Origin of the sequence: Virgibacillus halodenitrificans JCM 12304, from assembly GCF_001310895.1 — a bacterium.
In the GTDB taxonomy this organism is placed as follows: domain Bacteria; phylum Bacillota; class Bacilli; order Bacillales; family Amphibacillaceae; genus Virgibacillus_Q; species Virgibacillus_Q halodenitrificans.
Genome location: NZ_BAZS01000017.1, coordinates 1 through 57,671 on the forward strand (window position 1 = coordinate 1; position 57,671 = coordinate 57,671).

47 protein-coding genes and 4 pseudogenes (1 of these 51 running past the window's edge) are annotated in these 57,671 nt (G+C 37.8%); 35 read left to right on the forward strand and 16 right to left on the reverse strand.

The window, feature by feature from the left end; genetic code table 11:
- Positions 1-340: 340 nt before the first annotated feature.
- From cyoE to JCM12304_RS10190, 4 genes are all read left to right on the forward strand, one after another.
- Complete coding sequence (gene cyoE, locus JCM12304_RS10175; protein WP_060680183.1) at positions 341-1,258, forward strand: heme o synthase; 918 nt, start codon at positions 341-343, stop codon at positions 1,256-1,258.
- 16 nt (positions 1,259-1,274) lie between these two features.
- A complete protein-coding gene (locus tag JCM12304_RS10180) occupies positions 1,275-1,550 on the forward strand; it encodes a GNAT family N-acetyltransferase (protein ID WP_019376920.1) in 276 nt (91 codons plus the stop codon).
- Between the two features lie 116 nt (positions 1,551-1,666).
- On the forward strand, positions 1,667-1,897 hold the full coding sequence (locus tag JCM12304_RS10185; protein ID WP_026041369.1) for an excisionase family DNA-binding protein: 231 nt from the start codon (positions 1,667-1,669) through the stop codon (positions 1,895-1,897).
- A 198-nt stretch (positions 1,898-2,095) separates the two neighbouring features.
- Positions 2,096-2,539 (forward strand): GNAT family N-acetyltransferase, encoded by a 444-nt coding sequence (locus tag JCM12304_RS10190; protein WP_060680186.1) that lies wholly within the window; start codon positions 2,096-2,098, stop codon positions 2,537-2,539.
- 264 nt (positions 2,540-2,803) lie between these two features.
- Here the strand turns inward: JCM12304_RS10190 and JCM12304_RS10195 are convergent, their stop codons facing one another.
- A complete protein-coding gene (locus JCM12304_RS10195) occupies positions 2,804-3,406 on the reverse strand; it encodes an NAD(P)H-dependent oxidoreductase (RefSeq protein WP_060680188.1) in 603 nt (200 codons plus the stop codon).
- Positions 3,407-3,656: 250 nt separating this feature from the next.
- On the opposite strand from JCM12304_RS10195, the gene JCM12304_RS10200 reads away from it, so the two are divergent.
- Positions 3,657-4,556: an RluA family pseudouridine synthase gene (locus JCM12304_RS10200; protein WP_060680263.1), complete on the forward strand. Its 900-nt coding sequence runs from the start codon at positions 3,657-3,659 to the stop codon at positions 4,554-4,556.
- A 139-nt stretch (positions 4,557-4,695) separates the two neighbouring features.
- On the opposite strand, the gene JCM12304_RS10205 is transcribed toward JCM12304_RS10200, so the two are convergent.
- Complete coding sequence (locus tag JCM12304_RS10205; RefSeq protein WP_082388029.1) at positions 4,696-5,682, reverse strand: DmpA family aminopeptidase; 987 nt, start codon at positions 5,680-5,682, stop codon at positions 4,696-4,698.
- 468 nt (positions 5,683-6,150) lie between these two features.
- Positions 6,151-7,506, reverse strand: a complete 1,356-nt coding sequence (locus JCM12304_RS10210) for an alkaline phosphatase (protein WP_060680190.1) — start codon at positions 7,504-7,506, stop codon at positions 6,151-6,153.
- A 417-nt stretch (positions 7,507-7,923) separates the two neighbouring features.
- On the opposite strand from JCM12304_RS10210, the pseudogene JCM12304_RS10215 reads away from it, so the two are divergent.
- The 8 genes and pseudogenes from JCM12304_RS10215 to JCM12304_RS10245 all read left to right on the forward strand — a co-directional run bounded on the left by JCM12304_RS10215 (position 7,924) and on the right by JCM12304_RS10245 (position 15,206).
- A pseudogene (locus JCM12304_RS10215) lies at positions 7,924-8,378 on the forward strand (peroxiredoxin family protein).
- A 119-nt stretch (positions 8,379-8,497) separates the two neighbouring features.
- Positions 8,498-8,662: a hypothetical protein gene (locus JCM12304_RS19750; protein ID WP_189778672.1), complete on the forward strand. Its 165-nt coding sequence runs from the start codon at positions 8,498-8,500 to the stop codon at positions 8,660-8,662.
- A 31-nt stretch (positions 8,663-8,693) separates the two neighbouring features.
- On the forward strand, positions 8,694-10,568 hold the full coding sequence (locus JCM12304_RS10220) for an ABC-F family ATP-binding cassette domain-containing protein (RefSeq protein WP_060680192.1): 1,875 nt from the start codon (positions 8,694-8,696) through the stop codon (positions 10,566-10,568).
- 25 nt (positions 10,569-10,593) lie between these two features.
- Positions 10,594-11,646: a C45 family autoproteolytic acyltransferase/hydrolase gene (locus tag JCM12304_RS10225; protein WP_060680195.1), complete on the forward strand. Its 1,053-nt coding sequence runs from the start codon at positions 10,594-10,596 to the stop codon at positions 11,644-11,646.
- Positions 11,647-11,757: 111 nt separating this feature from the next.
- Positions 11,758-12,432 carry a hypothetical protein gene (locus JCM12304_RS10230; protein ID WP_019376909.1) on the forward strand — a complete coding sequence of 225 codons (675 nt, stop codon included), beginning with the start codon at positions 11,758-11,760 and terminating at the stop codon, positions 12,430-12,432.
- 349 nt (positions 12,433-12,781) lie between these two features.
- Positions 12,782-14,002: a DUF58 domain-containing protein gene (locus JCM12304_RS10235; protein WP_060680197.1), complete on the forward strand. Its 1,221-nt coding sequence runs from the start codon at positions 12,782-12,784 to the stop codon at positions 14,000-14,002.
- Positions 14,003-14,284: 282 nt separating this feature from the next.
- Positions 14,285-14,959, forward strand: a complete 675-nt coding sequence (locus JCM12304_RS10240; protein WP_060680199.1) for a hypothetical protein — start codon at positions 14,285-14,287, stop codon at positions 14,957-14,959.
- A complete protein-coding gene (locus tag JCM12304_RS10245; protein ID WP_060680201.1) occupies positions 14,934-15,206 on the forward strand; it encodes a hypothetical protein in 273 nt (90 codons plus the stop codon). Before JCM12304_RS10240 ends, JCM12304_RS10245 begins: the two co-directional genes overlap by 26 nt.
- Before the next feature lie 203 nt (positions 15,207-15,409).
- On the opposite strand, the gene JCM12304_RS20070 is transcribed toward JCM12304_RS10245, so the two are convergent.
- The 3 genes from JCM12304_RS20070 to JCM12304_RS10255 are packed head-to-tail and all read right to left on the reverse strand — an operon-like array spanning position 15,410 to position 18,138.
- Positions 15,410-15,709, reverse strand: coding sequence for an oxidoreductase dimerization domain-containing protein (locus JCM12304_RS20070; RefSeq protein WP_256200811.1), 300 nt, complete (start codon positions 15,707-15,709; stop codon positions 15,410-15,412).
- A gap of 11 nt (positions 15,710-15,720) precedes the next feature.
- Positions 15,721-16,755, reverse strand: a complete 1,035-nt coding sequence (locus tag JCM12304_RS10250) for an NAD(P)/FAD-dependent oxidoreductase (protein ID WP_256200812.1) — start codon at positions 16,753-16,755, stop codon at positions 15,721-15,723.
- 36 nt (positions 16,756-16,791) lie between these two features.
- Complete coding sequence (locus JCM12304_RS10255) at positions 16,792-18,138, reverse strand: sodium-dependent transporter (protein WP_019376906.1); 1,347 nt, start codon at positions 18,136-18,138, stop codon at positions 16,792-16,794.
- Between the two features lie 303 nt (positions 18,139-18,441).
- Here JCM12304_RS10255 and JCM12304_RS10260 point away from each other — a divergent pair, with 303 nt between their 5' ends.
- The 7 genes and pseudogenes from JCM12304_RS10260 to JCM12304_RS10290 all read left to right on the forward strand — a co-directional run bounded on the left by JCM12304_RS10260 (position 18,442) and on the right by JCM12304_RS10290 (position 26,953).
- The gene (locus JCM12304_RS10260) at positions 18,442-20,025 is read left to right on the forward strand and encodes a Na+/H+ antiporter NhaC family protein (protein WP_019376905.1); all 1,584 of its coding nucleotides are present in this window, start codon (positions 18,442-18,444) and stop codon (positions 20,023-20,025) included.
- A 115-nt stretch (positions 20,026-20,140) separates the two neighbouring features.
- Positions 20,141-21,322, forward strand: a complete 1,182-nt coding sequence (locus JCM12304_RS10265) for an aminotransferase class I/II-fold pyridoxal phosphate-dependent enzyme (RefSeq protein ID WP_019376904.1) — start codon at positions 20,141-20,143, stop codon at positions 21,320-21,322.
- A complete protein-coding gene (locus JCM12304_RS10270) occupies positions 21,292-22,974 on the forward strand; it encodes a thiamine pyrophosphate-dependent enzyme (protein WP_172675281.1) in 1,683 nt (560 codons plus the stop codon). Before JCM12304_RS10265 ends, JCM12304_RS10270 begins: the two co-directional genes overlap by 31 nt.
- 33 nt (positions 22,975-23,007) lie before the next feature.
- A complete protein-coding gene (locus JCM12304_RS10275; RefSeq protein WP_060680203.1) occupies positions 23,008-24,504 on the forward strand; it encodes an aldehyde dehydrogenase family protein in 1,497 nt (498 codons plus the stop codon).
- Positions 24,505-24,579: 75 nt separating this feature from the next.
- A pseudogene (locus JCM12304_RS10280) lies at positions 24,580-25,751 on the forward strand (saccharopine dehydrogenase family protein).
- A 110-nt stretch (positions 25,752-25,861) separates the two neighbouring features.
- Positions 25,862-26,623, forward strand: a complete 762-nt coding sequence (locus JCM12304_RS10285; RefSeq protein WP_060680205.1) for an IclR family transcriptional regulator — start codon at positions 25,862-25,864, stop codon at positions 26,621-26,623.
- A 12-nt stretch (positions 26,624-26,635) separates the two neighbouring features.
- A complete protein-coding gene (locus tag JCM12304_RS10290; protein WP_060680207.1) occupies positions 26,636-26,953 on the forward strand; it encodes a DUF3870 domain-containing protein in 318 nt (105 codons plus the stop codon).
- Positions 26,954-27,311: 358 nt separating this feature from the next.
- On the opposite strand, the gene JCM12304_RS10295 is transcribed toward JCM12304_RS10290, so the two are convergent.
- The 4 genes and pseudogenes from JCM12304_RS10295 to mreBH form a co-directional block, all read right to left on the reverse strand.
- Positions 27,312-28,757, reverse strand: a complete 1,446-nt coding sequence (locus JCM12304_RS10295; protein ID WP_060680209.1) for an NAD-dependent succinate-semialdehyde dehydrogenase — start codon at positions 28,755-28,757, stop codon at positions 27,312-27,314.
- 42 nt (positions 28,758-28,799) lie between these two features.
- Positions 28,800-30,004 (reverse strand): annotated as a pseudogene (locus JCM12304_RS10300) (acyl-CoA dehydrogenase family protein).
- Positions 30,005-30,016: 12 nt separating this feature from the next.
- Positions 30,017-31,177, reverse strand: a complete 1,161-nt coding sequence (locus tag JCM12304_RS10305; RefSeq protein ID WP_060680211.1) for a CaiB/BaiF CoA transferase family protein — start codon at positions 31,175-31,177, stop codon at positions 30,017-30,019.
- A 438-nt stretch (positions 31,178-31,615) separates the two neighbouring features.
- Positions 31,616-32,623: a rod-share determining protein MreBH gene (mreBH, locus tag JCM12304_RS10310; RefSeq protein ID WP_019376895.1), complete on the reverse strand. Its 1,008-nt coding sequence runs from the start codon at positions 32,621-32,623 to the stop codon at positions 31,616-31,618.
- Positions 32,624-33,063: 440 nt separating this feature from the next.
- Here mreBH and JCM12304_RS10315 point away from each other — a divergent pair, with 440 nt between their 5' ends.
- The 3 genes from JCM12304_RS10315 (at position 33,064) to JCM12304_RS10325 (ending at position 36,285) form a co-directional block, all read left to right on the forward strand.
- Positions 33,064-33,963, forward strand: a complete 900-nt coding sequence (locus JCM12304_RS10315; protein WP_019376894.1) for a CAP domain-containing protein — start codon at positions 33,064-33,066, stop codon at positions 33,961-33,963.
- 634 nt (positions 33,964-34,597) lie between these two features.
- Entirely contained in the window at positions 34,598-35,593 is a 996-nt protein-coding gene (locus tag JCM12304_RS10320) for a glutaminase (RefSeq protein ID WP_060680213.1), read from the forward strand.
- 23 nt (positions 35,594-35,616) lie between these two features.
- Positions 35,617-36,285 carry an SOS response-associated peptidase gene (locus JCM12304_RS10325; protein ID WP_019376978.1) on the forward strand — a complete coding sequence of 223 codons (669 nt, stop codon included), beginning with the start codon at positions 35,617-35,619 and terminating at the stop codon, positions 36,283-36,285.
- A gap of 120 nt (positions 36,286-36,405) precedes the next feature.
- Here JCM12304_RS10325 and JCM12304_RS10330 read toward each other — a convergent pair whose 3' ends face one another.
- Positions 36,406-37,770 carry an alanine/glycine:cation symporter family protein gene (locus tag JCM12304_RS10330; RefSeq protein ID WP_019376979.1) on the reverse strand — a complete coding sequence of 455 codons (1,365 nt, stop codon included), beginning with the start codon at positions 37,768-37,770 and terminating at the stop codon, positions 36,406-36,408.
- 255 nt (positions 37,771-38,025) lie between these two features.
- Here JCM12304_RS10330 and JCM12304_RS10335 point away from each other — a divergent pair, with 255 nt between their 5' ends.
- Both JCM12304_RS10335 and JCM12304_RS10340 read left to right on the forward strand, forming a co-directional pair.
- A complete protein-coding gene (locus tag JCM12304_RS10335) occupies positions 38,026-38,322 on the forward strand; it encodes a YtxH domain-containing protein (RefSeq protein WP_019376980.1) in 297 nt (98 codons plus the stop codon).
- Positions 38,323-38,352: 30 nt separating this feature from the next.
- Positions 38,353-39,171, forward strand: a complete 819-nt coding sequence (locus JCM12304_RS10340; protein WP_019376981.1) for a YihY/virulence factor BrkB family protein — start codon at positions 38,353-38,355, stop codon at positions 39,169-39,171.
- A 17-nt stretch (positions 39,172-39,188) separates the two neighbouring features.
- Here JCM12304_RS10340 and JCM12304_RS10345 read toward each other — a convergent pair.
- Positions 39,189-41,046 (reverse strand): annotated as a pseudogene (locus JCM12304_RS10345) (heavy metal translocating P-type ATPase).
- Positions 41,047-41,328: 282 nt separating this feature from the next.
- Positions 41,329-42,504: an MFS transporter gene (locus tag JCM12304_RS10350; RefSeq protein WP_019376983.1), complete on the reverse strand. Its 1,176-nt coding sequence runs from the start codon at positions 42,502-42,504 to the stop codon at positions 41,329-41,331.
- A 145-nt stretch (positions 42,505-42,649) separates the two neighbouring features.
- Between JCM12304_RS10350 and JCM12304_RS10355 the strand changes: the two genes are divergently transcribed.
- The 4 genes from JCM12304_RS10355 to pdaA all read left to right on the forward strand — a co-directional run bounded on the left by JCM12304_RS10355 (position 42,650) and on the right by pdaA (position 46,765).
- On the forward strand, positions 42,650-43,042 hold the full coding sequence (locus JCM12304_RS10355) for an OsmC family protein (RefSeq protein WP_019376984.1): 393 nt from the start codon (positions 42,650-42,652) through the stop codon (positions 43,040-43,042).
- 68 nt (positions 43,043-43,110) lie between these two features.
- A complete protein-coding gene (locus JCM12304_RS10360; RefSeq protein ID WP_060680216.1) occupies positions 43,111-43,908 on the forward strand; it encodes a YfkD famly protein in 798 nt (265 codons plus the stop codon).
- Positions 43,909-44,608: 700 nt separating this feature from the next.
- Positions 44,609-45,916, forward strand: coding sequence for a Na+/H+ antiporter family protein (locus JCM12304_RS10365; protein ID WP_060680218.1), 1,308 nt, complete (start codon positions 44,609-44,611; stop codon positions 45,914-45,916).
- A gap of 54 nt (positions 45,917-45,970) precedes the next feature.
- Positions 45,971-46,765 carry a delta-lactam-biosynthetic de-N-acetylase gene (gene pdaA / locus JCM12304_RS10370; protein WP_019376987.1) on the forward strand — a complete coding sequence of 265 codons (795 nt, stop codon included), beginning with the start codon at positions 45,971-45,973 and terminating at the stop codon, positions 46,763-46,765.
- A 28-nt stretch (positions 46,766-46,793) separates the two neighbouring features.
- Here pdaA and JCM12304_RS10375 read toward each other — a convergent pair whose 3' ends face one another.
- Together JCM12304_RS10375 and JCM12304_RS10380 are read right to left on the reverse strand one after the other, a co-directional pair.
- Positions 46,794-48,488: a sensor domain-containing protein gene (locus JCM12304_RS10375; protein ID WP_019376988.1), complete on the reverse strand. Its 1,695-nt coding sequence runs from the start codon at positions 48,486-48,488 to the stop codon at positions 46,794-46,796.
- Between the two features lie 14 nt (positions 48,489-48,502).
- Positions 48,503-48,880: a PilZ domain-containing protein gene (locus JCM12304_RS10380; RefSeq protein ID WP_060680220.1), complete on the reverse strand. Its 378-nt coding sequence runs from the start codon at positions 48,878-48,880 to the stop codon at positions 48,503-48,505.
- 162 nt (positions 48,881-49,042) lie between these two features.
- Here JCM12304_RS10380 and mbcS point away from each other — a divergent pair, with 162 nt between their 5' ends.
- The 6 genes from mbcS (at position 49,043) to JCM12304_RS10410 (ending at position 56,926) form a co-directional block, all read left to right on the forward strand.
- Positions 49,043-50,617: an acyl-CoA synthetase MbcS gene (mbcS, locus tag JCM12304_RS10385; RefSeq protein ID WP_060680222.1), complete on the forward strand. Its 1,575-nt coding sequence runs from the start codon at positions 49,043-49,045 to the stop codon at positions 50,615-50,617.
- Positions 50,618-50,887: 270 nt separating this feature from the next.
- Positions 50,888-53,017, forward strand: coding sequence for an ATP-dependent Clp protease ATP-binding subunit (locus JCM12304_RS10390; RefSeq protein ID WP_060680224.1), 2,130 nt, complete (start codon positions 50,888-50,890; stop codon positions 53,015-53,017).
- A gap of 297 nt (positions 53,018-53,314) precedes the next feature.
- Complete coding sequence (locus JCM12304_RS10395) at positions 53,315-54,190, forward strand: ComEC/Rec2 family competence protein (RefSeq protein WP_060680227.1); 876 nt, start codon at positions 53,315-53,317, stop codon at positions 54,188-54,190.
- A gap of 807 nt (positions 54,191-54,997) precedes the next feature.
- The gene (locus JCM12304_RS10400) at positions 54,998-55,375 is read left to right on the forward strand and encodes a GntR family transcriptional regulator (RefSeq protein WP_019375441.1); all 378 of its coding nucleotides are present in this window, start codon (positions 54,998-55,000) and stop codon (positions 55,373-55,375) included.
- Positions 55,362-56,222 carry an ATP-binding cassette domain-containing protein gene (locus tag JCM12304_RS10405; RefSeq protein WP_082388027.1) on the forward strand — a complete coding sequence of 287 codons (861 nt, stop codon included), beginning with the start codon at positions 55,362-55,364 and terminating at the stop codon, positions 56,220-56,222. Before JCM12304_RS10400 ends, JCM12304_RS10405 begins: the two co-directional genes overlap by 14 nt.
- 2 nt (positions 56,223-56,224) lie before the next feature.
- Positions 56,225-56,926 carry a hypothetical protein gene (locus JCM12304_RS10410; protein ID WP_060680229.1) on the forward strand — a complete coding sequence of 234 codons (702 nt, stop codon included), beginning with the start codon at positions 56,225-56,227 and terminating at the stop codon, positions 56,924-56,926.
- 7 nt (positions 56,927-56,933) lie between these two features.
- On the opposite strand, the gene JCM12304_RS10415 is transcribed toward JCM12304_RS10410, so the two are convergent.
- Positions 56,934-57,671: the 3' portion of an ABC transporter permease gene (locus tag JCM12304_RS10415; protein WP_060680231.1), read on the reverse strand. It continues 42 nt past the right edge of the window; 738 of the gene's 780 nt are visible here — the last part of the coding sequence; its start codon lies beyond the right edge, outside the window; its stop codon occupies positions 56,934-56,936.

Consider the following 57,671-nt stretch of genomic DNA (forward strand, 5'->3'; position numbering starts at 1 on the left):
ATAGAGTGAATGACGGACATTGGGAATGAGAAATCGGGTCGTAATGTCTATCATGGATTGATTGACGGACATTGAGTACGAAAAAACAACCCCGAATGTCTATCATACTAGAAATTACTATTCTATAGCACGCTCCAGTCAAATTTTTCTCTAAAATTAATAGTTCACCAACATCAAATTGTAAAGCTGGAATAGCTACTTACCTCCTCCGTCAAAAGCTTTCATGCTGTATAGTGAAAATTCTGTAGTAATCTAGAGTAATAGTCTCTCATGACATTCCGTGATATGATAAAAGTATAAACAAAGTTTAAAATTGCCCGAATCAGGGAGGATATATGATATGGGAATGGGAAGTGCATCACCAACTATACAAAACGATTCGAAACGAGCGACGTTTTCGGATATAAAATCACTTATAAAAGGACCAGTTTTAATTGCAAATGTATTACCTGTTTTCTCAGGTTTTTGGCTCGCCCTTTATTTTTCTGGATCCTTAATAACAGAACAATGGCCACTCCTTATACTTATCATGCTCGGAAGTACACTGGTTATGGCTGGAGCATTAGTAATTAATAATTGGTATGATGTGGATATCGATGAGATTATGGCCAGGACGCAGAATCGACCTACTGTAACGGGGAAGATATCACTCAAGATTGTGTTATGGACAGGGATTGTCTTATCACTGGCAGGTTTCATCTTGTTATGGTTTACGACATGGGAAGCCACATTATATGCCTTCATCGGCTGGTTTACCTATGTGGTTCTTTATACAATGTGGACAAAGCGAAAATACACTTTAAATACGGTGATCGGTAGTATATCGGGTGCAGTTTCTCCTTTAATTGGCTGGGCCGCAATAGAATCTGCTTTTCATATTGTCCCAATTATGCTTTTTGCTATTTTATTTATCTTTCAAATGCCGCATACTTTTGCAATTGCTATTAAAAAATATGAAGAATACAAGGCGGCAGATGTAGCAATGCTACCAGTAGTGCATGGGTTTTCGATTACAAAACGCCAAATAGTAATTTATATTGCCTGTCTGTTACCGTTACCTTTTTACTTGATACAATTAGGGACCTTTTTTATTACAGTTGCAACAATTTTGAACGTTGGTTGGTTGATTATTGCCTTAAGAGGATTTTTTACGAAAGACGATCAAAAATGGGCACATTGGATATTCTTATATTCCGTTAATTATATTACGATTATTTTTGTTCTTGCTGTTGTAGTAACTCTGCCAGCATTTCAATAAATAAGGAGGAATTTTTGTGGACATTAAGCAAGGAAATCATTCTTTTTTTATCGGTGAAAATCAAGACGAACCATTAGCAGAGATATCATTTATTCCAGGTGAGAGAAACTCGATTATTGTAGATCATACAGTCGTATCAGCTGAGTTGCAAGGGCAAGGTGTTGCAGGAAAGTTAGTAGATAGACTGGTACAGTATGCCAGAGAGGAAGGATTGAAAATCATCCCTCAATGCTCTTATGCACAAAAGAAGCTTGAAAACACACCGGAATATCAGGATGTACTAGGAAAGTGAGATGGTCACTGTGAATTTGTTAGAGGATTTAATTGATACGTATCTGGAAAATTTTGATGAGATAAACTATGTATTAGATAGGAACAGTCTGGGCTATTCGGGAAAGGACCAAGGATATGTACAAAACCATACAGGAGACTGCTGAGTATTTATCAATGGACATAGCAAAAGTGAGAGCACTCGTATTGGAAGGAAGAATTCGTGCCATTCATGATGGTAACCAATACTTAATAAATCAAGCCCAATTTAAAACACACTTTGAAGATGTAGAGAAATATAGACAGAAGATTCAGGAATACTTAAATGAACCGATTCCTGAAGATATTGACGTAAAGGATGAAGATTAATAGAACCGCTAAAGCACAGTTAATTACTATTATCTAAAAGCAAATCCACAAAAAATCTCTAGAAAAACGAGTAGAAAACCCAAATGGATTTTTACTCGTTTTTATTATTAAAAATATATTATTATATAGATTGAACATCGGAAGAAAAAGTGTTATTGGTGTAATTTTTATAAATTATATAGCAGGAGGCAGAACGAGATGAAGGTTAGCATATTAAAGAAAAATGATTTTGAGAAAATGAAGGATCTATTTTTGGATGTATTTACTAATGAACCTTGGTTTGATAAATGGAACAACGAAGAACAATTACATGCATATTTAACAGAACTAACCGAAAATAATAATTCACTAACTTTAGCTCTATATAGTGAGGAGGGTGAACTTATCGGCTGTGCATTAGGATATATTTTTAATTGGTGGGAAGGTCGGGAATACTTTATTAGAGAGTTTTTTATTTCTAGAAAAAGGCAAAATCAAGGACTAGGTAGTTCTTTTCTTCAACTAATGAATGAAATATTAAACGAAAAGGAGATTAAGCATATAACATTAACTACAGAAAAGAATGTTCCGGCATATGGATTCTATCATAAAAATGGTTTTTCAGATTTAAAAGATTCAGTTAATCTGGTTAAAAAAGTATAGTAATAATAATAAGATCAAATCTACTAGAATGGTAAAATCTGTTTATAAAAAAATGATAGGAAATGGGGGCAGGCCATGGTCAGTACGTCTGAGATGGAAGTGTCTTTTCCTTGTAAGTCAAGGTCTACATCAGGCTTTTCATCTAAGCAATGTATTCAAAGTTAATAAAATAAAAGAAGCCCAGGAGTAGGCTTCTTTTAAGGTTGAAATTAACTATGAGATTAATATAAATATCAGCTTATCAGGCTTCCCTATGTTTCAACATTAAACCCACTGTGCTACTTCTTCAATATTTCTTCGTGTTTTTCCTCGTTTTGGGTCTTCTTTTCTATAGCCGAATGCGGCGAGTACAGATGCGCCGAATTGGCCATTTTCCAGTAGCCCTTCTTCTTCAAGTAATGCATCAAGTTTTTCTTGGTTGAATCCCTCCATTGGAGTGGAGTCAATTCCCAGGAGTGCTGCAGCAGTCAGCATATTTCCTAAGGCAATATATGTTTGCTTTGATGCCCAATCAAAAAGAGTTCGCTCATTATCTAATATCTGTTTTTGTTCTTGGAAGCGTTTATAATGACCGGAGACCTCTGTAACCACTGTTTCAGGCATTTGTTGTACGTCTTTCATTTGGCTGAACAGATAATCCGAGTCATACCGAACATTTTTCCTTGCTAAAAGAATAACAAAATGGCTTGCTGACTTTAATTTTTCTACAGCGCCAGGTGCTACCTCCATTAACTTATTTCGTAATTCCGGGCTTTGGACTACTAAAAACTTCCAAGGCTCAGATCCTAATGAACTGGGCGATAATCTTCCTGCTTCCAAAATAAATTTAAAGTCGTTATCCGCTATTTTTTTGTTTGCATCGTACATTTTGGTGGCATGGCGAAATTGGTATGCTCCATCACTCTCTCTTTAATTGTAGATGTTTGATTTGTCATAAAATTCCCCTCCTGATAAAAGATAATACGTGGAAAGTTCAGATATAGGAAATTTTGTGCTTCTATGGTTATCTCGAAGTCAGCGATAAGGATATAGGAGACGCTGGGATTTGCGTAACGATCAAAGAAAGATTACTCTTATAATAAGAAATATGTTCTTTAAAGATAAAGGAGTTTTACTATTGCCGAAAAAACAGCCATCAAGAGATAAGAATAATTTACATTTTACCGTGGAAAAGCAAATGGAGCTGCTCCCTTTTTTATTAGAAGCTATGCCCAATCGTAGCCGGAATTCAGTAAAATCCATACTGACACGTGGCCAGGTGACCGTAGATGATCATATTGAAACGAAGCATAATTATCCTTTATATAGTGGTCAAACGATTAAAATTTTAAAAAACAAAGCAGCAGTTAAGGAAAGTGCATTGATTGGTATGACGATTCTATACGAGGATGAGGATATAATAGTGGTAAATAAAGAGGCGGGTTTGTTGTCCATTGCGACACAGAAAGAAAAAAAACAGACCGCTCATCATCAGCTTATGGAGCATGTCCGGAAAGAAGATCCATTAAACCGGGTTTTTGTCGTTCATCGTTTAGATAAAGATACTTCTGGAGTCATGCTCTTCGCTAAAAATGAAGCTGCGAAGAGAAAGCTTCAAGATACGTGGAAAAAAAGCGTAAAGGAACGCACCTATGCTGCGCTTGTAGAGGGGAAGGTAGAGAAGCAAAAAGGATATATTTCTTCCTGGTTAAAAGAGAGCAAAACCCATATGATGTATTCCAGTCCTGTAAAAAATGACGGACAGCATGCAATAACACATTATAAGGTCGTCCAGTCTAATAATGATTTTTCTTTATTAGAGGTTCAATTGGAAACGGGGCGGAAAAATCAAATCCGCGTGCACATGCAAGACCTGGGGCACCCCGTTGTAGGGGATAAAAAATACGGATCTAAGCAAAATGTGATTAGAAGACTAGGGCTACATGCGAGGATCCTTTCTTTTAACCATCCGAGTACTGGGCAACTATTACTGTTTAAAGCCGAGGTACCAAAGTCTTTTTATGCAAAATCAAAATAAGAAACAAAAGCCAGACAGTGAGATGAACTGATCTGGCTTTTGTTATTGCTATATATTATGTGCTGGAGTTTCTATATTACAAAATGTTCTACTTATAATTAACTTATCCAGTAGAATACCTCTACTTCTGATAATGTATTTAAATAGGAGCTTTTTCTACTACCCTGCCATTTCTTCCTTCTGTCGTTTTTGCTTGCATTAAGGAACGAATTACTGCTTCCTCTGTTGTTTCGATAACTGCTTGGAACAAATCATTCATAACAGGGTGATCATCACGAAGAAATGAAGCTGTTTCTTTAGCGGAATCACTTTTATGATCGTATACATTGGCAGTTGAAAAAGCAATGGCAATATCCCCGCTGCCATTATCAATGCGGCTTCCTGTTCTCCCAAGTCCCGCTGCACAACGCTTGGCGAGTCTTTTTAGCTGCCTGTCATATAAGGGGGCATCAGTTGCAATAATCATCATGATAGAGCCATCCGGTGTAGGTATTTGCGTGGTTTCCAGATTTGCAAATAATGCATGTTCTCTTCTACCAAAGTTACTTACAACAAGACAACCGACAGTGTATGTATTTAAATTATCTGTAATTGTTCGTGAAGCTGTTCCTATACCACCTTTATAACCAAAGCAAACCATTCCCTTACCTGCTCCGACATCTCCTTCCTCCACTGGATGATTCGTAGCATTTTCTAATGCGCTGATTGCATGTGTAGGTTTGATTGCTTGTTCGCGGATCGAATTTAGATAGCTATCATTACATTCGCCGACTACAATATTAATTGAGCTGGTTGTATCACCAATTTCTTGCGTGCGATCGAGCATATATTTTAATGTCCCTTGCCAAACAGCTCCGACACTAAATGTATTTGTCAGCATAATTGGAGATTCCAATAATCCCAGTTCTTCTATTTGTACGAGGCCGGTTGTTTTGCCATAGCCATTAATGACAGCACTTCCAGTTCTAACTTTTTTACGAAAGAGATTCCCTTCATGTGGTAATATCGCTGTTACTCCTGTACAGATTGTTTTTTCCTCGGTTAGCTTTTCATATAATGTGGTATGACCGACTTTTACGCCAGGTACATCTGTAATGCAGTTTGCTTTCCCTTTTTGTAAATGCAAAAAATCCACTACCTTCCAATTTATATTTATTATAAGAATTATAACAAAAATTAAACTATATATTTTCTCATTCAACAAAAAGCGCACAAATCCTGCCATAAAAAGTCTCTTCTCCAACATATGGTTTTCAGGGATTTATTTATCTTGTAATAACAAAAGTGGCTGAGACATAACTAAATAACGCTATTCTAAAGATGAACATTCTAAAGTGTGGGAATCCCGCTCCGGAAAAACGCTTCGCTTTCCGTGGGCGCTGCTAAGCCTCCTCGTGCCACGCACTCCGGGGTCTTAGCTAGGCTTTTCCTCCCACAATGGTTTTCGGTGGGACGAGTAATCGCAGTCCCAGGAGTCTGCGCGTTTTTCCTCCGCTAATTTATTACAAAAATAAATCCGAACTATGATTCAGTAAAAGTGTGAATCGGTTCGGATTTTCAATATATAAAAGTATTTTGTTCCAACCTTTAATGCTTATTTAAGAAAGTTAAATACTTCATTGGCGATGTCTGTGTTATCAACTAATCCGGAGAAGACCTCACTCTTTGGACCATATGCGTAGACGGGAACATCTACTCCTGTATGTCCGCTTGTGGTAAATCCGATGCCTGCTCGAACATTGAATACTTCAGAAACCGCTGCATACACCGTATCAAAATCTTCAGTTTCTGCTGCTTGCTGGATAGCTGAAATTTCTTCTTCATTAAAGTCCAGGTCAGCGTATTCCTCTAAAACCTCTTCAACTTCTTCACCATCCATTATCTCTTCTGCCATAAACTCAGGTGTACGTTCAGCTGCTTTGATCACTTCCGGATACATGTTGTACTCACCATCACGGCCAATGGAAAAACCGCCTGTAGAATGGTCTGCTGTTAAAACAACCTGTGTATGTTTATCCTTCTTAGCAAATTCAATAACGGTTTCAAATGCCTTAGCAAAATCCTCCATCTCACTCATGGCACTGACAGAATCATTTGCATGCCCAGCCCAGTCTATTTGACTTCCTTCTACCATAAGGAAGAACCCATCTTTATTCTTGCTTAGCTGCTCAAGAGCTGTCGTCGTCATTTCTTCAAGGGACGGACTATCCTCCCGATCAATTGCTTTCGGAAGACCGACTGGAGCAAATAAACCTAGTAATTTATCATTCTTGTTTTCAAGCATTTCCTCTTTATCATCTACATAATTATAGCCATCTTCTTCAAATTCTTCTATTAAATCTCTATCTTCTCGGTCGAAATAGTCTGTACCCCCGCCGAGCATAATATCTACTTTATGTTCTCCATTAATCATTTCATCGAAGTAATCATCAGCAATTTCATTATAATTCCTTCTGGATTCATCATGTGCTCCAAAAGCTGCTGGAGTGGCATGGTTAATTTGTGATGTGGCAACAAGACCTGTAGATTTGCCTTTTTTCTTGGCAGCCTCAAGTACGGTTTCCACTTCGTCTCTTTCTGTATCAACTGCTATTGCTCCATTATATGTTTTTATACCTGCTGACATGGAGGTCGCTGCAGCTGCCGAATCAGTAATATTTTCTTCTGGGTCGTCTGCATAAGTTGTTGCCATTCCTACTAAATGGTTGTCAAATACCGTTTTTTCCATCTGTGGTGTTGAAGGGTCATCTTTCATGTAACGATAGGCTGTTGGATAGGATGGTCCCATTCCATCACCAATCATAACGATCACATTCTTTACTTTACCGTTATTTGGCGACGCATTGTTATCTTTTCCTTTTTTAGCAACAGTTGCTTCCCCGTTCATAGCTAACAAGCTTCCAATTGCCAATACAAAAATCGTGGCGATAATCCAGAGCTTTTTTCTCATCCTTCTCCTCCTTCAATTAATAATAAGACTAGTCTTACTATTATCATAGTTGAAAAGAAAGGAGAACTAAATGGTAGAAAAGGTATATTTTTAGAAGAAGAGACTGATGGAAGGCAATCCAGGAAGGCTATAACCAAGCAATCTAGTAAAAAGGTATTACAAAATTTTACAAGAGGTTTATAAATTAACGTTAAAATTGTCAAAAATAATTCCATATCCCTGGTAAAAAAGTATGTTATGTTCTTTTTTGTGGAAGGCTATCGTTAAATGTAATGAAGAAGCAGGAGGATGGACATGAAAAAAGTGTTTTGGGTAGTCGTGTTATCAGGCCTCTTCTGGGTCGGATACTACAGTTATGGAATTATAAATGCAGCTCCAAAATCTTCTGAGACCATACAGGAAAATAAGAAAACTTTCATGGTGCAAACATCACAGAGAGAGAAAGCATTGGAAGGTACCGAAATTGGCGATACAGCTCCAGATTTTGAATTGGTCTCAACAAATGAAGAAAAAGTAAAGTTATCTGATTATCGCGGTAAAAAAGTGATGCTAAATTTCTGGCTACATGGTGTCCGCCGTGCAGAGAAGAAATACCAGATATGCAAAACTTCTATGATGAAAAAGAAATCGTTATTCTTGCGGTTAACTTGACCCAAACGGAAGCCAAAAAGCAAGATGTAGTAGATTTTATGGGAAAACATCGTGTAACCTTTCCCGTCCTGTTGGATGAGGCTTCTGACGTAAGCAATAAATATCGCATTCAACCAATCCCGACTACCTATATGATCGATTCCCAAGGTAGAATTAGATTTAAGGCATATGGAGCTATGACCTATGAACAAATGGTAAGTGAGTTTGAAAAAATGAAATAATGAAACCTTACCCTACGACCAAGGTACAGCGATTGTTAATGCTGATTTCCTTGGTCTTTTTGTGGTAAACTAGCATATAGTATGAAACATTATCGGGGGAGATTATCATTAAACTTTTAGTGACACAGCTTCTTATCACAGCGGTGATTTGGACGGGAATGGCTTTCTTCTTTTCAGACATGAATGCACAAAGCAAAGCTATTTTCTATCTTGTTACATCCTGGTTACTATTTTTGATCGTAATTATTTTAAGAACATTACTTGGGAAAAGAAAGAGCAAATGAATGACTACAAGTCAAGGGAAGGTTTCTTGTTATGCTAACTATTGAACATTTATATAAATCATTTGGTGAGAAGGTCTTGTTTGATGATATTTCCATCACCATAACAGAGCGTGAAAGAATAGGACTTATTGGGGTGAACGGAACAGGGAAGTCCACCTTTTTAAAGACAATTGCCGGAATAGAGTCACCTGAAAAAGGAGTTATTAAACACCCTAAAGAGTATCATATTGAATATGCTGCCCAGGAGCCTGAGCTCAATCCTGACCTGACGGTAATTGAACAAATCTATTACGGGGACTCCACCATCATGAGAGTGATGCGGGCATATGAGCAAGCATTATTAGAGCTGCAGCTTAAACCTTCCAGTCAAAAAGCACAGGAAAACCTTCTTTATTGTCAACAAAAAATGGATGAGGAAGATGCTTGGGAGGCCAATACTACCGCGAAAACGATTCTAACAAAATTAGGTATTACTTCTTTTAATGAAAAGATTACCACATTATCTGGCGGCCAAAAAAAGCGTGTTGCTATAGCGAAGTCTCTCATCCAACCCGCAGATTTACTTATTTTGGATGAGCCTACAAACCATCTTGATAATGATTCTGTTGAATGGCTTGAGAAATATTTACAGACATATAAAGGTGCATTATTGCTCGTAACACATGACAGATATTTTCTTAACCGTGTGACCAACCGCATATTTGAGTTGGATAAAGGGAATTTATATGTATATGAAGGTAATTATGAGCTTTTTCTTGAGAAGAAGGCAGAGCGTGAAGCTTTAGAAAAAAGTCTGGAAGCGAAACATAAAAATACTCTTACTAGAGAGCTTGCATGGCTTCGTCGTGGAGCAAAAGCGCGTTCTACCAAGCAAAAGGCCAGAATAGAACGTGTCGAGGAAATGAAGCATAAAACCTTTGATACCAAAAAGCAGGAAGCGGAATTCCAAGTAGGGTCTGCCCGACTTGGGAAAAAAGTAATTGAGCTTGAAAACATCCATAAGTCATATGGCGATAAAAAATTAATCGATAATTTTAGTCACATTATGGTGCCTGGAGAAAGAATGGGGATTATCGGACCAAATGGTACAGGAAAAACGACGTTATTAAATATAATGGCTAACCGAATTTCTCCTGACAGCGGCAGCCTTGATATTGGTGAAACAGTCAAAATTGGTTATTATACACAAGGTGATGAAGAACTGGATGGCAGTGTCCGTATCATCGATTATATTAAAGATATAGCCGAAGTTATTTATACAAAAGATGGAGATGAGATTACTGCAGAACAAATGCTTGAAAGATTTTTATTTTCAAGAGCTGAGCAATGGACATATATCCGTAAGCTATCCGGTGGGGAGAAACGTCGCCTCTATTTGTTGAAGGTTCTTATGACGGAGCCAAACGTTCTCTTTCTTGATGAGCCAACAAATGATTTGGATACACAAACCTTGGGCGTTCTGGAGGATTATTTAGAACATTTCCCTGGAGTTGTTATTACCGTTTCCCATGATCGCTATTTCCTTGACCGGGTTGTTGATCGCTTGCTAATTTTCAGAGGAAACGGTAAAGTTGAGCTCTATTATGGAAACTACAGTGAATACTTAGATCAACACGTACTAGATTCTACTAAATCAAAACCAAAGCTATTGAAGGAGCAGCCAAAAAAGCAAAAGAAAAAGCTTTCCTATATGGAACAAAAAGAGTGGAATGAAATTGAAGATATAATTTCTGATTTGGAGAGTAAGATAGAATTATTAAAGGAAGAAATCACCACGGCTGGTAGTGACTCTGAAAAAGTACAACGGCTGTTTGCAGAGCAGCAGGCTGTAGAGGAAGAGCTGGAGACAAAGATGGAACGCTGGGAAGAACTATCCTTACTCGTTGAAGAACTGGAAAATAAATAGTTTTCAAATAAATGAGGGATGTACGGTGAAAAGAATATATAGTGATATTTTTCAGTTCCGAGGAAGTCATTATGAATTCGGATACCATCAGGGCCTTTTATTAAAAGACTCTTTTACTTTAAAGAATAGAGATAAACAATGGAAGATTAGAAGGCCGCGTTTTTCTATATCTGAGGCAGAGGTTAAGGCTGCTATTATGCCATGGGCACCAGGTGTATGGGATGAATTAACGGGATTAAGGGACGCGCTTGGATGGAATATGAATAAAGTATTGATGGAATTTGGCGGTTATCGACTTGACTACGTAAAAAGTGGATGTTCTATTTTTACGGATACAAACTATATGATTCGAAACTATGATTACCATCCGAAGACATACGAAGGTCGTTATACATTGTATCAGCCAACTGATCAAGGCTACGCAGTAATTGGGCCGTCCCAGCGGATCACAGGAAGAATGGATGGTATGAATGAAAAAGGCCTGGCGCTTGGTTATAATTTTATGCACCGGAAAAAACCGGGAGAAGGTTTTATTTGTAATATGATTGGCAGAATGGCATTGGAAACTTGTGCAGACGTCGGAGAAGCTATTCGGTTTATAAAGGAAATCCCCCATCGACACTCTTTCAGCTATATTCTACTTGATCGAGAAGGGGAAACATTTGTGGTTGAAGCAACCCCTCGTGGCGTTGAAGTACGTACCTCAAATGTGTGTACAAACCATTTTGAAATATTGAAAGATGAAAACCGCTACCATTTGAATGACTCCTATAAAAGAATGGCAGCTATCGAAGAACAGAAGGGGCAGGTTACAGATGCTTATAAAGCCTTCCGTATGCTGAATGATACAGATAAAGGTGTGTTTTCTGATCAATATAAAAATTGGTCTGGTACCATTCATACTTCGGCATATTTCCCCAAAGAAATGAAAGCATGGTTTGCACTTGGTGGTGACCGAGAGCCAGTTGTTATTAATTTTCAGGATTGGTTACAGGGTAAGGAAATAGGGATTAAGCGGATTCTAGGTGAGGTCAATACAGAACTCCCATTTGTTCATATGGAGGATCAAGTTCGTTAATCAATTAATTTAGGTTTAAAAGAAAAGTTAGAAAGGGAAACTAATACTATAGGTTTCTTTTTTTGAAATTGTAGTTATAATAGACACAAATGCATTATAGGAGGTAACGTGATGAAGCTCTTTCAGGTTAGAAAAGGACAATTCGTTTTTTATAAAAATGAATTGCATAAAGTTTATTCGGTTAAGCCAATGTTTAAAAAGTCAGTTCATTTATATCGGTTAAAGGACATGCAGCAAATACTTACTAGTGCAAGTGAGATTGATCTGTATAGACCACAACATAATGACACGTTTATTTTTTATGGAAAACGATATACCATTGATAAAGATAAACGACCTGAGCCTGGTGATTATATTTTAATTGTTAAGCCAGCACCGGATTTTCTCGATCATTATTCTCTAAACGAGATCGAAAAAGTAGAAAGCGTTGAGGATGGTAATGTTGTAACAACAAGGGACAATGGTGTAAAACATAGTGAATATGTAGTCCTTGTTCCAGGGAAAAATGATGCGAGCCAAGAAATTGCATATTATGACAAAAGTCTGGTTCCCGAAGCTCAACAAATTGAGGATGAATCCATCAGTTATTTAGCAGAGTCAGATGATTCTCTTCAACCAGTTGTTGGGGATATCTATATGGATGTGAAAAATAATACGAAAGCAATGATTGTTGCTATGACAGAGGATGAAGTTGTATTTGGGCATGGTGTTCGTGTCCATGTTGCAGAGCTTCTCGATGAAAGTAACTTCAAGCTTATTTACCAGTTTGAAGGAGAACTATTATAAAGATTTCTTTTAGAAAATACCACAGTGACCGTTGCTGTGGTATTTTTGCTTTTAAAATAAAGGTGCTAATATATATTGGGGTGATACCATGTTCGGAAAATATATAAACTCCGATCTAACTTGGTTGTATGAAATCGCTATTCGGAAAATAACGCATGTTGAACAAACTATAGCTAGTTTGCGAATGTTTCCGGCGGATAGATTTGCTCTCCTGTCGATAAATTAGTATCTCTCCTTCCCTGCTCTACAAAAGCTCACATAGGATAAACGCAAAATATTAATAAAACAATTGAAACTACAATGAAATTGACTGATAATGGAAAATAACAGCTTGTAAAGGGGCAAATTTATGAAATGGAAGATAGAGAATACGGGAGAATCTACTAATACAGTTGAAATTTTATTCACTTTAATGATAGCAATAATGATTGGCGGTATGATTTGGGGTAACCCCTTAACATTTATTCTTGCAGGGTTTATAGGTATATATATTATATTATTATGGCAATATTCTAAGCGGATTGGTCAAGGTCTGGAGCTTACAAACCAAAAACACACGATTCGGCTATTCGAAGGAGAAGAAGCAGAACTGGAGATTAAATTTACTAATCACTTTTTTATTCCATATTTTAATAGCCAACTTACATTCGCTTCAGACGAAAATATTAGAAACAATAAAAATTTATTTCGTAAGCAGCTGGGGAAAAATCAGTATAAGTATTCATTTTCTCTAGGAGGGAAAAAAGAAAAGAAGTTCATTTTTTCATTTCACACCGTGCAACGCGGGGTAGCGCGATTGGAAAATATACAGGTTAGATTTCCCCACATATTTGATTTCAGATTAATCTATTTAAAATACTGTGAGAGATACCAAACTGAAATTATTGTATATCCGAAATTGGAAACAGTAGTCGGATTAAAAGAAATTTCTTCTTCCATACTTGGGGAGCAGCAAAGCCGTTTTTCGCCATTTGAAGATATGGTTTTAACAAGGGGAACAAGGGATTATATTTCTTCAGATCCGTTTAATAAGATTCACTGGAAAGCTACAGCAAGAAAACAAGAACTGCAGACAAAGGAGTTAGAGCCGGTCAAAAACCTCTCCTGGTCGATTATAATTAATATAGCAAAAATAAGTCCATTAGGTAATTTATATAATAATGAACAATTAGAGCGTTTTCTATCTCAAGCTGCGTACATTAGTCGTTACCTTATTCAACAGGGATTTCCCGTGGAGATCTATATTAATTCTGCAGTTTTGAACCATCGTCCATATCATTTACCATTGGGCGAAGGACGAGAGCATTTAAAAAGCATTCTGGAATTTTTAGCAAGATTTGAGGATAATGGGCCACTATTAACGATGAACAGAATTTATCGTATATTGGATTCACAAACCAGTGGATCTCGCCTGCTTATATTAATTGGGGAAGCAGAAGAATACACTAATTATTTTTACGAGAAATGGGCAAAAGGTCAAAAGCAAGTATTTCATGTGAATAATGGAAAGGCTGGGGCTCATATCGGGCCTTTACAAAAAGGTGGAGAGAAATATGATAAAGCAAAATGAACTTATAGTACTGTATTATCAATTGATTTCAGAGTATTTGCTTTTTTACTTTTTCCTTCACCCTATTCTTATTGTGACAAATACCTCCATTCCCTATGGGGTTTATATATATCTATCATTATTAACTCCTTGCTCTTGCATGCTGTGGTTCAAAGATGGGTTAGAAATTTCAGTTTATATGCAATCATGTTTATTTCCCTACTTATTATATTTTTGTTGGTCTACGGGATATCAACATTTTTGGTGATTCTACTAACTATATTTCTCGTTTGGCGGCAGATTGTGCATGATGAAGAAGCTGATGCAAAAAATCAAAAAGTATTGATAGTTGTTATGCTCTCTATCTTTATTTTTGATATTTATTGGATGTATGATGAACAATTGATTTGGATAGCTCTCACGTTTCTCGTTGTCTTGATTGCAGGGTATATGGTCAGTAATATTTCTCATGGCAGGAACGGTTACCATCAATTGAAATTTATTGGCTTTACGATAGCAAGCATGCTTATTGGTGGTATATTACTTTATCTCTTATATGATGTGATTCAACCGGCAACGGGCTTCCTCTGGAGTAGTGTGGCTCAATTATTAATGATTTTTGCTAAAGGTATTGCTTATTTAATTGATGTAAGCCCACTGGAAATAGAAGGAATAAGAGAGATGATCACTTCTAATAATACCAATAATGTAAAAATGGAAATGCCTGATGAAATCCCAAGATCAGATAACGAGGATAAGGTTGACCAAGCGATAACCGATTCTTTCTCTAGTTGGTGGTTGTTAAGCGTGTTTGTTGCAAGCTTACTTATTCTGCTTTTTTTCTTTTTAAAAAAGAAGCATATGTCAAAAAAGCTGGAAGTAGTAGAAGCAGAAGGTTCTGTTAGCCAATCTCCTGTAGAAAAGAGGGAGACCAAAAACAGAATGACCCGAAGTGATTCCAAAAAAGGATGGAGTTGATAACGAAATACGTAAGCAAGTAATGGAACTGGAAGAACTAGCATTTGAAAAAGGTTATGGAAGGTTGAAGTATGAAACAATTGAAGAATGGCTGGAGCGTCTTGAACTTAACACCTCCCAATTAAAAATCTATCAAAATGTCAGATATGGAAATAAATATGCAACAGAAGAAGAGACAGCCTATTTTAAAGAAGAAATTTCAAGAATAAAAGCATGGCTTCAAACAGCAACTAATAGTAGAAAATAGTCCTTTTAGAAAGATAGCATTATATTAATTATGTACCTGCTGCAGGTGAAATTAATCAGCAGTAGAGCGAAATAATCCCCTGCAGAATCATTATTTGATAACGGCACAGTAAAATCCTCTTTATAGTATATATCTACTGTAAAACACACCTCTATTAGTTTAACTTACGACTAAACTAGTGGAGGTGTGTTTTAATTTGGGTATTAAAGGCTTTTTAACATCGCTGCTGCTTTATATCCCAGTATATTAATCGGGTCCTTTGGGCTTGAGTAAGGGGGAGCATAAGCAAGCTCCAATTCTGGTAGATCAGCTACGGTTAGACCTGCTTTTAGTGCAGTTGCCAACACGGCAAGTCGTTTATCTACACCTGCATAACCTACCGCTTGAGCCCCGTAAATACGTCCATGCGCTTCATCAAATAATACTTTAATCCATAATTTTTCAGCACCAGGATAATAGCTAGCATTAGACATTGTCTCCAATGAAGCGGTTTGAAAATCCATACCAAGTTCTTTTAGTTTATGGCTATTAAGCCTGTTGCTCCAACCGTTAAATCAAATACCTTTAGAATAGCGGAGCCTTGTGTACCGTTAAATGAAGCAGTTGCACCGGTCAAATGCCTGGCGATAATATATGCCTGTCTGTGTGCAGGCCATGCTAATGCGACATGTCTAGGGGTACCTGTTACTGTATCAGGAGCTTCAACCACATCTCCTAAAGCATATATGTTTGGGTCAGATGTCTGCATATATTCATTCACTGCTATAGCACCCGTGGTACCTATTTTTAGATCAGCGTCAATTGCCAATTCAGTGTTTGGTTTAATTCCCACTGCCATTATGATGAGATCTGCTTCCACTTTTCTGCCGCTGTTTAGATGCAATGTTTTACCGTCATTGGAACAAGAAGCAAGGCCATCATCAAGTAAGATTTGAACTCCTTTATCATTTAAATGATTTTCTACGATTGCAGCAAGATCCTCATCAATAATTTTTATGGCTTGCGAAGACCGGTCAATAATCGTACATTTCAAACCTCGTTCACGTAGATTTTCCACCATTTCTAATCCTACGAACCCGGCTCCGACAATTGCAACAGATTGAGGTTTTTTTGTTTCTATAAAATCAGAAATGTTATCCATATCGGATATAGTGTGTAACGGAAAGGTGCGCTGCGGATTTAATCCCTCTATATTAGGAATGATTGCAGAAGCTCCTGGAGCCAAAATAAGTTTATCAAAGCCTAACTCACCAGCATCCAAAGCGGCTTGATAATAAATACGCTGTGTACTTCGATTAATAGCTTTAACTTCTGTATTCGTATGTACGGTAACTTTGTATTTTTTACGGAACTGTTCTGTTGAGTAGAGAATGTCATCCCGATTTTTCACCAGACCACCGATATGGTAAGGCATTCCGCAGTTGGAAAAAGCAATGTGACTTCCTTTGTCGAGTACGATAATCTCTGATTCTGCATCCTCTCTGCGAAGCTGGGCGGCGACGGTAGCGCCCCCGCCAACTCCGCCAATAATAACAATTTTTCTGGTCAAACAAACACCTCCAACACTATTTACTTTTAGACTTCCCTAAAAAAGCCCAAGTGACCCAAGAAATACGACAATAATTGTAACAGGTACTAACCAGCGCATTAATTGAAACCAAACTTTATATACCGATGGAGATAAGTGGTTTCCATAGGAGAACTCTTTTTGCATGACAGCATGCTCCATTTTGTATCCAATAAAAATAGCAATAAATAAGCATCCTCCAGGCAACATGATGTTACTGACAAGGAAATCAGAAGCGTCAAAAACAGTAAGACCGAAAATTTTAAAATCAGCTAAATTGCTGGATGATAAAGCTGCAGGGATACCTGCGATAAATACGAGTATTCCTGCAAATGCAGCTACCTTTTTTCGAGATCGATTTTTATTTTCGGTAAACGCTGAAGTGATAATCTCAAGCATGCTAAAGGAAGAAGTTAGTACAGCGAATAAAAATAACAATAGAAATAAACTTAAAAACACTTCCCCAAAGGGCATTTGTGCAAATGCTTCCGGTAACACAATGAATAGTAGACCAGGCCCTTCAGCAGGTTCTAAACCGAAGGCAAAAACAACGGGAAAGATGGCCAACCCTGCAAGTAGGGATACAAAAATATTCATTACCGATACCGAAGCTGCAGACATAGGTAAACTAACATCTTTTCGTAAATAAGAGCTGTAAGTTACCATAACGGAAATACCTACTGCCAATGAAAAGAAGGACTGCCCCAATGCATAAAGTACGTTAGAAGCATTTAGCTTGGAAAAATCAGGCTGAAGGAAGAAACGTAAGCCTTCCATTGCACCTTCGAACGTTAGTGAACGGATAACCAAAATGATAAAAAAGATAAATAGTAACGGCATGAGAATTTTACTCGATTTTTCAATCCCGTCTTTGATACCGAAAGATACCACTACAACGTTAATAAGTAAAAACAATGCAAACCCAATAAGAGTTATTAATGGACTGCCAGTAATTGTTTCAAATAAGGCTGGATAATCTGCCCCTTCTTTAATAATTAATCCTGGGATGGATAAAACGCTATAGGTGAGCACCCAACCACCTACAACACAGTAAAAGGACATGAGCAGAAACGCTCCTGCAACTCCCCACTTCCCGATAAAGCTCCAGTTTGACTTCGGTGACAGTACTTTGTATGCAGTGACAGCTTCCTTTTGTGCACCACGGCCGATAATGAATTCGGCGATTAAAATGGGAAGACCAATGATAACTGTAAAAGCAATAAATAAAAGGAAAAATGCTCCGCCACCATTCATCCCTGTCATGTATGGGAATTTCCAAATTGCTCCAAGTCCGATAGCAGCTCCAGCTGAAGATAGAATAAAGCCCAGCTTAGAAGCCCATTGATCTTGTTTCTTCTCTTGCATAATGCGTCTTCCTCTCCAAGTATATCTAGTGATGAAAATTTCTTTCTAGTATATCACGTTTATGCTGTATTGTGTTTCTGGTAAATAAATCAGTTATTTACGAGCGCGTTTACGTATATTTTCGTATAAAAAAGGTTTTTTTGAAATAAAGTAGAATAGTATAAATAATCCGATTATGAAAGCGATTACAAATAAAGGGGGGTGATTTTTTTCCGGTAAACTTGGAACATCATTCGTTATAACTGAAACACAGTAGCTTAGCAATTTAGTAAGGATTGATAAATTGTAAAGGAGGGTTTTTTTATGGAAAACACTATATGGTCCTTGGTACCCCCGTTATTGGCAATTGTCATGGTTTTACTCACAAAAAGAGTTTTACTGTCACTTGGAGTAGGTATAGTTGCTGCAGCTTTCTTTATAGGAAGTTTTAATATTATGGAATCACTATTGCTTGTATGGGAGTCATTTAAAGGGGTATTTATCGCAGACGGAGCTCTAAACACATGGAACATTTATATTTTACTATTCGTACTAATGCTTGGAATACTTACTGCCTTTGTAAGTATGATGGGTGGAACACAGGCTTTTGCGAATTGGATGATTTCACGGGTAAAGACACGCGCTGGTGCGCAAATTATGACAATGGTGTTGGGAATTATTATATTTGTGGATGATTATTTCAACAGCTTAACAGTAGGACAAATAGCTAAGCCGGTGACGGATAAACATCGCGTTTCTCGTGCGAAGCTTGCGTATATTGTAGATTCTACTGCAGCACCAATTTGTGTTGTTGCCCCAATTTCAAGCTGGGGAGCATATATTATTGGCATTATTGGTACCATTTTTACAACACAACAGATTACAGAGCATACAGCTTTTGGCGCTTTCCTACAAATGATTCCAATGAATTTTTATGTATGGGCAGCTTTGGGTGTCGTGCTGGTAATCGCCTTGAAACAAGCAGATTTCGGACCAATGAAAATTCATGAGCAACGTGCTATGGAGACAGGTGAAGTACTCGATCCATCAAATAAAGAAAAGTTGGATGCTGAATCTAAACTACCTGAAAGTGAGATAGGAAGAGTTAGCGACTTATTATTACCAATTGCAATTTTATTTGTAGCAACACTTGGTTCCATATATATAAATGGCCTTGGTGCGGTTGAGGGTGAAGCGACCCTTATCAACATTTTTGGAAGTGCGGATGTGTCTGTTGCCCTCTTTTACGGTGGGCTTATAGGTCTAGCAGCTACTTTTCTATTGTTTAGTCGTCACTATCGTGCAAAGAAGCTGACAGGAAAGCAATTCGGTGAAGGTGTAAAAGAAGGCGCAAAGTCAATGCTCCCAGGCTTTACTATTTTAATTTTTGCGTGGGCAATTGTTGCTTTAATTGATCAGCTCGGCACAGGGACTTACTTGGCAGGCATTGTTGAAGAGGCTAATCTTAATTTGGCTCTGCTTCCCTTAATTGTTTTTGTTATGGCAGGATTCATTGCATTCTCAACAGGTACTTCCTGGGGAGCATTTGGAATATTATTACCGATTGCTGGACAAATTGCCGCTGTAACAGACCCTGCATTAATTATGCCAATGATGGCTGCGGTTCTTGCTGGTGCGGTATTTGGAGACCATTGTTCACCGATTTCTGATACAACAATTCTTTCTTCTACAGGTTCCAGTTGTCATCACATTGACCATGTTACTACACAAATGCCTTACGCAATTGTTGCAGCAGTAATTACGGGGGCTGGATATCTGGCGCTTGGATTTACTGGAAGTGTAGTTGTAGGTTTAATTACAGTGCTGGCTGGCCTGACAATCTTCTTTGTTACTTTAAAGAAACCTGTGATTAAAGATGAGATAGCAGAAGAGCCAATAGCAAAATAACTAGGCCATTTGCACGAGTTTAGATCAGTATATTGTAAATTTTTAAATAATAAGCTATACTAATGTTAAATATATGAAACAACGTTTTAATAAATGAAATGCAGGGGGATGGGAAATGAGCTTTGTTTCAGAGAAGGTAATGAGTTTACCTCCGTACTTGTTCTCAGAGTTTCAGGCAAAAAAGAAAAAGCTTCAAGAAGAAGGTATGGACGTAATTGATCTTGGAATAGGAGCACCTGACTTAGCTGCACCACCATTTGTTTATGAAAAGTTAATTGAGGAAGCAAAATATCCCGCAAACCATAGGTACTCCACTTATAGTGGATGTGATGAATTTAAAGAAGCGGTTGCCTCATTTTATAAAAAACAATACAATGTGAGGCTAAATCCCGAAACGGAAGTGCTTGCGCTAATAGGGTCAAAGGAAGGGATTGCTAATTTGGTTCAAGCTGTTATAAATCCTGGAGACTCTGTACTAATTCCCGATCCTGGTTACCCGGTCTATCGTAACGCTGTTCATTTGGCAGGGGGAGAAGTTATCCACTTTCCTTTGAAAAAAGAAAATGGATTTTTACCTCAGTTTGAAAAAATATCATCAAAGGACGCGGAAAAATCTAAACTGCTTTTCTTAAATTACCCAAGTAATCCGACAACTGCTACAGCAAATCCATCGGTATTTTTGGAAGCGATTACATTTGCTGAAAAGTATAACCTATTAGTAGTCAATGATGCCGCCTATGATCTCATTACATTTGGTAATTACCGTTCGCCCAGCATCCTGCAAGCTCCAAATGCGAAAAATTTTGCCGTGGAATTTGGCTCTCTCTCCAAAAGCTTCAATATGACTGGTTGGAGGATTGGCTATGTGGTTGGGAATAAGGAAGTTATTCAGGCGCTTGCCACGTTAAAGAGCAATATTGATACATGCCAATTTATCCCCATTCAAAAGGCAGCAGTAGAAGCTTTACGAAGTGACTTTTCTACTGTTGCTGCTAATAACAATGTGTATGAGAAAAGGATGGAAAAACTGCAACCTGTCTTAAATGAATTAGGACTTCATACAGAAAAGCCTAAGGGTACGATCTTTCTTTGGGCGCAAGTACCCGAAGGCTACACTTCTATGAAGTTTGCAGATCAAATGCTGGAAGAATTGGGGATTATCCTGACACCTGGTACGGCCTTTGGCCCATCAGGAGAAGGATTTGTGCGAATTGCTTTAACTGTGGATGAATCAAGGTTGGAAGAGGTTATTCTTCGGTTAAAGGAATGGAAGGAAAAGGGGGCGAGCAAGGCTTGAAAGAAATAAAGAGAATGAATGCAGCACAAGCAATTGTAGAATGCCTGAAAAGACATGAGGTAGAAAATGTGTTTTGTGTCCCAGGAGAAAGTTATTTACCTGTGCTTGATGCATTGTATGACCAACCTTCCATTCAAGTTATCTCTGCAAGGCATGAGGGGGGAGCTTCCTTTATGGCAGAGGGGTATGCTAAATCCAAACTAAAGGCTGGAGTTGTCTTTGCCACAAGAGGAGTCGGTGCAGCAAATCTATCTATTGGAGTGCACACAGCATACCAAGACTCAACACCAATGGTTGTTTTTCTTGGGCAGGTGCATAGTAAATTCAGGGGGAGGGAAGGTTTTCAGGAGGTTAATCTGGAAAACTACTTTCAAGAGATTGCTAAGTGGTCGGTAGAATTGACTGATGCAGAAAGAACTCCTGAAATTATCCAGCGTGCATTTCGAATAGCTCATTCAGGAAGACCCGGGCCGGTGATCGTTTCCCTGCCTGAAGACGTATTAGTTAAAGAAGCTGAAATGCAATTTGGCCCAGTTGCTCCAGTTCCAAAGCCAGCTCCGTCCCAGATTGAAATAAAACAAATAGAGAGCGAATTACAAGCTGCAGAGAAACCAATTATTATCGCAGGAGGGGGAGTAAAGGGGGCGCGTGCGGAAAATAAATTAATAGAATTTGCTGAGAAATACTCCCTACCTGTCATTGCTGCTTTTCGCAGGCAGGATGTATTTCCAAATGACCATAGCCTGTATGTAGGTCACCTGGGACTGGGTACAGGAAAAGAAGTAATTGATACAGTGGCTGAAGCTGACGTCATTATTGCTTTGGGAACAAGGCTGTCCGAAGTAACTACCCAAGATTATTCCATTATAACTAGCGAGAAAAAGCTTATACACATAGATATAGATTTTCAAACTCTCGGAAAAGTGTATCCACCGGAAATAGGGGTGGTGGCGGATCTTAATGAGGCATTACAAGCACTTATGATAATAGAGATCAAAACGAAATGGAAAAAGTGGGCGGAACATCGAAGAAATGCATTCCAAGAAGTTAGTTATTTAGAAAAAAAACCCGAAGAAGTGCTTAATAAAAATATAATCGCCGTACTAAAAGAAAAACTGCCTGAAGATGCATTATTGACAAATGATGCAGGGAATTTTGCAGGCTGGTTGCATGCCTTTTATCCTTTTCGAAAGGCACATACGTATGTAGGTCCGACCTCCGGAGCCATGGGTTATGGGATGCCAGCAGCTCTTGGAGCACAGCTTGCTTTCCCGGAGAAAACGGTTGTTTCTCTGTCTGGAGATGGAGGTTTTATGATGACTGGCCAGGAGCTGGAAACAGCAGTCAGATACAAGATACCTGTCATATGTCTCGTATTTAATAATAAAATGTATGGTACGATCCGTATGCATCAGGAAATGCATTATCCGGGAAAGGTAATGGCAACAGATTTAGGGGAAGTTTCCTTTGTAGACTTTGCTCAAAGTTTGGGTGTGAGCGGCTTCAAAGTAACAACGCTGGAAGAATTTGAAACAGCTTTTGAGCAAGCTTTACAAGGATTCAATCCGGTACTTATAGAAATTGTAACAGAAAAAGAGCAAATATCTGTTTCATCCACGATTACTGAACTACGTAAACGTGCAATGAAATAGTTAAATTTAATAGTATTTATAGGAGGTATAAGCATGGAGACAGTATCACTACAAACAGAAAAACTAGCAAATTACATTAATGGTGAATGGGTGGAAGTAAATGAATCTACTTCTGTTATCAATCCGGCAACAGGAGAAGAAGTTGTTCAGGTTCCTCTTTCCGAAGCTGATAGTGTGGAACAAGCAGTAGCTGCAGCGAAAAAAGCGCAGAAGGAATGGGCATTGGTTCCGGCACCACAGCGAGCAGAGGTACTTTACCAGGTTGGATATATTATGAAGGAGCGTAAAGAAAGACTTTCCCAGCTTTTAACGATGGAAAATGGAAAAGTAATCGAAGAAGCACGTGGCGAAGTTCAAGAGGGAATCGATATGGCTTTTTACATGGCAGGAGAAGGACGCCGCTTATTCGGTCAAACAACACCAGCAGAGTTAAAAGATAAATTTGCGATGAGCCAGCGTTGTCCAGTAGGTGTTGTAGGTATTATCACCCCATGGAATTTTCCAATTGCGATTGCTACATGGAAGTCATTCCCGGCAATTGTTGCGGGGAATGCAGTAGTTTGGAAGCCTGCAACGGAGACTCCGATTATGGCATATGAATTGGCTAAGATTTTTGAAGAGGCTGGGCTACCTAAAGGTATTATTAACGTTGTCTTTGGCAAAGGGTCGACCGTAGGAGATGCAATGGTGCATCATGACGACATACGTGTTATATCCTTCACAGGGTCAAATGATACAGGTCGTAATATAGCAGGTGAATGTGGGAAGCAGTTAAAGAAGGTATCTCTTGAAATGGGTGGAAAAAACGCGGTAATTGTAATGGACGACGCTGATATCGATTTGGCTGTAGAAGGAATTCTATGGAGCGCATTTGGCACAAGTGGCCAACGTTGTACAGCATGCAGCCGAGTTATCGTACATGAAAAAGTAAAAGAAACGTTGGAAGAACGATTGCTTGCTTCCATGGAAAAATTAACTATTGGGAATGGCTTAGATGAATCCAATAAGGTTGGCCCGATTATTAATAAAGCTGGCTTGGATAAGATAAAAAGCTATATTGAAATCGGTAAGAATGAAGGGGCCAAATTGTTGGCAGGTGGCTATGAAATAACCGACGGTGAGCAACGTGCAGGGAATTATTTTGCTCCTACGTTATTTACGGATGCTACCGCAGATATGAGAATAGCACAAGAGGAGATCTTTGGTCCTGTCGTATCTCTTATTCCGGTTAAAAGCTTTGAAGAAGCAATAGAAGTGAATAATGGGGTTACGTACGGTCTATCCAGTTCTATTTTCACAGGGGATGTAAATAGAGTGTTTAAAGCACAACGTGATTTAGATACGGGAATTGTTTACGTTAATGCGGGAACAACTGGAGCGGAAATTCACCTTCCATTTGGTGGCACAAAAGGTACTGGAAATGGACATCGTGATTCTGGAGTACAGGCGCTGGATGTGTTCACGGAATGGAAAGCAGTCTATGTCGATTACAGTGGAAAGCTGCAACGTGCTCAAATTGACGTGGAATAATAACGAGGCGACGAGTTAAAAAAGCTGTTGAAAGATATATTTCTATAAATATTATTCTTTGCAGGGAGTGGTTGGATGAAAATAGGTGTATTAGGATCTGGTTTAATGGGAAAGGAAGCAGCACGGGATCTAGCAGCAAGTGAAGGTGTGGCAGCAGTAGGTCTGGCAGATATTGATTTATCAAGGGCCCAACAAGTATGTGACCAACTGAATTCTTCTAAGTTAACTGCATATCAAGTGAATGCGAGTAGTGAGCAGGAGCTAGCCAATTATATGCGTCAGTTTGACGTGATTATCAATGCACTGTTTTATTCATTTAATGAAATTGTTGCACGGACAGCTATACAGGTAGGTGTTAACTCTGTGGATCTGGGGGGCATATTGGTCATATGACAGACAAAGTGCTTGCAATGAAGGAAGATGCTGAGACAGCAGGGGTAACTTTAATCCCAGATCTCGGAGTTGCGCCTGGTATGATAAATATTTTATCAGGATATGGGGCAAGCAAACTGGAAAAATTGGATTCCATTAAGTTATTTGTGGGAGGTATTCCCGTTCGCCCGGAACCCCCATTAGAGTATAATCATGTATTCTCCATGGAAGGTGTGTTTGACCATTATACAGATCCCTCTCTTATTATTCGAAATGGGATAAAACAGGAAATACCTTCATTGAGTGAAGTGGAGGCCATCCATTTTGAAAAGTTTGGACCTCTTGAAGCCTTTCATACTTCCGGCGGTACATCAACACTTTCTATATCTTATCCGGAGTTGGAAACATTGGAATATAAAACGATACGCTATCCCGGCCATGCACAGAAATTTAAGCTCCTTGTCGACTTGAATCTGACTCGTATGGATTATGAAGTAGATGTAAAAGGTCAGAGGGTAAACCCACGGGAAGTATTATTAAAAGTACTTGATCCGATTGTGGAACTTGGCGAGAAAGATGACGCTGTATTGCTTCGCACTGTTATTTCAGGAGAAAAGACGGGCATGCCGGCAACATATCAATATGAAATGACAACATATAAAGATCGTAATACACAGGTTACAGCAATGGCTCGCGCAACTGCCAATACGATTTCAGTTGTGGCACAGATGATAGGAAATGGAACGATCGCAAAAAAAGGTGTCTTCCCTCCGGAAAAATGCGTGCCGGGTGCAGTATATATTAAAGAAATGGCTAAACGGGGCGTAAATATTATAGAAACAGAACAACTGGAAAAGACGAGAGTTAGCATGTAAAGAAAAATTATTTTATAATTATATATTAAATAGTTAACCCTCTACTACGAAAGGTAGGGGGACCTTTTCTTTTATTCTACGATTTAATTATGACAGCAAGGAGATTAATAATGAATCAAAGTGTAATCAAAGCACTAAAACTATTGGACTTGTTTACAGAGGAAAACCCGGAATTAACATTAAAGGACATAGCTGATCGCTCACGATTACCTAAACCAACTGCCTATCGAATGTTAACAGCATTGGAAGTGAGCGGATTTCTCTACAAGACAAAGGAAACAGAACATGATAGTAAATATCGTTTAGGCTTGAAGTTGTTGGAATTAGGACAACTCGTTTCTGACAATTTAGAGGTTAGAGGAATTGCTCTCCCATTTATGAAACAGCTTGCTGAAGAAATTAATGAGGTAATCCATTTAGTTATTGTAAATGGCTCGGAAGCTACCTATATTGAAAAGGTGGAAAGCACCCGAGCACTTCGATTATACACACGGATTGGAAAAAGTTCACCATTACATACTGGATCTGGTCCGAAGCTTTTATTGGCGTTTTTACCTAAAGAGAAACAAGACGAAATTCTAAGCAAATCAGAGCTTGGTTCAATTACAAATAAACCAATTTCAGTAGAAAAACTTAGAGAAGAATTGAGAACAATAAGGAACACGGGCTATTCTTATAGCATTGGTGAACAGGATGCAGATACGACTGGAATTTCCTATCCTATTTATGATTATAGCAATAAGGTAATTGCCGCATTAGCGGTTAGTGGATTATCCAGCCATTTTGAAGGTGAGAATTTAAATAAATTAAAAGAAAAAGCATCGCAAACAGCTGTATATATATCAGAGGAATTGGGTTACCGGAAAGGATAAGGAGGAGCGGATATGAATACAGTTTTTATTGCAGGGCATGCCCGCCTGCCATCAGGAATGGCAGCCAAAAGCATTTATGAAACACTGACAATTACAGCAGAAATAGATCAAAAATATGGAGTAATTGTAGCTGCAAACTGTACACTCGCAACAGAACATGGAAAAAACTTTATTCAACACCTGCTCAGAGGATATAGTCTACAGGATGGAATCGAGAAGCCTGTTGATGAAATTAAAGCTCGCTACCTTGGAAAAGCTGGAAATGCATTAGCTTCCGCTTTAAAGGATTTGTATAAGCAATATAAAAGCTATAAGCAGATCGACGAGTGAATTTCTATATGAGAGACAGAGCTAGCCAAATGAGAGAACCGCGTCCCGTATGAGAGCCAGAGCCATCCAAATGAGAGAACCACGTCCCAAATGAGAGACACAGCCATTCAAATGAGAGAACCGCGTTCCATATGAGAGACACAGCCATTCAAATGAGAGAACCGCGTCCCGTATGAGAGACACAGCCATTCAAATGAGAGAACCGCGTCCCAAATGAGAGACACGGCCATTCAAATGAGAGACACCACATATCAAATAAGAAAGCCAGGTATAATTTTTTAAAATAGCAGCACACCCATTATAGGGGCGCTGCTAAAATTTAGTAAGTTTGCTAAACAGACACTTGTGCTTTTTCTATTTAAGACATTCCAATTGAGATAAATTTTTTCTCCAAAAATTCATCCATGCCATGGTGCCCGCCTTCTTTGCCAATTCCAGATTGCTTTATCCCACCAAATGGAGCTTCTGGGACTGCAGGAAATACGTCATTTACACCAACGATGCCATAGTCTAATTTCTCGGAAACCCGGATAGCACGGTTTGTGTTTTCTGTGAAAATGTAGGCAGCTAAGCCGTAATCGGTGTTATTCGCCTTCTGAAGAACTTCTGCCTCATCTGTAAAGAACTGAATAGGAATGACTGGACCAAAAGTTTCTTCATTCATCACTTTCATGTCATCTTCCACGTTAGAAAGAATGGTAGGTTCATAGAAATGCCCATTTAAATTGCTATTCCACGCCTTACCCCCACATATAATCTCACTGCCTTTTAAAATAGCGTCCTCCACATGTGAACCTACTTTCTCTAATGCTGCCCTATTAATTAGTGGACCCAGTTCTACCCCGTTTTCCATTCCGTAGCCAATTTTCATTTTTAAAGCTTTTTCCTTCAACAAATTGGTGAAAGACGTTTTAATCGACTCATGGACATATAATCGATTTGTACAAATACAGGTTTGCCCGTTATTTCTGAATTTGCTCCCAAGTACAAGGGTGGTTGCTTTATCAATATCTGCGTCTTCAAATACAATGCTTGGAGCATGGCCGCCAAGCTCTAAGGACAGTTTCTTCACATTTGCTGCACTTTCTCTCATTAAATATTTACCTATTTCTGTAGAACCTGTGAAAGTAATTAATCGGACACGCTTATCAACAAGTAATGCATTGCCGATTTCTTCTGCATCTCCAGTCACGAGATTAACAACACCCGGAGGCATTCCTGCTCGTTCGAATATTTTTATTATCTCGATAGCGGATAATGGTGTTTCCGGGGCGGGCTTCAGGACTACCGTGCAACCCGCAGCCAATGCAGGTGCAAGTTTTCTTGTTATCATTGAAGATGGGAAATTCCATGGAGTAATAGCACCTACCACGCCAACTGCCTGGGGAATGACAAGCAATCGTTTTTCTTTTGAAGAAGAGGGGATCCATTCACCGTATCCCCGGCTTGCTTCTTCCGCATACCATAATAGAAAGTTAGCAGCACCTTTTACTTCTCCTACAGCCTCATTTAATGGTTTTCCTTGTTCACGTGTTAAAATTTCCCCCAAACGATCAGCATCCTCCATCATGAGCTGGTATGCTTTATAGAGTATCCGGGATCTCTCGCGTCCTGTTCTTTCACTCCAGTCAGGAAACGCTTCGGAAGCGGATGTGATTGCTTCTACCGTTTCAGCTTTTCCCCCATTTGCAACCTCTGTCAGGCGTTCGATTGTGGCTGGATTGTAAATCTCATTTGTTCCCTTAGAACCTGTTTCTCTCCACTCTCCATTAATAAAAATACTTTTTGTGAAATTAGTAATCATGAATCTGCCTCCCTTTTAAGAAACTAGTCGCACGCACAATTTTTATTTGATTAATTGGGATTGGTCCCATGCAGGAAGCATTCGATTAAGCTCTTTATCTTTTCGATAACCTAACACATACTCTGCTTGCATTACAGTATGAATTTCTCGTGTCCCTTCATAAATAACAGGGGCCTTGGAATTACGCAAATATCGTTCCACAGGGTATTCATCAGAAAACCCGTAAGCTCCATGAATCTGAACAGCATCATCTGCAGCTTTATTGGCGAAATCACATGCCTGCCACTTTGCTAGTGAAGTCTCTCTCGTATTTCGCTTTCCGTCATTCTTGAGTTCTCCTGCTCGATAAACAAGTAGTCTGCTCATTTGCAGACCTGCTTCCATATTAGCAATCATTTGTTGGACCAATTGGTGTTTTCCAATTGATTTTCCAAAAGTCTCTCTTTCTTGGCAATACTTCACACTGGCTTCCAAACATGCATGATTTGTCCGACAGCGCCGGCTGCTACTGTGAAACGACCGTTATCAAGAGCGGCCATTGCTATTTTAAAACCTTCTCCTTCTTTACCAAGGAGATTTTCTTTAGGGACTCTTACATTTTCAAAAAATAATTCTCCTGTATTTCCGGCTCGGATGCCCAATTTACCTTTAGTTGCTTTGGAGGAAAATCCATCCCATGTACGTTCAACAATAAATGCAGAAATCGCTTTATGCTTCTCTGTTCGATCTCCGGTATAGGCAAAAACTAAAAAATGATCTGCGGTATCACAAAGAGAGATCCAGGTTTTTTGTCCATTTAAAATATAATAATCTCCTTGCTTTTGTGCTGTTGATTGTAATGCCGAAACGTCTGATCCAGCAGCTGGTTCTGTTAAACCAAATGCACCAATTTTCTCGCCTTTTGCTTGTGAAACGAGATATTTTTGCTTCTGTTCCTCCGTGCCCCATTGCAATAAAGTCATGCTGTTTAAACCAGTGTGTACAGAGACGGCGGTACGAAAAGCGGTATCTCCTCGTTCCAACTCCTCACAAACAATAGCCAGGGAATTATAATCCATTCCACTGCCGCCATATTCTTCTGGAATACAAACACCCATTAAACCAAGGTTGGCTAGCTTTGTTAATATGGCAGGATCAAATTTACCTTCCCTGTCCCAATGGCCAATATATGGCATAATTTCTTTATCTGTAAAATCTCTCACTGTTTTTCTTAACATCACTTGTTCTTCGGAAAAATTAAAATCCATGTAAATCTCTCCTTACTTTTTATTGGTTTTGGCTTTAAGATTATCGACAATAGCTTCATTATGTTCGCCTGCATCTGGCGGATAATGCCTAACTGATACAGGAGTCCTGGAGAATTTCAGCGGACTTCCAATCATCTTGACTTTCCCTGCGGTGGGATGGTTACAATCTATGAACATATTTCTTGCTTGGAGTTGTGGATCTTTTACCACTTCCTTTAAATTTTGGATAGGACCACATGGAATATTGTTTTTCTGGCATTCCTGCTTCCAGTGTGCTGTTGTATTTGTTAAGAGTACCTCCTGTAGTAAAGGTACTAGGACCTCGCGATTGGCAACGCGATCCGGGTTTGTTTGAAATCGGTCATCCATACTGTATTCGTCTTTTTTTAGAATAGAACAGAATGCTTTAAATTGAGTATCATTTCCAATAGCAATTACCATTTCGCCGTCCAATGTTTTAAACGTTTGGTATGGAACAATGTTTGCGTGGTGATTTCCTAAAGGTTGAGGAACTTCTTCGGACATCAAATAATTACTACCGATATTTACCAATGAGCTAACAGCGGAATCGTAAAGAGAGATATCGAGCTTTTGCCCTTTTCCAGATACAGTTCTTTCAAGTAGGGCGCCTTGAATACCAATACAAGCATATAAGCCTGTTAATATATCTGTAATGGCTATCCCCATTTTTTGCGGACCTGATTCCTTATCTCCAGTTATACTCATTAATCCGCTCATCGCTTGAATAATGAAATCATAGCCAGGCATATCTTTATAAGGTCCTGTTTCACCAAAGCCAGTTATGGAGCAAAATACGATAGCCGGGTTAACTTTGGCAAGTGTGTCATAGTCAAGCCCTAATCGCTTCATAGTACCAGTTTTAAAATTGTTAATTACTACATCGCTCTCTTTTATTAGTTCCTTAATAGCAGCAACCCCTTCTTCAGTTTTTAAATTCAACGTAATACTCTTTTTATTTCGATTGGCACATAAGTAATAAGCGCTTACATTACTCTTGAAGGGAGGCCCCCATTTACGTGTCTCATCACTTCCGCCAGGAGCCTCTACTTTTATAACGTCAGCTCCCATGTCTCCGAGGATCATGGTGCAATAGGGACCTGCAAGGACACGAGATAAATCAAGAATCTTTATATGTTTTAATGCGCCAGCCATACTTTCACTCCTTTCCTTGAAAAATAAAAAAGCCAATCCAAATAGACTACAGTTTTACCTGTAAATCAATTTGAACTGGCTTTTATCTGTTGATGCAGTTCTGGGGTAGAACTGTGAACAGATTAGGCAGTAGAATGTTAATAGAAGTCATGGTATCATGCGATTTAAACGAGTAAATCGTTATGGGGCATGATTTAAATATATTATACTTTATTCTGAATAATATGTAAATGAAAAATTAAAAAATAAACATTTTTTCCAAACTCTGTAAAGTATTTTTAGCGGAGCGAGATAATCTTAATGCTCGATTATATATAAAATTGCCATAGCGACGTTTGAATAGACAGAAATTATCTATTTTGGGGATCCATTGAAAGAACTCAATGAGCCATAAGTAAAACCCCTATCACTAAAGGATAGGGGGTTTTACTGGTTTTACTATTTTGTTGCTTTTTGCAGTTTAGTAATCATTTTGAGTGCTCTGCCGGTTCCGATCGCCACGGATTCAAGTGGGTTAGGTGCTAAATGTACAGGGACGATTATTTCGTTCGCAAGCCATTCCTGCATGCCATTTAACAAGGATCCGCCTCCAGTGAGTACGATCCCATGGTCTACAATATCTCCGCTTAGCTCAGGAGGACAGTTTTCCAACGTCGCACGTACTGTCTCCAAAATTTGTTCCAATGATTCTTTTAATGCAGTATAGATTTCTGTCGAGGTAATTGTCACTGTTTTTGGAAGTCCTGAAACCATATCTCGTCCGCGAATCTCCATTGTTTCCTCTTGGTGATTAGGATGGGCATGGCCGATTTCCATTTTTATATTTTCGGCAGTACGCTCGCCGATTAATATATTGTAATTTTTTCGAATGTGGTGAATAATTTCTTCATCCATTTTATCTCCACCGGTTCGAACAGAGTTACAAGAGACGACACCACCGAAAGATATAATCCCTACTTCGGAAGTACCTCCCCCAATATCAACGATTACATTTGCGATTGGTTCATCAACAGGTAAATCTGCCCCAATTGCAGCAGCGACCGGTTCCTCAATAAGGTGTACCTGTTTGGCGCCATAGCTTGATACAGCATTATGAATAGCACGACGTTCCACAGTAGTACTGCCAGAAGGTGTACATACAACTACGGTAGGTTTTCTCATAGACATACCCATTTTCTTGCTGACTTTTTTCAAAAATTCTTTTAACATTTGAGCAGTTACATCATAATCAGCTATTACCCCATCTTTTAGTGGACGTATTGGGATGATGTTCTTAGGAGTTTTGCCGACCATTTCCTTTGCTTCTGCTCCTACAGCCACAACTTGTTTTGTGTTTACATCAATAGCTACTACAGATGGCTCATTTAAAACGATTCCTTTTGTTTTTGAATATATAAGTATATTAGCAGTACCAAGGTCAATTCCTATTTCTGCAGTTGATAACATAATAAAGTCCTCCATTGCTGACAATTTTCTTCTATAATGATTCTACAAATCATTTCAATTTTTGGGGGTGGAAACAGAAGTGTCATAGTTTAGTAATTACTTATGAAAATAATAGTATTACAGATAAACGTATATTAATATTACCCCAAAAATCAAGTGACATTTTGTTTACAAAAACCTTCCTATTGTAATATAACAGGTCTGTTTAGAGGCCTGTCAATATTCTTTTTGCTGAAATATTTGGCAGGTTACATAGAATCTTCCTCAATCACCAAATTGTATTTCTTGGTTACTTTCTTATTTTACAAGGATTATGCTAGTTATCTTTCAATCTAGTGACCCAAAACAATGATTGTGGGAAAAGCTACCACAAATATTACAAAAAATGCATGGTATGATGTTTTTGTCAAACAAAACAACTCAAAAGGAGAGTGCATTTCATGTTTAAGAAACTTGGCGTAGTAACAGCATTATCTACTGCATTATTATTCGGAGGGACATTTCAACAAACTGTGGATGCTTCAGCAAATGAGCAGCAAACACAGATTCCATCATATAAAATCTACTATTCTATAAATGGTAATTTGGACAATATGTCAAAAGACCAAGTGAATAGTATTCTAGATAAGTATCTTAAAAATTATAATATTAATTTGTTGAACTTTGATTGGAATATGAATGGAAACAAAGAAGAAAAGGCACCAGAAACAGAAGGAAACACTGAAAAACCAGTGAAAGAGGAAAAACCGGTACAAAAAGAAGACAAACCAAATAAAGAAGAATCAAATAAAGAAGATACAGTTAAAGAAGAAAAGCCTGCCAAGCAGGAACAAGCTCCTGTAAAAGAGGACAAGCCAGTTCAAAAAGAAGAAAAACCAGCAAAGCAACCAGAAGCGCCTGTAAAACAACCAGCACAACCAGATAAGAAGGAAGAACAAACGAATCAAACGCAATCACAGCAATTGAGTCAGTTTGAGCAAGAAGTATTTGAATTAACAAATCAAGAAAGAGAAAAAAATGGTTTGGCACCACTAAAAGTGGATGTTGAATTGAGTAAGGTAGCGCGTGAAAAGTCTCGTGACATGGCAGCAAACAACTACTTTTCTCATAATAGCCCAACCTATGGTTCTCCATTTGATATGATGAAACAATTCGGTATTACGTACCGTGCAGCAGGTGAGAATATTGCTAAAGGACAACGTACCCCTGAGGAAGTTGTAAATGCTTGGATGAACAGTGAAGGACACCGTGCGAATATTCTAAGCAGCAAATATACTCACATTGGTATCGGTTATGTAGAACAAGGAAATCACTGGACACAACAATTTATTGGTAAATAATAATTGAGAAAGAAGGCTGGCATGGAATTGCTAGTCTTCTTTTTTATGGTTCTAATATATATTGGGGTTATTCAATGATTCGGAAAATAGATAAACTGCGACGTAACTAAGAATATAGAGGCTGCGTAAATCACCGCTACGGGGAAATATTCCGCTTTCCGCGGGCGGCTGAATCCATGCCGGGCGGCAAAGAAGACACTGTGAGGTTACGAACAGATGTCGCACTTGTACCCGGAGGTGTGAAAGCGTCCCCCTGCAGCAGAAATCAATGGGTCCATCCACTTCCTTAAAATGTGACTACTTTAGTTCGCATTTTCCTCCAAATATGAATGAACAAAATACGTTTGTACCCCAACATTTGCGGTAGAACCTTTTTTATAAAGAGGTTTTGTTATAATCTTTGGCATAAAATAAGACAATGAAATGGGAATATCTAAGACGAAGGACTAAAGTAGACTATTTTAGGGAAATATTTCAAAGCACAGGGATAAAAAGAAAAGTACAGTACTGCTCAGCCTGAGTTGTTTGACAATCATCCTCTTATTTGAATACTGTATAGAAGAGGACAAATAGCATTATTCCTAATCAAAAAAGGTTTCATGGAGATCATACATAATAATAAAGGGGTGATTAAATGGTGCAAGGTGCAGCAAATTGGAATACAGAACAAACCCAGGAATGGTTGCAAAATTATGTAGATGATTGGGTTTCATTTTACCGTAAGCAAACAGACGAAGGAGAAGTTGCTTCGTATATACCAATTTTGCAGGAAGCAAATCCGGATCATCTTGGAATATCTATTATTGGTAAGGATGGAATGAAAGTACGCTCCGGAGATACTGAAATTCCTTTTACAATTCAAAGTATCTCGAAAGTACTAAGTTTTATTGTCGCATGTATGGAAAAGGGACTTGCCTATATGTTGGATCGAGTTGATGTAGAACCTACTGGAGAGGCATTTAACTCTATTATGCACCTTGAAATGAGGAAGGTTCAAAAACCATTTAATCCTTTAATTAATGCAGGAGCTATTACAGTGACATCTACTTTAGAGGGAAATACATCAGATGAAAAATTAAAACCTATTCTGGATTTAATGGAAACAATCCTTGGTTATAGACCTGCCCTTAATGTAGAGGTGTATGAATCAGAAAGAGATTCATCTATGCGGAACCGTGCAATAGGCTATTATTTGCTTGAAACGGGGTTTCTTGAATCGGATCTTAATATTACTCTGGAAACGTATTTCAAACAATGCTCTATTGAAGTGACGGTAGATGATCTGGCTAAAATAGGCGTGGTGCTTGCGAATGACGGAGAGGATCCGAAAACTGGTGAAGAACTTATCCCAAGAAAAATAACACGTCTGGCAAAGGCATTAATGTTAACTTGTGGGATGTATGATGCCTCAGGGAAATTTGCTGCATATGTTGGTATACCAGCAAAAAGTGGGGTGTCAGGGGGGATCGTTGCCCTTGCACCACCAAGGGTACGTGATGAAGATTTGCCGTTTATAAATGGCTGTGGCATTGGAGTATACGGCCCTGCTCTTGATGATAAAGGAAATAGCTATGCAGGCATAAAGCTATTACGTCACATTGCCAAACAATGGGATTTGAGTATTTTTTAAAATTCATTTAAGGAGAGTTTGCCATGTGTGGTCGCTACACATTACTTGCAGAGGAAGTACAAATACTAAATGAATACCAATTGGAGCAAGACAGGATAGAATCCTATCAATCCAGCTATAATATTGCCCCAGGCCAACAAGTGCTGGCAATTATCCATGATGGGAGAAGAAAGCGGGCAGGTTATCTTCGTTGGGGTCTTATTCCATCCTGGGCAGAGGATGAAAAAATTGGTTATAAAATGATAAATGCAAGAAGTGAGACGGCACATCAGAAACCAAGCTTTAAAAGATTAATGTCTAGAAAAAGATGTTTGATTATTGCAGACAGTTTTTATGAATGGAAAAAGGCAAATGGGGAAAAACAACCTAAGCGCATTCGTACAAGCAATCGACAGCTGTTTTCTTTTGCAGGATTATGGGATAAATGGGAATCACAAGATAAAGAGGTTTATACATGTACAATCTTAACAAAGGATGCCGACAATTTTATGAGGGATATTCATGATCGAATGCCAATTATTTTACCAAAAGATAAAGAAGATTTATGGATAAAACCTGAAAAGCAGTCACCGACGGAGGCGCATCAATTTCTAGCTTCACTGTCTACAGAGAAGCTTACGGCATATGATGTTGGAACACACGTTAACTCAGCAAAAAATAATGATGCGGTATGTATTGAACCACTTTTATAAAAAAGTTGACCCAGATGAAAACAGGTCAACTTTTTTAATGTCAGTACATATGAAATTTGTGGCTTTATTATGATCTGGGAAAAGCCCCAGTACACTTCAGTACTTTATCTCTTAGTAAAACTAGGCACTTCTTCCAGCTTTTTGCGCCTTCTCTTGTTCTTTTTCTTCTTTGGCTACTTTCAAGAACTTCTTTGTTTCGTATACAACGACACCGGAAAGACCAAGTAGACCAATTAAGTTTGGTGCGGCCATGAGCGCATTCATAATATCGGAGATTGCCCATACCACGCTTAGCTTTTCGACTGCACCGTAGAATACAGCTGCAACAAATACAATTCGATAATAAGGAATAGCTTTTTCGCTAAATAGGTAACCGAAGCATTTCTCTCCATAATAAGACCAACCAACTAATGTAGAGAATGCGAATAATACAATTCCAATTGTTACAATCATGCCACCGAAATCACCGAGGAATTTACCGAATGAGGCAGCAGTTAAATCCCCGCCGGAAAGATCCCCACCGTACATGTTTGCCATAACAATGGTAATACCAGTAATAGAGCAAACGATGATTGTATCAATAAATACCTGAGTCATGGAAACAAGTGCCTGACGTCCAGGATAGTCCGTTTTTGCGGCAGCCGCGGCAATTGGAGCAGATCCTAAACCAGCTTCATTGGAGAATACACCACGTGCAACCCCGTAACGAATAACTGTACCTAAGATCCCGCCACCAAGTGCACTACCTGTAAATGCATCAGAAAAGATTAAACCAATCGCTGCTGGTACAATATCCAAATTCATAATGATAATAATTAATCCGCCAAGCACGTATAATGCAGCCATAATTGGCACGAAGAAGGCTGTTACACGTCCGATACTTTTAATACCACCAAGAATAACCAAACCAACTAAGACAGTAAGAATAATACCAGTTGCCCATCCAGGTATATTAAAAGACCGTTCTAAAGCATCAGACACGGAATTTGATTGAACCATATTTCCTATACCGAAGGCAGCACATGCACCAAATATAGCAAATAATACGCCAAGCCACTTAGCTTTCAAGCCTCTTTCCAAGTAATACATAGGACCACCAGACATTTCACCTTTACTGTTTGTCACTCTGTATTTAACAGCTAAAATTGCTTCTGCATACTTTGTTGCCATCCCAAATAAAGCAGAAAGCCACATCCAAAATACGGCCCCAGGCCCCCCTAAAACAACAGCTGTCGCCACACCAACAATATTACCGGTACCTATCGTTGCGGCCATTGCGGTTGTTAATGCCTGATAGTGACTGATGTCTCCTTTTGACTTTTTGTCCTGTTTGGAAGGACTGAAAGCGAGCTTAAGTGCATAAGGCAATACTCTGAATTGCAAAAAGCCCAATCGAAAGGTTAAATATAAGCCCGTTCCCACAATCAAAATTAACGTAGGCGGGCCCCAGACAAAGCCACTGATTGCATCAAGAATTTCATTCATGTTTTCTTCCCCCTTTGCTTTCATTTAATTTTTTGTATCTATAGTAAATATTCCGAAAATTTAGTTCAAATGTCAAGTGATTTTGAAAAAAAGTTTAAAAATTAATCCGAGATAGTTGAGTATTGTTGAAAAAGGGGCGCATACTGAAAAACAGGACGAAATCTTTTGCTTATCTTGTAAGTAGATGATTATAATAGAGGTAGAAAGTAAGTTAACGTTTTATAATTTTATACATACATAAAGGAGAGAAAAAGGATGGCAAAACGCAGATTATTTACTGGAATGTTAGTGGGAGCAGTAGCAGGTGGTTTAGCAGCATTATTCGATAGAGAAACGAGAGAGTATACAAAAGGAAAGCTTAAAAATGTAAAAGCAGGATCCAGTTATCTTATTAAAAACCCTTCAGATGCTGTACATAAAGTCCGTGTAGCATTTGATGAATTTAATACAAAAATTTCCAGTAGTTCAGAGAGCGCAATAAATGCATTGGAACAAGTAGAATCAACTTTAGAAAAATATACAAATAAAGAGGAGTCCTCACGAATAGAATAGAAGGAGTGAGATGCTGGGAGTGTGATAGAAATGAATGAAGTAGTAACATTTGGAAAGCAATTATATTCAAAGATGGAAGAAACGGATGTCTTTGGACTAGCTGCACAATTGGCCTATTTTTTCTTACTTTCACTCTTCCCTTTCCTTTTATTTGTCCTCACACTTGTGGGTTATCTTCCTATAGGTGAAATATCCATTATTGAATTTGTTGGGACATATGCCCCTCCTCAAATTAATGAATTAATTAATACAAATATTACCCAGCTTGTAAACGAACGAAATGGCAGCCTGTTGTCTTTCAGTATTATTGGTACGTTATGGTCCGCATCGAATGGTGTTAATGCTATTATGCGTGGTTTTAACCGAGCATATGAAGTGGATGAAGATCGCTCATTTATTATATCAAGAATAATTGCAATTATCCTCACTGTTGCCATGGTGGTTATCATACTTACCGCATTTTTACTGCCTATCTTTGGAAAAATGATAGGTGTATATCTTTTCTCATTTATTGGTATGTCGGATGGGTTCATTACTGTTTGGCAAGCTATGCGTTGGATAGTATCCTCTGTTGTATTCTTCATCGTTTTTCTAGCACTATATAAGTTGGCTCCTAACACGCGAATTTATTTCAAAAATGCCATTTGGGGAGCTATCTTTGCTACTGTATTCTGGCAACTGACTTCACTTGGTTTTTCTTACTATGTCAGCAGTATTGGTAATTATTCTGCTACATATGGAAGTCTTGGTACAGTAATTGTTCTAATGATCTGGTTCTATCTCTCGGGGATTATCCTCATGATGGGCGGAGTAATTAATGCTGTATTGAGAACAGAAAAATTAAAATAGCTGCCGTAAGCAGGCAACTATTTTAATAAACGTAATCCATTCAATATAACCAAAATAGTACTACCTTCATGACCAATTACGCCCAGTGGCAGGTCGAGTAATTGAAAAAAGTTAGAGAGAATTAATATTAGAATTATGCTCAGGGAGAAAAAGACGTTTTGCTTAATAATTTTATTCATCTTAGTAGAAATAGCCATTGCTTCTGTAATCTTCGTAAGATCATTTTTCATTAGTACAACATCAGCAGTCTCCATTGCAACGTCAGTTCCTTCTCCCATTGCAATACCGACGTTTGCGCTTGCTAAGGCTGGAGCGTCGTTAATCCCGTCTCCCACCATAGAGACATTTTTATATTTCTCTCGTAGTTGCTTTACGTGAGTGACTTTTTCTTCAGGTAGACAGTTAGCTATATAACTATCTATACCAGCTTCTTTAGCAATTATTTTTGCTGTAAGTTCATTGTCACCAGTTAGCATCACAGTAGTAATACCATGCTTTTTTAATAAAGCTATCGCATTTTTTGCATCCTTTCTTATCGTATCCTTTAATGCAAAAACGGCGGTAATTTCATTGTTTTTCTTAGCAAATACAATAGTCTTACCTTCTTTCGCCAGATTATTTGCTACTCCATGAAGGAAGCTCATTGCATCTTCCTTTCCGACAAAATCTGCCTTGCCAATCTTCCAATGATCACCGTCTACTACCGCAGATATTCCATTTCCGCTGATTGTTTTCATATCCAAGACTTCAGAAGCTAACTCATCTAGGCCTTTTTCTTTCGTGAATTGTACGATGGACTGTGCTAATGGATGGGTAGAATATTTTTCAATTGCAGCAACAATTTTTAATGTCTGGTTTTGATTATCCTTTTCTTTATAAAAAGCTTCTGTGACAACGGGCTTCCCGTTTGTCAAAGTCCCCGTTTTGTCAAATGCCACTGCTTTTATATGACTCAAATTTTCAACATGCACCCCGCCCTTAAATAAAACACCATTTTTTGCACTAGAAGAGATTGCTGAAAGTGTTGCCGGCATAATAGAAGCAACTAATGCACACGGAGATGCTACAACGAGCAGAATCATTGCTCTATATATGCTTTCCGATAATGTCCAATTAAATAATAGATAAGGTAAGAACATCATAAGAAAAACAACAGCTAATACAATTTTCACATATGTTCCTTCAAATCTTTCAATAAATAGCTGAGAAGGTGACTTTTCGTCCTTTGCCTGTTGTACAAGCTCAATTATTTTTTGGAATAACGTTTCGTTTGCAGGCTTTGTAATCTCTATTGTAATTGTTCCATTAAGTGCAACTGTGCCTGCGTATACTTCTTCACTATGTGTTTTTTCAACAGGCAGCGATTCACCGGTAATGGCACTTTCATCTACGGAAGTTGTTCCTTTGCTTATTTTTCCGTCAGCAGGTATGCGCTCTCCCGCACGTATAAGAACAGTGTCCTTAACCTGTAATGTGGTCAACAGGAACTTTCTTTTCTACTCCATTCTTTACGATAATTGCTTCCTCTGGTTGTAAATTCATAAGAGAGGAGATTTCTTTGTTGCTTTTGTTAAGCGTATAAGTTTCTAACGCACCAGATAATGCAAATATAAAAATAAGGATAGCTCCCTCTGTCCAATAGCCAATAATGGCGGAGCCAATTGCTGCAAAAATCATTAACATTTCAACATTTAGTTCTTTATTAGTGATTGTTTCTGTTATGCCTTCCTTTGCCTTGGCATAACCACCAATAATAAAAGCAAGTAGGTGAAGAAATACGAAAGCAGTACTGGTTAAATGAGACTCAAACATCCAAGCAAAAAGAATCGTGATCCCGCTGATTAGTGCGGCGATCAACTCTTTATGTTCCTTCATCTTTATCAAAGATTTTCTATTCAATATATTTCTTTTAAGCTGGTTTCGTTTTAATTTGTAAATCGAATCTACCTCTGTAGCCATTTCAGCACCTCCATTTTAATATTTGTATGATAATTACGTTGAGAATGATTATTATTTATAATTATTATAAATTAATATTTATTATTATATTATCATGAGAAGGTAAAAAGTCAAGATAGAAATGGCCTTTTTTAAAAATAAATAGCAAGGGAGGATGTGGAAAAGTTTCGAACATCAAAAAACCGGTTAGCGCAATGCCTAACCGGTTTGATCATCTGGTGTAGATAAATTTGTCTTTTTAAAATGAATGGCTCCCATAATCAGAAGCAAGATGGTCATAATTAAATAGAAGAAGGATAGGTCAGGAAAAAGTTCAACATATAATCCTCCCAAGAATGGCCCACTGATACTTCCAAGACTAAAGGTTACACCTACCATTAGGTTGCCAGCGGGAAGTAATTCTCCTGGAAGTAAATCTGTCATATAGGAAATTCCTAAGGAGAACAACGAGCCAACAAACATTCCTGACAAGGTAAATAATATGAACAGTCCTACCACAGATGATTCTAATAAAGCTGCTAAACCAAAAGTAATAACTCCCCCGGCTAAAACGAATAATAAAACAGGTTTTCTCCCTAGTCGGTCACTAAGTATACCTAAAGGAAGTTGTGTGATAAGACTTCCAAAAGCAAAACAGGGAATAATTAAAGAAAGCATGTTTACATCATGGCCAATTCGTAATCCATATATAGGAAAGATTCCATGTAAAGATGCTTCCAGGAAACCATACCCAAATCCCGGTAATAAAGCAATCCAGGCGATTTTCCCTGTCTGAATAAACCTTCCGACAGAACTTGTAGTAGTAGCTGTTTCTAAGTCATTCTCCGGCCACATGTTTTTTACGAAAAACATCATAGACCAAACCAGCAAACTTAGTACAGCTGAAGCTAGGAAAGGTAATGCTTCATTTACAGATAACATCCTTGTCATTAATGGACCCAAAGCAAAACCAAGACCGAAGAAAAGCCCATAATAAGCAATACTTCTGCCTCGTGTTTCCTTCGTAGCTGTAGTAGTAATCCAGGTTTGAGTTCCAAAGTGAAGCATCTGGTCTCCAACACCGATCAGCATGCGTAATATAAACCAAAACCATAAGGCTTCCCATAATGGAAAAAGAGCTAAAGATAAAAATACAAGCATACCGCCAATAAGGATGATTGGTTTAAAACCCAATCTTCTCATTGGCTTTTCCATGAAAGGGGAAGCCAGAATGACACCAATATACAAGCCGGTAGCATGCAATCCATTTACAGAAGATGATATTCCACCATGTTCAAGAATAATAGCTAGAAGAGGCAGAAGCATTCCTTGAGAGAAACCGGAAATTGTAACAAGTGCTATTAATATCCAAAATCGTGTTTTTGCAGATACCATGTTTATGTTCCCCACCTTTGTCTGTCCTCTAATCTAATTGGTTTTTTTCAGCAAGTCAATTACCAAACAAGTAATTCGTAAAATAATAGGTTATTATGGTACAAAGAATATATAAGATAAGATTTACCATAGGAGGGTGTAAAATATGAAATTAGTAATGAAGGAAAATGGATTGAGAACGGAATTAGAGTATGGTGTGTTAGACATATCCGGGAATGAGGAATATGGATTTCGCCCATATCAGCTAATGGTTGCTTCCATAGCTGGTTGCAGTGGTTCTGTTTTTCGTAAAATTTTAGAAAAACAACGCACCGAAATAGATGACATGCAAATAACCGCTGAAGTGGAAAGAAATCCAGAAGAAGCAAATCGTATTGAGAAGATTACATTGAACTTTAAGGTCCAGGGGAAGAATTTAGATCCAGCAAAATTGCAAAAAAACCTGGAAATCTCCCGTAAAAATTGCTCAATGGTTCGTTCAGTAGAAGGAAGTATTCAAATTGAAGAAAAGATAGAAACAATCGAATTAAGCAATTAAGTTGTATTTAAACGTATAAAATTCATATGTCCGAAAAAACTATAGGAAAAAGGAAGGGACATGGACATATGAAATGGAATAATAAACTAGTCTTGCTTTTGTTAACTCTTACATTGCTTTTCCCTGTATCCGCATTTGCTGCTGAAAAGAAGGAAAAGTCAAAAGAAGAATTTGAAATTCCCAGTCACGTATTAAATATTTCAAAAGAGAATACCTTTCCCAATTCCACGGAAGATCAAGAAGTTATTGAGCCGAGTGAATTGGCTAAGGAATTAATGGATAACGTAAAGGTACCAATAAAAAATCCAGACTTGATTAAAATGCTTAACGAAAGTGCGCTTAAGCCTTCACCAATTGCAATTGGTTATCGAGGTATGATTTATCTTGGTCGCTGGCCTTTGAACTATCATTCTTCAGAAACAACAATAAATTGGGAGTATCAGCCAATAAATGAGAACGAGTTAAACAATCTTGGCGGGGATACAAACCAAACATTAAACTACGTACAACAAGAGCAGAAAGAAATAAAAGGTGCGTTGACTAATAAAATTGCTAACCCTGATGATGTAAAAAAAATGATGTTACTTACATCTAAAGACAAAACGAAGCTTCCACTTTCGTATGAAACCATTATTGGGAAGAACACAAAAAAGAGCAATTCCTATAATGTACCAGTAAAAAAGCTTGGTAAATTGGAGAGTTTTGCACCAGCTGTTAACGAAAAAGGACAAGTAACTTTTGGTGAGGTCTATTTGGAATTAAAAGGCTCCAAAAAAGCACTTGTTATTAAAAATGTAACAAAACAAGGAATCGGTGCATGGATTCCCATTCAGGATCACGTCTCATTTTCCTATAGTCTCAAATAAATCCCCAGGACTCCCTGGGGTTTTTTGTTGCTAGATATAGATTAAGTTCTTAAATAATAATATTTCGCAATATAGATATACTGCGCAGTAACTAAGAATATAGAGGCTGCGTAAATCACCGCTACGGGGAAATATTCCGCTTTCCGCGGGCGGCTGATGAGCCTCCTCACGCTACGCGTTTCGGGGTCTCATCTAGGCCTCTCCTCCCGCAGGACAAGGAAAGCTTCGTAAGCAAGGCATCGCACGAAGAAAATGTGTATTTTCATTTTCGAGGAGTCTCCATATTTCCCCTTCGCTACTATTTCCTATTAATTCTACGAAGAAAAATTGCGTTCCCATAGATCCAGAATATGCTGTGTACGAATTGATTGGAGTGTAGGGCGGCGACTCCTGCCGTAATAGCATGAGCCGAAGACCCTGGACGGAGCGTAGCGGAGGAAGCGGCTAAGGCCATGCCGGCGGAAAGCGTCCGCCTGAAACGCAAATCAATGGGTGCTTCCTCTGTAAAATGAAATACTGCGTACACCACAAGTTACTTCGCATTTCTCTCATGAACAGAAACTCAAAATACGCACACATTTAAAATTTACAAATACATCCATTTGAGAAAAAGGGTTGCTTTTAACACTTTAATGCTTTATCATAGTGAAGTATAAAATAACTTATAAATTTTACTGGAATGAATGTAGGGGGAAGAATAATGGAATGGGTTGTTGTAGTATCTGTACTTGTTATGACAATACTTAGTTTATTGAGAGTAAATGTTATTATCGCTATTATCACAGCAGGGCTTGTAGCAGGATTAATGTCCGGCTTATCAATTGTAGACTCCATTGATATGCTCGTAAATGGCATGGGTGGTCAAGCAAATACCGCACTTAGTTATATATTGCTCGGTGCTTTTGCAGTAGCGATTAGTTATACAGGGATAACGTCCATACTTGTAAATTATCTTATTAGAGTGCTGTCAGGAAAGAAAACTATGATGGTCTTGGCAATAGCAAGTGTAGCATCTTTATCACAGAACTTAGTGCCAGTGCACATTGCTTTTATTCCAATTTTAATACCACCATTACTAAAGCTCTTTGATCAAATGCGTCTTGATCGTCGTGCAGTGGCAACTGCACTAACGTTTGGATTAAAAGCACCTTATATTATGATCCCAGCCGGATTTGGTCTTATATTTCACCAAACAATTGCAGATGGGATGAATCAAAACGGTGCAACCATATCTATGAGCGAAGTAGCATTATCAATGCTTATTCCCGGTTCAGGAATGATTGTCGGCTTGTTGTTTGCTGTATTTATTTCTTATCGTAAAGATCGTGTTGCGATTGAGGGGGCAGGTGGAACAGACGCCACTATTACAACTGATGTGGAGAAGGTTTCCTTCAACAAAACTCATGCACTAACAATCTTAGCAATCATTGGTGCATTAATTATCCAAATCATATTTGAGAATTTAATTTTTGGAGCACTAACTGGATTATTTCTTATGTTCCTATTTCTTGTCGTACCTTTTAAATTGGGAGATAAAATTGTTTCAGACGGCATCAAAATGATGGGATTCATCGCGTTTGTTATGTTAGTTGCATCCGGTTTCGGTAACGTGCTAAAAGAAACAGGTGCAGTTAATGCTTTAGTTGAAGTATCATCTGGTTTTTTAGGTGATAACAAAGTCGTAATATCGTTTGTACTGTTACTTGTTGGCCTACTTGTTACGATAGGCATTGGTTCTTCATTTGGAACGATACCGATTATAGCTGCACTCTATGTACCAATATGTATAGCAGCAGGATTTTCTCCATTAGCTACTGCTGCACTTATCGGTACAGCAGGGGCACTTGGTGATGCAGGTTCACCAGCTTCAGACAGTACACTTGGGCCAACTTCTGGATTGAATGCAGACGGAAAGCACCATCATATATGGGACACAGTAGTTCCAACGTTTATTCATTATAATATTCCTTTATTCTTATTTGGTTGGATTGCTTCCATCGTTTTATAATTGTATAAATAAATATAGAAATGGAAAAGGTAAGATAAAAACAGGTGGGTTGTTATGCGAAACCAAGTGAAAATCCTAATCTCAATCTTGCTTTTCCTTTCAATTTCTTTACCTCATACTGCCTTAGCAGGAGGATATGGTTGGGGATACAAGAAAAATAATAATCATGAAATACCTGATGTAGGCAAATATAAAGACATGCTTGATAAGTACGGAGCATATTATGCTGATTTCTCAGGTGAAAAAAATATTTATTTAACGTTTGATAACGGGTATGAAGAAGGTTATACGGATAATATTCTTGATGTATTAAAAAAGGAAAAGGTACCAGCTACATTTTTCGTTACAGGCCATTATGTAAAAGATCAGCCTGAATTGGTTAAACGAATGGTGGATGAAGGGCATATTATTGGAAACCATTCCTATCATCACCCTGACTTTACTATTATGGATAAAGACAAAATTAAAAAAGAATTACAGACATTAGAGAAGGCTGTAGCAGAAGTGTCTGACCAAAAAAGCTTGAGATATGTCAGGCCACCAAGAGGTACCTTTAGCGAAAACACGTTAAAATGGACATATGATTTGGGCTATACACATATTTTTTGGTCCTTGGCATTTATTGATTGGCATACCAAGAAGCAAAAAGGCTGGAAGTATGCGTATGAACAGGTAATGGATCAAATTCACCCGGGTGCGATCGTACTTTTGCATACTGTTTCTTCTGATAATGCGGAAGCATTGCAGCATATGATTACAGAATTAAAAAAGCAAGGATACAGCTTTAAAAGTCTAGATGAATTAGTGATGAAGGACCACATACCTAAAGTAATTTATGGGCTCGAATAAAAGGAAAAGGTTGACGCTGGGAACAGTGTCAACCTTCTTTTATTTCAGTGATTTCCTTTAGTTTAAATGTGTTTTTTCCGTCCTTTTTAGCCTCATATAATGCTAAGTCGGCTTGTTTATATAAGCAATACTCCGTAATAGTAGGGGTTTTTGCTGTGGCAATTCCGATACTAGTCGTTACCCGAAGAGATGTATCAAATATCTCCAAAGGTTCTTGAAGTGCTTCTACAATTCGCTTTGCTAGCATAACCACTTCATTCCTTTCTTTGCAATCAGATATTATAATTGCAAATTCATCTCCACCAAGCCGAGTAATCACTTGATCTTGTTTAAGACAAGCATGAACCTTTTGAGCAAATTTTTTAATGATTGCATCACCTGTATCATGGCCAAGGTTATCGTTAATGTCTTTAAAACGGTCAATATCCAACACAAAGAGACTGATCATTGCGGATGACTCACCTTGATTGAAATCCTTCACCATTTTTTCTAAATGCTCATTGAAGTAGCGCCGATTTGGAAGCTCTGTTAGAGAATCATACATTGCTAAATATTCCAGTCGCTTTTCATATTCTCGCTGCATCGTAATGTCTCTTGTTAAAACCATCATTTGAACAAAACTTCCTTCATCATTAAAGATAGGATCAGCAGATATCTCTGTCCAGATCCATCCTCTTGTACGATGCTGTTGTCTAAATTTTAATGTACATGACTTTCCTTGTTTAATGGATTGCAAAATTTGTTCATTTAGCTTCGGGCGATCTTCAGGATGGGTATTATGCAAAAACAGCTTCTCTTTATATTCTTCAAAATTATATCCTAAAATGTCTTGATAGGAAGGAGATACATATTTAATTATTCCGTTTTTATCTAATAACGTAATCAGTATATGTCCATGTTCCGATATAATACGAAAACGCTCATCGCTTTGTCTTAATTTATCCAATGTTTGCTCCTGTTCCGTAATGTCTTTAAAGATACTGTAAACACCAGTTACCTCTGTGTTTATAATAATTGGATTAAACTTCAACATAAGCTTTATTTCTTTCCCGGATTTACTCTTTATTGCTAAATGGAGTTCCTGGAAGTTCCCATTAAGAGCTTCATTAAAATGTTCCTCCACTTTAGGGATATCTTCTTGGATAACAAATTCATAATAGCTCTTTCCCTGTATCTCTTCAATATCATAACCCGTGATGGAACTTGCAGCTGCATTACCGTTTAAAATTTTACCATCAAAATCAACAGACACAATTGCATCCAAATTATAGGCATAAAGAGATTGGTATCGCTGATTGCTTTCAAGCAATTTTTTTCTGGATTTATCTGCTTCTTGCTTTGCTTTTTTTTCCGTTGTTATATCTTTTACAACAGCAACTATCGTAGTGCATTCATTATTCTTGCTGAAAAGAGGGGTTAATGTAGTCTTGGAGTATAATGTCTCATTACTAGCAGAAAGAAAAGAATCCTCATAGGTAGTAACTTTTTTCTCTCTGCAGGTAAGACTATATTTTTTTTCGAGCAGATTTGCTTTTGATTCTGCATTCACCTCATGAAAAGATTTTCCTATTATTATTTCAGATAAACCAGTACCTTTCATAGCAGCAATGTTAAGAAAACTATAATGAAAGGAGGGGCCTGGTTTTACATCTATAATAAATACCATATCTTGAATACCATTCATAATCATTTGTTGATCGTGTTTTATTGATTCTAGTCTCATTTGGCCGCCTCCTATCAAATACTATCTGTCACATGGTTCCTTGCATATATTTTTAACTGCTCTGTGAGTTGTTTTTTGGTCACATCATCCGTTATAAATTGAACTCCATAGTCATATGATTTCGCTTTTGGTTTTTCCCATATGACCTCGGTTCTAATATCAAATTCTTGATTGTTTAACTTAAAGGTAAGAATAAGCTGGATCAAATTGTCAGCTGAAGGATGTAAATGCAGAGAAGTATTTAGCCGAGCTCCATCCGAGCTTATATCAATGATGGTAGCTTCGCCATTAGAAGACTTTACTATTTCATTATTAACCTTTGAAATATAAAAATGTGCAGTAAGTGGGTGTTCAAATGCATATCGAAAGGGTGCATTTCTTCTATATCTCATGTATAGAGCCTCCTTCATCAATAGTTCAATTGTAACATTTATATCGAATTGTTTTAACTTTAAATATAGAAAGAAATGCTAGCGTTAAAAAGTTCATCTGTTTAAAATTTTCGAAAGTTTTGATATAATTATATAGAAACTTTGTTGGGGAGATGAGTCATAGTGAACAGAGAAGAGCTAATCGCACCAAAAGATTATAATATTGTGATGGAAATGGAAAAATACGCAAAGGATCCAAGTAAGACAGCACTACTATGGGAAGATGAGCTTGGAAATGAAAAATCTATCACTTACACGCAATTAATTAAAAATACGAACAAAATTGGTAACGCTTTCCTTAATTCAGGATTAAGTAAAGGTGATAAAATACTTGTTATGATACCAAGGTTAATAGAGGCATACGAAGTTTATTTGGCAGCATTAAAAACTGGAATTATAATTATCCCGAGTTCAGAAATGCTTAAAACAAAGGATTTACAGTATAGAGTAAGACATGGAGAAGTGAGTGGTGTTGTAAGCTATTATCCGTTTGTGAATCAATATAATGGGATTAATGAATATGAACAATTGAAGAAGTTCGTCGTTGGGAATGACCAAGATGGTTGGTTGAATTTGGATGTGTTAAAAGAAGAAGCATCTGACGAATTAGATATCGCAGCAACCACAAGAGATGATATTGCTTTTCTTCCATATACATCAGGGACTACCGGCAACCCAAAAGGCGTCGTACATACACACGGTTGGGGGTATGCTCACTTCAAAACAGCAGCAGAAAATTGGTTATGTATTAATGAAGGAGATAAAGTATGGGCAACAGCGGGCCCTGGCTGGCAAAAATGGATATGGAGTCCGTTTTTATCTGTCCTTGGTTCTGGTGCGACCGGATTTGTGTATAACGGAAAATTTGATGCAAAAAAATATTTACAGCTATTGCAGGATAAAGAGATTAATGTACTGTGCTGTACACCTACGGAATATCGTATAATGGCAAAAGTGGAAAACCTGGATGAATACCAATTACCGGCTCTTCATAGTGCAGTATCTGCAGGTGAACCATTAAATGTAGAGGTTATTGATATCTTCAGAAAGTATTTTAATATTACCGTACGGGATGGTTATGGACAAACAGAAAATACATTATTACTTGGTATTATGAAAGATATGGAAGTAAGACCTGGCTCAATGGGAAAACCTACTCCAGGAAATGAGGTTGAGATTATTAATGAGAAGGGGGAGCCGGCTGAAATTGGCGAAGTTGGAGATATTGCAGTTAAGCTCAACTGTCCAGCATTATTCAAAGAATATTATAAGGATGATGAGAAAACGAAAATGTCCCGTCGTGGTGATTACTATTTAACTGGAGATCAGGCTTCCAAGGATAAGGATGGTTACTTCTGGTTTGAGGGAAGAAGTGATGATATTATCATTAGCTCTGGATATACAATCGGGCCATTCGAGGTAGAAGATGCGCTTGTAAAACACCCCTCTGTTCAAGAATGTGCTGTTGTAGCAAGCCCTGATAAGATCCGAGGTAGTGTTGTTAAAGCGTTTGTAGTTGTACGAGAAGGCGTGCAGGAGGATTCAGCTTTAGTCAAAGAACTGCAAAATCATGTGAAGGAATGGACTGCTCCATATAAGTATCCAAGAAAGATTGAGTTTTTGAGGGAATTACCTAAAACTACTTCCGGTAAAATAAGAAGAGTCGAATTGCGTAATAAAGAAAAAGTGAAAAATTAATAGAGCAGAAAACAGGTCGGATCTAAATAGATTCACCTGTTTTTTATTTAGGAAATTGTGGAATAGATAGTAGTGGGAACAAACCTAATAAAATTTTTTAAAAACCCAAAAAGAATTTTGATCAAAGTACTTGAAAGTCAAAAAAGGTCAGAGTATAATATGAATCAAAGGTCAAATATAGTCAAAGTCAAACTTATTTTATTGACCTTAGTAAACATGCTTAACAACAATTTTAGATAAATGAATTATAACTAATAGGAGGAATGGAAAATGCAATGTCAACAATGTGGAATAAATCCAGCAAGCATTAATGTTACAATGCAAATTAATAGCGAGCAGATGCAAATGCATGTATGTAATACTTGTTTCCGGGAGATCCAAGGTAAAATGATGAACCTCTCTGATTCATCATTTAGTGGAAATGCACACGATGCATTTTCTAATCAATTTTTCCAAGGTAACGGTTCTTCAAAAATGGGAACAACAACGAAACAAAAACAAGGTAATAATAATGGTCTTATTGACCAATTAGGAAAAAATCTTTCCCGTGCGGCCAATGCAGGGCTTATTGATCCTGTTATCGGTCGAGACATTGAAGTAAAACGTGTCATTGAAACATTGAATAGAAGAAATAAAAACAACCCTGTTCTTATTGGTGAACCAGGTGTAGGTAAAACAGCTATTGCGGAAGGATTGGCTTTAAAAATTTCTGAAGGCAATGTTCCTGCTAAACTAATGAACAAGGAAATATATTTATTGGATGTAGCTTCCTTGGTTGCGAATACAGGAGTACGTGGGCAATTCGAAGAGCGGATGAAGCAACTAATTCAGGAGCTGCAATCTCGACAGGACATCATCCTTTTCGTGGATGAGATTCATCTATTAGTAGGTGCCGGGACTGCTGAAAGTTCTCAAATGGACGCCGGGAATATTTTAAAGCCTGCGTTAGCAAGAGGAGAATTGCAATTAATTGGGGCAACTACATTAAAAGAGTATCGTCAAATTGAAAAAGATGCTGCATTAGAACGTCGTTTCCAACCAATTATTGTAAAAGAACCTTCCGTGGAAGAAGCAGTACAAATACTAAACGGAATAAAAGATCGTTATGAAAGCTTCCATGAAGTGCGCTATTCAGACGAGGCTATACAGTCGTTCGTAACATTATCGCAACGCTATATACAAGACCGGTTCCTACCAGACAAAGCGATTGATTTAATGGATGAAGTAGGATCTCGGCTGAATCTGAAAAATGCAGAAAAAGATTCTGATTCCATTGAACATCGATTAAATGAGATCATTAAGGAAAAAGAACAGGCTGCAGAAAAAGAGGATTACGAACGTGCAGCAAATCTTCGCTATCAGGAGATCCAACTACAAAAGCAGTATGAAAAAGCAAAAGACGAAGCACAGGTTATTGATGTAGATATTTCTGATATTGAATTGATTATTGAAGAGAAAACGGGAATACCTGTAACTAAGCTACAAGCAGAAAATCGAGAAAAGCTTAACAATATATCAGCAAATTTAGGTGCTAAAGTAATCGGACAAGAAGATGCGGTGGAAAAAGTAGCGAAAGCTATTAGACGTAGTCGTGCAGGACTGAAGTCCAAATATCGTCCAATTGGTTCCTTCTTATTTGTAGGACCGACTGGTGTAGGTAAAACTGAATTGACAAAAGCACTAGCAGAAGAACTATTTGGCACGAGGGACGCCTTGATTCGCCTTGATATGAGTGAATATATGGAAAAACATGCAGTATCTAAAATTATTGGTTCACCTCCAGGCTATGTAGGTCATGAGGAAGCAGGCCAATTAACAGAGAAAGTACGTCGTAACCCATACTCTATCTTATTATTAGATGAAATTGAAAAGGCGCATCCCGATGTACAGAATATGTTCCTGCAAATTATGGAAGACGGACATCTAACAGACTCACAAGGTAGAACAGTCAGCTTTAAAGAAACTGTCATTATAATGACTAGTAATGCAGGTACTGGGGTGAAAGAAATTAGTGTCGGCTTTAATAAAGCAGCACACGAATCAGTATCTACTCTAGAGAATTTGGGAGCTTATTTTAAGCCGGAATTTCTAAACCGATTTGATGCCATTATTAACTTCAATGAACTAACAGAAGAAAACTTAATGGAAATTGTCGATCTTATGCTTGAGGATTTACAGAAAAATATGGAAGAAAGTAATATTTCCATTACCATTACACCGGAAGCAAAGCATGAGCTTGTACGAATTGGCTACGACCGCCGCTTTGGCGCAAGACCTTTACGAAGAGTAATCCAAGATAAGATTGAAGATCAGTTAACTGATTTAATTCTGGAAGAAGAAACTGTAAAAAATGTTCATGTAGACTTTATTGAAGAAGATATTATTGTAAAAAAAGCTTAATCGGTAAGTTAAAGCGCCATATGAGGAAAATCCATCCTCATGTGGCGTTTTTTTATTTCTGGTCAAAATATTTGTTTGGGTTAATCAATGTTTCGCAAAGTAGAATTATACTGCTAGGTAACATATCTGTGGTTTTACTGCAGATTAACTATAGCTATGGTTTGAATACCTAAGAAAGTTGGATCATTTATAATAAGGATTCAATTCAATTACAGGAATGAAATAAATCTCTTCTACTCATAATATGGATAGCATTGTGTGAAACTATAGCTAACCTATTATGAAGGATGGAATGATATGGTGAAAAACACCTTTTTCCTATTTATCGTTTTCTTCACAGTAATTACTCTTTTTCCGGCTTCTTCTTATTCTAAAGAAAGACAAATGGATATGGAGGTTCATTTTATAGATGTAGGCCAGGGTGATAGTATATTAATCCAAACCCCTCAGAATAAAAACATTTTAATTGATGGTGGCCCCCCAGATGCTGGTGAGAGAATCGTTTCATATTTAAAAAAGGAGGGCATCAAGAGTATAGATCTGCTTGTAGTAACACATCCCGATGTTGATCATATCGGGGGGCTTCCACATGTTATGGGTCAGATACCCATAAAAAAGATAGTGGATTCGGGCAAGCTTCACACTACCCGAACATATGGTAAATATGTTCGTCAGATTCGTAAGCAAGAAATCCCTGTACAAATAGCCAAAATTGATGACCAACTGAAAGTGGACAGCGAGCTGAAAATACAGATTCTAAATGCATTTGAGAAAATGAAAACAAATAATCAATCTTCCATTGTTTTAAAGTTAACTTATAATAAAATGGATTTTCTACTTATGAGTGATGTGGAGATAGAGCAAGAAAAGGAATTTATTAAAAAACATAATTTACAGGCGGAAATTCTAAAAGTTGCCCACCATGGATCGAATACAAGTACTTCGTTAGGTTTTTTAAAAGAGGTAAGTCCTCAAGTCGCTATATTAACGTATAGCAAGCAGAATGATTATGGTCACCCTGTTGATAGGGTAATTAGAAATTTAACCAAAGTCAATTCTTTTATTTATTCCACTGCAGCATTTGGTAATATAGTAATACGTACAGATGGCATAAATTATTTAGTTGAGCCAGAGCAACATCCAGTACAAAAAATGATCGAAGAAGTTAGTTAGTATCCTCTTATACGTAGGGGATACTTTTTTGCTGTTTTAAAATATGGTTCTAATAAATATGTTAGGGTTATTCAATAATTCGGAAAATAGATAAACTCCGAACTAACTAAGAATATAGAGGCTGCGTAAATCACCGCTACGGGGAAATATTCCGCTTTCCGTGGGCGGCTGATGAGCTTCCTCACGCTGCGCGTTCCGGGATCTCATCGAGGCCTCTCCTCCCACAGGAGTCTTCATATTTCCCCTTCGCTAAAATTGCGTTCGGAAACACCCAGAATGTGCTGTGTAAGAATTTATTGGAGTGGAGGGCGGCAATCTAAGAACGTCACGTCCTGGGACTGCGCTAACTCGTCCCACCGAAAACATTTGTGGCAACGATTGCATGACCAACGTCCTTTTGGCCCGCGGCTCCTGCCGGAAAAGCATGAGCCTGAAGACCCTGCACGGAGCGTAGCGGAGGAAGCGGCTGAAGCCATGCCGGGCGGCAAAGAAGCCACTGTGAGGTAACGAGCAGATGTCGCGCTTGTACCCGGAGGTGTGAAAGCGTCCGCCTGAAACGCAAATCAATGGGGCACTTCTCCAAAATATTTCACTGAGCTTTTCATTAATAAAGTTACGTCGCAGTTTCCTCCAACTATGAAATTACTAAATACGTTTCCCCAACATTTGCAGTAGAACCTAATAAAATATAAATGGTTATAAACTAACAATTATTTTTCATTAATTTCTGAAAATAACTTGACAATTAACTTAAGAAGTTATATGGTTAGTTACATAAGTAATGAACCAAACAACGAAGGTGAGCGAATGAAAAATACTTTAGATGAAAATAAACCAATTTTTCTTCAGATTAAAGAGCAAATAGAAGACTCCATTATTAATGGAACGATGAAGCCTGAAGAAAGAGTCCCATCGACGAATGAATTTGCAGCTTACTATCAAATTAACCCGGCTACAGCTGCTAAAGGAATTAATGAACTTGTTGCTGAATCAATTCTTTATAAACGGAGAGGTGTGGGGATGTTTGTTACTAAAGATGCGCAAATTATTTTAATTGAAAAGCGTAAAGAAACTTTTTATAAGAATTTTATCCGCCCATTAAAAAGTGAAGCGAAGAAATTAAAGATTTCTCCAGATCAATTAATAGAATTAATGAAGAGAGAGGAACCTGATGATGAAAATTGAAGTGAGTAACTTAACGAAGCGCTACAAGGACAACATTGCTTTGAAAGGAGTTTCCTTCACGTTAGATGAACCTAAAATTTATGGATTGCTTGGAAGAAATGGAGCTGGGAAAACTACTTTTATGGATATACTCGCTGGGAATATCCTGGCAACAGAAGGAAAAATTCGTATTGATGGTGAAGATCCATTTGATAATCAACGGTTAAATGAAGATATTTGTTTAATAAAAGAAGGAAATAATTTTAAACGAGATTTGAAAGTCAAAAATGTACTAAAAATTTTCTCTTATTTTTATCCAAAATGGGATCAGCAATTAGCTGATGATTTGGTACGTGAGTATAAGTTAAATGTAAACGCAAAAATAAAGACATTGTCTAAAGGCATGGAATCATCATTGGGAATTATTGTAGGTCTGGCCAGCAAGGCAGCTATCACCATTTTTGATGAACCGTATATTGGCCTTGATGCCGTAGCAAGAAAGAAATTTTATGAACTGTTATTAAGGGAGTATGAGGAAGAGAAACGAATGATCATTTTTTCCACACATCTGATTGACGAGGTCAGTCTCATGTTTGAAGAGATTTTAATTTTGGAGGAAGGGAATTTAATTGTTAAAGAGGAAACCGATGTACTGCGTGAGCATACTTGTGCCGTGACTGGAAATGCAGAACAAGTGGAAAGCTTTATACAAAATAAGCGAATACTTGAAAAGAAACAAATTGCTGGTATGATGACAGCCTATATTTATGGAAACAGGGAAGAAGCTGCGGAAATAGGATTACAGGCCGAAAGTATACCTATCCAGGATTTGATGGTGTATTTAACAGATAAAAGGAAGGGAGCTTAACGATGAAAAAACAACTTAAGGGCTTATTATATTTCTATGTATCAGACTTTCGTTATTCTATGGCCATCTTTTGGACGATCTTATTAAGCATCTTAGTTTTGACAATGGCAGTAGCCTATTTTTTATTATCTATAGAAAATGGGATGATGGCTTTTTCCCTTACAGCTCCTATTTATATCTATTGTGCAATTTTAGGTTATCTATCTGTAAAAGAAGCGATCCCTTTTTCCATCAAAATGGGAGCAACAAGAAGGAATTTGTTTATAAGTTTCGGTATCTTTTTTCTTTCTCTTTCATTATTGTTTTCCACAATTGCAAGTATACTTCAAGAGGCAGTAAGTTATATAAATGGTATTGTTGGGATGGATAATTTTCATTTTTTACATCTGGCATATTTTTTAGAGGATACATGGTACAGTAGAATTGTTATTGATACATCCATCATGTTCTTCCTGTTTTCCGTCATGTTTATGATTGGTCTCTTATTTTATAAGTATGGGTTAGCTGGTGGAGGGAGTGTACTTGGAATTCTTATGGTTATGCTATTGCTAGGAATAGCCAAAGGATGGGTTTTTGATTTCTTTAAAGAGATATATGCAACAATTGATATCACCTATTTCCTTCAGCTAATAGGAATTGCATTTGTTATTTATCTATTGACCTATATTTTTATACGCAGAATAACTATATGGAAAGTCAAGTAGAACTGGGCTAACGGGAGCCCAGTTCTTTTTTTTGTATGATAATTGTTGAAAAAAACAGCAACAACCCAATGCATCCAGCTGTAACGGAGGAGGTAGCAATAAGCTCGGAAGGAATTTCACCAGTAAGAAGCATTGTATGAATATATTCCGAGATTTTATTTGGACTCCATGTCAAAATATGATGAAATACTTTTGTGAGTACGCTCATAGCTATAACCGTTCCAGCGGATAGAAAGGCTACCAGGCCAGGAGTGTGAAATAATGAATTATAGAATATAGAGATAGTTATTACTAATGTAAGCCAAATTCCATAGAAAAAAGTAACTTGTATTAACTGAAGCAAGGAAAACGATCCAAATAAAATATTAATATAGTACCAACTGCAAACTAAAGAAAGGAAGAGTGCTGTCCATATTAACACGAACAGGGATGCCCATTTTGCTGTAATGTAATTTGCGTAGGAAACAGGCTTCACAAGAATTAATTCAATAACCCCACTTTTTTTCTCGGAAGCGATTGAACCCATGGATATTAGCACAATTATCAAAACTCCCAAGCTGCTTAGCTGGCCTAAGCTCATCATGATAGCCTCTACCGGCGTAAATTCAGGTAATTCAAGGACAGCCCCTTCTGGTAGCCCGCCTACCGATTTAATAATTTGTGGTAAATAATAATTGGAGATAGGATCCATGATAGCTATCAAAATCATTACTAGTGGAAACCAGAGCCATTTTTTATTCCGCCA

What these genes read in the sequence shown, in the direction of transcription:
- cyoE (WP_060680183.1), top strand. Translation starts at nt 341, where the DNA reads ATGGGAATGGGAAGTGCATCACCAACTATACAAAACGATTCGAAACGA.
- JCM12304_RS10185 (WP_026041369.1), top strand. Translation starts at nt 1,667, where the DNA reads ATGTACAAAACCATACAGGAGACTGCTGAGTATTTATCAATGGACATA.
- JCM12304_RS10190 (WP_060680186.1), top strand. Translation starts at nt 2,096, where the DNA reads ATGAAGGTTAGCATATTAAAGAAAAATGATTTTGAGAAAATGAAGGAT.
- JCM12304_RS10195 (WP_060680188.1), bottom strand. Translation starts at nt 3,406, where the DNA reads ATGTACGATGCAAACAAAAAAATAGCGGATAACGACTTTAAATTTATT.
- JCM12304_RS10210 (WP_060680190.1), bottom strand. Translation starts at nt 7,506, where the DNA reads ATGAGAAAAAAGCTCTGGATTATCGCCACGATTTTTGTATTGGCAATT.
- JCM12304_RS10220 (WP_060680192.1), top strand. Translation starts at nt 8,694, where the DNA reads ATGCTAACTATTGAACATTTATATAAATCATTTGGTGAGAAGGTCTTG.
- JCM12304_RS10230 (WP_019376909.1), top strand. Translation starts at nt 11,758, where the DNA reads ATGAAGCTCTTTCAGGTTAGAAAAGGACAATTCGTTTTTTATAAAAAT.
- JCM12304_RS10235 (WP_060680197.1), top strand. Translation starts at nt 12,782, where the DNA reads ATGAAATGGAAGATAGAGAATACGGGAGAATCTACTAATACAGTTGAA.
- JCM12304_RS20070 (WP_256200811.1), bottom strand. Translation starts at nt 15,709, where the DNA reads ATGGATTTTCAAACCGCTTCATTGGAGACAATGTCTAATGCTAGCTAT.
- JCM12304_RS10255 (WP_019376906.1), bottom strand. Translation starts at nt 18,138, where the DNA reads ATGCAAGAGAAGAAACAAGATCAATGGGCTTCTAAGCTGGGCTTTATT.
- JCM12304_RS10260 (WP_019376905.1), top strand. Translation starts at nt 18,442, where the DNA reads ATGGAAAACACTATATGGTCCTTGGTACCCCCGTTATTGGCAATTGTC.
- JCM12304_RS10265 (WP_019376904.1), top strand. Translation starts at nt 20,141, where the DNA reads ATGAGCTTTGTTTCAGAGAAGGTAATGAGTTTACCTCCGTACTTGTTC.
- JCM12304_RS10270 (WP_172675281.1), top strand. Translation starts at nt 21,292, where the DNA reads ATGGAAGGAAAAGGGGGCGAGCAAGGCTTGAAAGAAATAAAGAGAATG.
- JCM12304_RS10275 (WP_060680203.1), top strand. Translation starts at nt 23,008, where the DNA reads ATGGAGACAGTATCACTACAAACAGAAAAACTAGCAAATTACATTAAT.
- JCM12304_RS10285 (WP_060680205.1), top strand. Translation starts at nt 25,862, where the DNA reads ATGAATCAAAGTGTAATCAAAGCACTAAAACTATTGGACTTGTTTACA.
- JCM12304_RS10290 (WP_060680207.1), top strand. Translation starts at nt 26,636, where the DNA reads ATGAATACAGTTTTTATTGCAGGGCATGCCCGCCTGCCATCAGGAATG.
- JCM12304_RS10295 (WP_060680209.1), bottom strand. Translation starts at nt 28,757, where the DNA reads ATGATTACTAATTTCACAAAAAGTATTTTTATTAATGGAGAGTGGAGA.
- JCM12304_RS10305 (WP_060680211.1), bottom strand. Translation starts at nt 31,177, where the DNA reads ATGGCTGGCGCATTAAAACATATAAAGATTCTTGATTTATCTCGTGTC.
- mreBH (WP_019376895.1), bottom strand. Translation starts at nt 32,623, where the DNA reads ATGTTATCAACTGCAGAAATAGGAATTGACCTTGGTACTGCTAATATA.
- JCM12304_RS10315 (WP_019376894.1), top strand. Translation starts at nt 33,064, where the DNA reads ATGTTTAAGAAACTTGGCGTAGTAACAGCATTATCTACTGCATTATTA.
- JCM12304_RS10320 (WP_060680213.1), top strand. Translation starts at nt 34,598, where the DNA reads ATGGTGCAAGGTGCAGCAAATTGGAATACAGAACAAACCCAGGAATGG.
- JCM12304_RS10325 (WP_019376978.1), top strand. Translation starts at nt 35,617, where the DNA reads ATGTGTGGTCGCTACACATTACTTGCAGAGGAAGTACAAATACTAAAT.
- JCM12304_RS10330 (WP_019376979.1), bottom strand. Translation starts at nt 37,770, where the DNA reads ATGAATGAAATTCTTGATGCAATCAGTGGCTTTGTCTGGGGCCCGCCT.
- JCM12304_RS10335 (WP_019376980.1), top strand. Translation starts at nt 38,026, where the DNA reads ATGGCAAAACGCAGATTATTTACTGGAATGTTAGTGGGAGCAGTAGCA.
- JCM12304_RS10340 (WP_019376981.1), top strand. Translation starts at nt 38,353, where the DNA reads ATGAATGAAGTAGTAACATTTGGAAAGCAATTATATTCAAAGATGGAA.
- JCM12304_RS10350 (WP_019376983.1), bottom strand. Translation starts at nt 42,504, where the DNA reads ATGGTATCTGCAAAAACACGATTTTGGATATTAATAGCACTTGTTACA.
- JCM12304_RS10355 (WP_019376984.1), top strand. Translation starts at nt 42,650, where the DNA reads ATGAAATTAGTAATGAAGGAAAATGGATTGAGAACGGAATTAGAGTAT.
- JCM12304_RS10360 (WP_060680216.1), top strand. Translation starts at nt 43,111, where the DNA reads ATGAAATGGAATAATAAACTAGTCTTGCTTTTGTTAACTCTTACATTG.
- JCM12304_RS10365 (WP_060680218.1), top strand. Translation starts at nt 44,609, where the DNA reads ATGGAATGGGTTGTTGTAGTATCTGTACTTGTTATGACAATACTTAGT.
- pdaA (WP_019376987.1), top strand. Translation starts at nt 45,971, where the DNA reads ATGCGAAACCAAGTGAAAATCCTAATCTCAATCTTGCTTTTCCTTTCA.
- JCM12304_RS10375 (WP_019376988.1), bottom strand. Translation starts at nt 48,488, where the DNA reads ATGAGACTAGAATCAATAAAACACGATCAACAAATGATTATGAATGGT.
- JCM12304_RS10380 (WP_060680220.1), bottom strand. Translation starts at nt 48,880, where the DNA reads ATGAGATATAGAAGAAATGCACCCTTTCGATATGCATTTGAACACCCA.
- JCM12304_RS10390 (WP_060680224.1), top strand. Translation starts at nt 50,888, where the DNA reads ATGCAATGTCAACAATGTGGAATAAATCCAGCAAGCATTAATGTTACA.
- JCM12304_RS10395 (WP_060680227.1), top strand. Translation starts at nt 53,315, where the DNA reads ATGGTGAAAAACACCTTTTTCCTATTTATCGTTTTCTTCACAGTAATT.
- JCM12304_RS10400 (WP_019375441.1), top strand. Translation starts at nt 54,998, where the DNA reads ATGAAAAATACTTTAGATGAAAATAAACCAATTTTTCTTCAGATTAAA.
- JCM12304_RS10405 (WP_082388027.1), top strand. Translation starts at nt 55,362, where the DNA reads ATGATGAAAATTGAAGTGAGTAACTTAACGAAGCGCTACAAGGACAAC.
- JCM12304_RS10410 (WP_060680229.1), top strand. Translation starts at nt 56,225, where the DNA reads ATGAAAAAACAACTTAAGGGCTTATTATATTTCTATGTATCAGACTTT.